The organism is Devosia sp. P2_G7 (assembly GCF_056403495.1).
Genome location: NZ_JBFUFI010000012.1, coordinates 55,090 through 108,936, shown reverse-complemented (window position 1 = coordinate 108,936; position 53,847 = coordinate 55,090). Strand labels below are relative to the sequence as shown.

Below are 53,847 nucleotides of genomic sequence, written 5' to 3'. Positions count from 1 at the left end.
GGTCGGGCGGTTGCCGGGGAAGTCCTCGCGGCAGACATCGAGAATGCCCATCGCCATGGCGTCGGAGGTGCAGAACACTGCATCGGGGCACTCGAAGCCAACCACCGCGGGCGCCGCCGCGTGCCCGCTCTGATAGGAATAATCGCCCTGGACGGTCTGCACGAGTTCGATGCCATGCTTCTGGAACGCCGTGAGATAGGACGCGATGCGCGCCTGTTCGACCAGCGAGGAGGCACGGCCGGTGACCAGCGCCGCGGTCTTCACCCGATTGCGGGCCGCGTCCGCGATGGCCTGCTCGATGCCGACCGCTTCATCGGGGATGATAGCTGGCGACAGCTTGTCGTGGCGGCCGTTGAGCATCACCACCTGGTCGGAGCGGAACATCTTCCGCACCGTCTCGGCATCGGCGAAATCGGAAAACACCAGCGCCGCGTCGACGTGATAGGCGACGCCCTGGCGCAGGAACTCCTCGACCTTGTCGACCGAGCCGACGCGAATGAGGATCACCTGCTTGCCGATGGCCTGGGTCTCGGCCAGCAACAGGTCGAACAGGTCGAGATCGGAGAGATCGTGGATGTGATTGACCACCACCGCGATCAGGTTGACCGTCTTGGTGGTGAGGCTCTGCGCCAGGAGGTTCACCCGGTAGCCGAGTTCGGCCGCCGCCTGCAGCACCCGCTCGCGCTTTTCCGCGGAGACCGGGCGCTTCTCGGTCGACAGGGCGCGCGAGGCGACAGCGCGCGATACACCCGCCAGCGCTGCGACATCGTCGATTGTAGGGTTCGCCTGGCGGCTCTGTTCAACCATTGCGCGTCATCGCACCTTTCACGCTGGCCGAGTCGGCCGGGTACTACGAAGGTAGATGCCTGCTCCTTAGAAAGCACTCAACCCCGATGATTATCTGCTTCGATATTGGCGGCTCCGGCATCAAGGGCGCCGTCGCTACCAGTCCGTCCGAGTTGACGCCGCTCGGCCGCGTGCCGACACCGCTCGACGACTTCGGCGCCTTCGCCACCGCGATCCGCGGCGTCGCCAACAGTTCGGGGGCGCCGACCGATGCGCCGGTGGCAATTTCGATCACCGGCGTGGTCGATCCGGCCGATGGTGTCATCACCTGCGCCAACATCCCCTGCATCGATGGCCGGCGGTTCGCAGCCGAACTCAGCGAGCAGCTCGGCCGCCCGGTGTTCGTCGCCAATGACGCCGATTGCTTCGCGCTGGCCGAAGCCATCGAAGGCGCCGGCCGCGGCCACCGCATCGTCTTCGGCGCCATCCTCGGTACCGGAGTCGGCGGCGGCATCGTCATCGATGGACGCATCGTCAACGGTGCGGGTGGCTTTGCCGGCGAATGGGGGCACGGCCCGGTGGCCGCCACCTCGGCGGGCAACCCGCCGGTCGACATCCCGCGTTTCCCCTGCGGTTGCGGCCAGATCGGCTGCGTCGACACGATCGGCGCGGCGCGCGGCATGGAGCGCCTGCACAAGCACCTCCACGGCATCGAGCTCCCGAGCACCGCAATCGTCGAAGCCTGGCGCACCGGCGACGCCAATGCCGCTCGCACCATCGAGGTGCAGGTCGATTTGCTCGCCGGTCCGCTAGCGCTGGTGATCAACGTGGTCGGCGCCGGCATCGTCCCGGTGGGTGGTGGGCTCGGCAAGGTGCCGGAGTTCATCGCGCTTCTCGACACCGCAGTGCGCCAGCGCATCCTGCGCCGGCTCAGCGAACCGCTGGTGGTGCCCTCGCGACTCACGGTAGAGCCCGGCCTCGTCGGTGCCGCCATCCTCGGTTTCACGGAGAACGCCTCGTGAGCGCCCGCCTGCTCGAAGTCTGTGTCGCCGATCCGCAAAGCCTGATCGCAGCTGTGGCCGGTGGCGGCGACCGGATCGAGCTCTGCTCTGCCCTCGAACTGGGCGGGCTCACGCCGTCCCCCGGCCTGATGCGGCTCGCCGCCGACGCGCCGATCCCGGTCTACGCCATCGTCCGCCCGCGCAGCGGCGATTTCGTCTGCGACGATGCCGATGTCGACGCCATGCTAGCGGACATCAACGCCATCCGAGCCGCGGGTCTCGCCGGCGTGGTGCTCGGCGCCTCGCGCCCGAATGGTGAACTCGATCTCAAGGTGCTGGCGCGGCTGATGGACCAGGCGGACGGCCTCGGCTCCACGCTGCACCGCGCCATCGACCTCGTGCCCGATTTCGCCGAGGCGACTGAAGCCGCCATATCGCTGAAGTTCGAGCGCATCCTCACCTCCGGCGGCGTGCACGTGGCGCTCGACGGCATCGACAACATCGCCATCGCCCACGCCACCGCCCGTGGCCGCATCCACATCATGGCGGGCTCGGGCCTCACGCCCGCCAATGTCGGCGCGCTGCTGGCGGCCGTCCCGGTCGACGAAGTCCACGGCTCCTGCGCTTCGCCGGGCCCGGCATCCAGCGCTCCGGCGGTACGGCTAGGTTTTGCCGCCGAAACGCGCCGGCGTACCGATCCGGCAGTGGTCAGGGCGTTCAAGGCGGCGATGTCGGCTTAGCCGAACAGCAGGATGCCCCACAGCCCGATGGCGCCGACGAAGATCCGCCAGTAGGCGAAGATCGCGAAGCCGTGCCGCGAGATATAGTCGAGCAGATACCGCACCACGAAGAACGCAACGATGAAGGCCGCGGCAAAGCCGATGATCACCGCGGCGCCGAGTTCGGCAGTAATGAACTCGCGGCTCTTGTAGAGATCATAGAGAAATGCCCCGCCCATGATCGGCATGGCGATGAAGAAGGTGAACTCGGCCGCCGAGCGCTTGTCGGTGCCGAGCAGCAGCGCGCCGACGATGGTCGAGCCGGAGCGCGAGACGCCCGGGATCAGCGCCAGCATCTGGAACAGCCCGATATAGAGGCAGAGCAGCGGCGGGTAGTTGTAGATATCTGTGTACTTCGGCGTCAGCTTCAGCTGGTCGACATAGAGCAGCACGATGCCGCCGACGATCAGCGAAACACAGAACACCACCGGCGTCTCGTAGATCACCGTCTTGATGAAATCGTGCAGCAGCACGCCGGCAATCGCCGCCGGGAACGAGGCTAGGATAACGCCGAGGATAAAGCGCAGAGCCCCGGGTTTCCGGGCGATTGCGTCCTTGGCGATCTGCAGCAGGCGCTGGAAATACACCACGACGATCGCGAGGATCGCGCCGAGCTGGATCAGCACCTCGAACACCCGCCCCGGACTCTGGAAGCCGAGGAAGTGTCCGGCGAGCAGGATGTGGGCGGTCGATGAGACCGGTAGGAATTCGGTAAGGCCCTCGATAATCCCTAGGATCAGCGGCACAAAAAGACCTTGATCGGCGTTCATCTGATCCCCTAACTCATCCCACCCGGCGGGGCGGCGCGGGCGGCATCTAGCCCGATTTGCCCGGCCCCGCCAAGGATCGGCAAGGACCCTTTTCCCGCATGCCAAGGTTGCTCCAGCACAGGCTCGACCCCTCCTCCCGCCTCGCCCGGCTGATGTTCGCCGAATACGGCGTCGGCATCGACCTAGAGGACATCAAGCCGTGGACACGCGAGCCCGCGCTGCTCGAGCTCAACCCCGCGGCAACCGTGCCGATCCTCGCCGAGAACGGCGAGCCGCCGGTGGTGGGGACACTCGCAGTGGTCCACGCCATCGAGGAGCGCTACGCGCCGACTGCGGTCGCGGGGCTGTTCCCCTCACAGCCGGCGCTACGCAACGAGATGTGGCGGCTGCTCGAATGGGTGCTGGTCAAGCTCAACGACGAAGTGACCCGCTACGTGCTTGAGGAAAAGATCGTCAAACGCGACCAGCGCGGCATGACGCCCGAGCCGGGCGTGCTGCGCGTCGCGAAGGCCAACCTCGCCGAGCATCTGCACTACTTCAACTGGCTGTTCGCCACCCGCCACTGGATCGCCGGCGACACCATGACCCTCGCCGATTTCGCGCTGGCCGCCCACCTCTCCAGCCTCGACTATCTGGGCGACGTACAGTGGGACACCTCGACAGAAACCCGGCAATGGTACGCCCGCATCAAGTCCCGTCCGGCCTTCCGTACTCTGCTTAACGACCGTGTGGCCGGCATGCCGGCGGCGGCGGGATATGCGGACTTGGATTTCTGACGCTGCCTCTGACTGTGCTACACCGCGCGGCGTGACAGACGAAAACCTCCTCGCCGAACTCCGCGACCGCGCCAAGGCCCTGGGCTTCGATGCGTTCGGCGTGGCGCGTGCCGATGCGCGGCCGGACCTGCGGCAAAAGCTCGACACCGCCCTCGCCCGCGAGTGGCACGGCGAGATGGCGTGGATGGCCGAGACTGCCGAACGCCGCGGCGCGCCGGAAGCGTTGTGGCCCGAGGCGCGGTCGGTGGTGATGCTGGGGATGAACTACGGGCCGGATACCGACCCGATGGCCGACCTCAAGCACCATTCGCTGGGCAATATCTCCGTCTACGCCCGCAACCGCGACTACCACGACATCATCAAGGGCAAGCTCAAGGAACTGGCGGGGCTGCTGAGCCGGCGCACCGGAGCCGAGGTGAAGGTGTTCGTCGATACGGCACCGGTGATGGAGAAGCCGCTCGGCGAGGCAGCGGGCATCGGCTGGCAGGGCAAGCACACGGTGCTGGTCAGCCGCGAGTACGGCTCGTGGCTGTTCCTCGGCGCCATCTTCACCAGCGCTGAACTCCCCGCCGACGAACCGCATCCCGAAAGCTGCGGCAATTGCCGTCGCTGCCTCGATGTCTGCCCCACCAATGCCTTCCCCGCTCCGTTCCAGCTCGATGCGCGCCGCTGCCTCAGCTACCTCAACATCGAGCATCCCGGCCCGATTCCGCTCGAATTCCGCGCCCCGATGGGCAACCGCATCTATGGCTGCGACGATTGCCTCGCCGTCTGTCCATGGAACAAGTTCGCCTCCGAGACGCATGAGATGAAGCTCCGCGCCCGCGACGAGCTCAAATCCCCCGCGCTCGCGGACCTGGTGCAACTCGACGATCCCGGCTTCCGCGCCCTGTTCGCCGGCTCCCCCGTCAAGCGCATCGGCCACGCGCGGTTCCTGCGCAACGTGCTCATCGCGGTCGGCAATTCTGGCGACCCCATACTCATCCCGCTGGCCGAAGCCCGCCTTGCCGATCCCGAGCCGCTGATCCGTGGCGCGGCCGTGTGGGCGGTGCGCCGGCTTGTGGCGAAAGAGCGCGCGGATGCTCTGGCGCTTGCGTTTTTGCCCGATGAAGGCGACACCACCGTTCAGGCAGAGTGGAGCGCGGTCGTCCAGCCGGCGCGTGCGAATTAGAGTTCTAGAGAATGCGCCTGTTCTTTTTTGGCATGGGTTATTCGTCGCGCGCGACGGCGCGGGCATTGCACCTGCTGGCTGACCCCGCAATCCCGGTCGCCGGCACGACGCGCAGCACCGAAGCCGCCGAGTCGATGGCCGACTCGGCCTATCGCATCCACGTGTTCGACGGCGAAGTGCCCGGCACGACGCTCAGCGAAGATCTCCGCCAGGCGACGCACGTCATTCTGTCGATCCCGCCCGACGAGCGCGGCGATCCGGCGCTGAACCTCCACCGCGCCGATCTCGATGCGGCACCCAACCTCGAGTGGATCGGCTATTTCTCCACCGTCGGCGTCTATGGCGATTTCGGCGGCGAATGGATCGACGAGGACGCGCCGACCCGGCCGCAGAACGTCCGCTCGAAGCAGCGCGTCGAGGCCGAGGAGGCCTGGCGCGCCTACGCCAAAGAGCGCGGCGTGCCGCTGTTCATCGAGCGGCTGGCCGGCATCTATGGCCCCGGCCGGTCGGCCTTCGACAAGCTGCGTGAGGGGACCGCGCGGCGCATCGTCAAGCGGGGCCAGGTGTTCAACCGCATCCACGTCGCCGACATCGGCCGCATCACCGCACGCGCTGCACTGAGCGACCTCGATGGTACCTTCAACCTCGCCGATACCGAGCCCGCCCCGCCGCAGGATCTCGTCACCTACGCCGCCCACGTTATGGGCATCGAGCCACCGGCCGAAGTCCCATACGAGACCGCCGAGATGACGCCGATGGCGCGGAGCTTTTACTCTGACAACAAGCGCGTCTCGTCGAAGCGGGTGCTCGAAGCGCTGGGCGCCGATCTCCTCTATCCGACCTACCGCGAAGGTCTCGACGCCATCTGGAAGGGCCGCGCATGAGTGCTCCAAAGCCTGCCGCTCTACCCCAGCCGATCGTGCTCGATGGCCGCTACGCGCGGCTAGAGCCGATAGACGTGCGCCATGCCGCCGACCTGTTCGAGGCGACCGTGCCCGACCGGTTCGAGTATCTGTCGCAACATCCGCCGGTCGATGCGGCGGGGGCGTCCAGCTGGATCGAAAGCCTCGCCGGCTCGTCGGAGCGGATCTATTTCGCCGTCATTGACAAGGCGACCGGCCGTGCCGAGGGGCGCTTCGCGCTGATGGGGATCGTGCCGGAGCACGCCGTCATCGAGTTCGGCGGCGTCTACTGGGGTCCCCGGATCGCGCGGACACGTGTCTCGACGGAGGCCCTCTACGTCACGGCCCGCCACATCTTCGAAGAGCTCGGCTATCGCCGCTTCGAGTGGAAATGCAACGACCGGAACGAGCCTTCGAAGCGCGCCGCCCTGCGCTTCGGCTTCACCTACGAAGGCCTGTTCCGCCAGCACATGATCATGAAGGGCGAGAACCGCGACACCGCCTGGTTCTCGATGATCGACACCGAGTGGCCGGCCCGCAAGGCCGAGTTCGACCGCTGGCTTGACCCGGCGAACTTCGATGCGGATGGCCAGCAGAAAACGGCGCTGCGCTTCTAGCCCGGCAGGCTGTCGCCCGGGAAACTCCGCCCCGAATACACCTCGAAGGTCAGCCAGCCGGCCTTCACCGCGGGATCGTCGGCCATCAGCGCCTGCGTCTCCTCGATGCTGGTGGTGAACAGCCCCAGGCCGGCCATGTCCGTCTCACTCGCCAGCGGCACGACGATGGCGAGCTGCCCGGCGGCGCGCATGGCGAAGTTTCGGCGGGCGTGCTCCCAGACGATGCTGCGGTCGCCGTCCGCCTGATAGTTCGGCCCCTTCTTCAGGACCAGCACGCTGTAGGCGTGCGATTTGGCCAGCATCTCGCGCATGTAGTCGTCGGTGATCTCGGTCATGGTCCCCTCCTAAAGCTCCAGTTCCAGCTGCTCCGGCGGCGCCGTGAGTTCGCGCTCCACCGCCGCGCGCAGCAGTTCCAAATCCGCTTCGCGGCTCAACCGGTGATCCCCATCCGGCACCAGCGTGAAGGTCACCGGGTCGGTCAGCAAGTGCTGCACCAGCCGCATCGCGTGCTCGCGCGGCACGTCGGGGTCCTTGCCGCCCTGGAGGATCGTCACGGGGGCGCCGACATCGATGCCGCGTCCGAACATCAGGTGATGCTGGTTGCCGTCCTCGATCAGCTTGGCCGTATAGGGATACGGCTCGTCCGAGTATTTCGACGGACGCTGCACGATGCCGTCGCGCTTCAGCGCCGCCAGCTCGGCCTTGCTCATCCGCTTGGTCATCAGCTCGGCCGTCGCGTCCACCGCCGGGGCGATGAGGATCAGTGCCTTGACCCGGTCGCCCCCGCCCCGCCGGCGCAGTTCGCGCGCCATCAGCAGCGCCAGCCAGCCGCCGAGCGATGAGCCCACGATCACCTGCGGCCCGGTCGTGGTCGCGAACACCGCGAGCGACTCCTCGAGCCAGCGCGTGATCGTGCCATCGAGGAAATTCCCGCCCGACTGGCCGTTGCCGGAATGGTCGAAACGGGTCACCGCGATGCCGCGCTCGGCGCCGAAGGCATCGAGCATCGAGGCCTTGGTGCCGGTCATCTCCGAGCGGTAGCCATTGAGCCAGAAGATGCCCGGCGTGCTGCCCGGCCGTCTCAGGACAGCGATGTGGCGCAAGTCCGTGCCCTCACCGACCTCGACAAACTCCACCGATTCCACCTATGAGCCTTCCAGCAACCGATATTTCGCTGCTGCCTTTTGCCTGCCAGTTCACCTTGCGGCAACAGTTTGTCGCGAAAGCACGCCCGGCGCATGTTTCTTGTCCGGCGCGGTGTTGACTTATGCCTGTCCCGGCACGATTTTAGCGGTGATTTCCCGCCGCTCCGGTAACAATCGAAGGAACGCCTGCCATTCGTCGTCCCATGAGACCCGTTGCGCCCCAGAAAGATGGGCCGCAGTCTAACGAAGATATCTCCTCCCCCGACGTTCAGCTGATCGATGGCGAGGGCGCCAACCGCGGCGTCGTACGCACTCGCGAAGCTTTGACCGAAGCGCAGGAGCAGGGGCTCGATCTCGTCATCATTTCCCCGAACTCGGTCCCCCCCGTCGCCAAGATGCTCGATCTCGGCCGCTTCAAATATGCTGCCCAGAAAAAGGCCGCGGAAGCGCGCAAGAAGCAGAAGGTGATCGAGGTCAAGGAAATCCAGCTGCGTCCGAATATCGATACGCACGATTACGAGACCAAGATGAAGGCGGTGCACCGGTTCCTCGAAGAGGGTGACCGGGTGAAGGTGACGATGCGCTTCCGCGGTCGCGAAATGGCGCACCAGGAACTGGGCATGCAGCTCTTGGTCAAGGTGCAGGCCGAACTCGAAGCCAAGGCGAAGGTCGAGTCCTCGCCCCGCTCCGAAGGCCGCCAGATGGTCATGGTGCTGGCGCCGAAGTAACGGCGACAGCGATAGGGTTTGAAAGGGCGGTCCTCGGGCCGCCCTTTTCATTTCTTAGATTTCCGGAATTCTTTCCTGCTTTCCCGAAAGCTGTTTCCCTGGCGGGCGCGGCGGATTTCCCGGTCCGTTAAGCGTTTTCACCTAGCATCTTGCTCCGGCTGGTCGAGGGATGGACCGGGTGGGGGGGGATCGATAGATGCTGCAGCGGCTGAGCATTACGCAGAAGATTTATGGCGCATTCGGCGCGCTGGTGTTGCTCCTGGGCTTCCTGAGCGTTGCCGGCTATTTTGGGGTCCAGGCCGTGGCCGGGATCTTTGCCGACTATCGCCTCGCGGCGCACCAGTCGCTGGCCACCGGCCAGATCGTCAAGGAGATCGAGGCGCTGCGCATGGCGGCACTCCGCTACCGCGCCGACCGCACCACCGACACCGCCGCCGCGTTCGACGCGCGGCTGGGCAAGCTCAGCATCGACAAGGACGAGACAGCCGCCGAGTTCGCCGGCGACGAAGCGGCCAGTGCGCTGATCGCCAATGTGCGCTCGGTGGTCGGCTCCTACGGCAAGGCGTTCACGGCGGTGGTCACGCTCGACACCAGCCGGCAGTCCATCGTGGCCGAGATGACCGAAAAGGCGAAGGCCGCACGCGGGCTGCTCGACGAGCTCACCGCCTACGCATCCTCCACCAACGACCTGAGTTCGGTGAAGCAGACAGCCGATATCGGCGCCAATGTCCTCGGCATGCTGGGTGCAGTGGATCGCTACATGCTGGGCGGCAACGACGCCGACTTCGCACAGATCGGCGAAGCCGGCACCAAGGCCGCCGACCTCGCCAACGAGCTCGCGGTTTTCATCTTCACCCCCGAGCCGCAGGCCAAGGCCTATGCCACCGCAACGGCAATCACCGACTACCTGGCGCTGGCTGAAAAGGTGAAGGCCGCGACCGATGAACGGAAGGACGTGGAAGCCACGCAGCTCGATGCGACCGGGCTCCGGCTCGGCGCCGAACTCGAAAATCTCCAGGCCGGCATCGTGGCTCGGCAGGACCAGCTCGGCGAGACCAGCACAACCAGCACCAGCCTGACGCAGACCGTCCTCATGGCGGTCGGTGCGGCCGCCGTGCTGCTCGGCATCGCCATGGCGGTACTGATCGGCCGCTGGCTCTCGGGCACCATCCGGCTGATGGCCGAGGACATGCAGCGCATCGCCAATGGCGACCTCGACACCGAGATCGCGGCCGGTGGGCAGCGGCATGAGCTGGGCCGCATGGCACAGGCGCTGCAGGTGTTCCGCACCAATGGCCTCGCCATCCGCAGCATGGACGAGCAGAAGGCGCTGAAGGCCCTGCACGACGATGAACAGCGGGCGGCGAGCGCGGTGCTGCAGGCCGAAGTCGAGCGCGTCGTCGCCTCGGCGCTGGCCGGCGATTTCTCCGACCGGGTGGACGATGCCGCCACGGCCGCCGATACATCCGGTATCGCCAGCAGCCTCAACCAGGTGATGGCAACGGTGGAGCGCGGCGTCGGCGAGACCGCCGAAGTGCTCGATGCCTTTGCCCACGCCGATCTCAGCCGCCGGATGACCGGCGAATTCGCCGGCGCGTTCGGGCGGCTCAAGGCCAGCGCCAACGTGGCAGCCGAAAAGTTCTCGGACGTGGTGCGCCAGCTGCAGGGTGCCTCGCGCAACCTCCGCAACGCCACCGGCGAAATCCTCGCCGGTGCCAACGATCTGTCGCAGCGCACCAGCAGCCAGGCCTCGACCATCCAGGAGACCTCAGCGGCGATCAGCCAGCTGCAGGGCGCCGTGGCAGACAATGCCAAGAAGGCCGACCAGGTGGCGAGCCAGACCCAGACGGCGTCGCGCATGGCCGACGAGGGCGGCAAGGTGATGACCGAGGCGACCGGCGCCATGGAGCGGATCACCCAGTCCTCGGCCAAGATCTCCAACATCATCGGGCTGATCGACGACATCGCCTTCCAGACCAACCTCCTCGCGCTCAACGCCTCGGTGGAGGCAGCGCGTGCCGGTGAAGCCGGCAAGGGTTTTGCCGTGGTGGCCATCGAGGTGCGCCGGTTGGCACAGTCTGCGGCGCAGGCCTCGTCCGACGTGAAGCAACTGGTGGACGAGAGCGCCCAGCAGGTCCGCGGCGGCACCCGCCTCGTCGAGGAGGCGTCGGCGAAGCTCTCGGCCATTCTCACCGCAGTGCGCGAGAACAGCACGCTGGTGACCGGCATCTCGAACGCGACGCGCGACCAGGCGACCGCCATCACCGATGTCAGCGCCGCCATCCGCAAGATGGACGAGATGACCCAGCACAATGCCGCCCTGGTCGAGGAGACCAATGCCGCGATCGAACAGACCGAGGCGCAGGCGGTGGAGCTCGACCACATCGTCGAGAGTTTTACGCTGAGCGGGGCGACGCGGATGCGGCAGGCGGCTTAGGGCCGACTTCCCCAAACCCCAGCCGCCGCGACCAGCACCCAGCCCAAGATCAGCCCACCGCCCCCGATCGGGGCGGCCATCGGAAACAGCGCGCCGCCCAGCATCGACCGCGCCGCCAGATCCCCGGCGAACACCGCCAGCCCCATCAGCAGCACCACCCCGGCGGCTACCGCCACGCGGTTGAATGCCATCAAACTCAGCCCGATCAGCACGGGCGCATGCAGCAGCAGGAAGTTCGCCGCGATGCCCAGATTGTCGTCGGCCGAGTGGCTGGCACGCGCCGCCGCGGCGACACCGAGCGCTCCGCACAGCCCCGCGGCAACAAGCAGCAGGCGCGACGCCATCCCGTTCCCAGCCATCGAAAATCTCCCCGCGCGCGAGACTCACAGCCCGCATCGGCGCCAGAGTACCTGCCCTCGCGCACAAACAGAAAGGCCGGGATCGCTCCCGGCCTTCTTCGTCTGCTGCACTAGATGCGATGTCAGGCGGCGAGCTTGAGCCAAGTCGGCGCAATGCCGGTGCCCTGGCCGAGGCCGTAGCCGAAGCGGATGTTCAGCATGCCGACCGGCTCGACCAGCCGGGCGCCATCGAGGCCGCCAACCTTCTCGACCGCAAAGCCGGAGGCCTTGACCAGATCGGCCACGGCGTCGACCGCGGCGGCGTCATTGCCGGCGAGGAACACCGGCACGTTGGCGGTGGCACCGACCGGGGTGTCGAACAGGCTGGCGAAAATGGTGTTGTAGCCCTTCACCACCTTGGCCGACGGAGCCGCAGCCTGCAGCTCTTCGGCGGCCGACGTAGTGTGGCCGATGGCAAGGCCGGAGAAATCCGCCTTCACCGGGTTGGAGATGTCGACGACGACCTTGCCGGCGAGCGGGAGCTTGCCGATCAGGTCCAGCGCCGCGCCGTAGGGCAGAGCGAGGACGACGATGTCGGCGGCCAGCACGGCGGCCTTGTAGTCGGTGACGGTGGCGCCGACCGAGGCGGCGAACTCAGTGGCGGCGGCCGGGTTGGAGGCCCCCAGCACCAGCTGGGTCTTGCCGCTCAGGCGCTTGGCGAGGCCCTTGCCCATATTGCCGAGGCCGAGAATTGCGGTGGTGGTCATCTGGAAAGCTCCATCCTGCGATTGCGATGACCCCTATCTATGCGGTGACGCACAGGTATAGAATTGCAGCAGTTTGCGCTTCACTCTTGCATCGAGGTATCGAATGGCCGAGCTCACCAACCTCGAAACCTTCGTCGCGGCGGTGAAGTCGGGCAGCTTTGCCGGCGCGGCGCGGCTGCTGTCGATCTCCCCGGCCATGGTCGGTCGCCGCATCCAGGCGTTGGAGGAACATCACGGCGCCCGGCTGATCGAGCGCACCACCCGGGCTCAACGGCTGACCGAACTGGGCGAGAGCTTCTTCGCCCAGGCCGAGGCGGTGCTCGAAGCCGTCGCGGAACTCGACGACCTCACCCGCACCGAGCCGGGTAAGCTCTCGGGCCGCATCCGCGCCACCGGGCCCGCGACGCTCGGCATCCACCGGCTGGCCGGCATCATTGCCAAGTTCTGCGACGACAACCCGGCGGTGACCGTGGAGCTCAGCCTTAACGACCGCCGCGCCGACCTCATCGCCGAGGGGTATGACGTGGCGATCCGCGTGGGCGAGTTGCAGGCCTCGGCGATGATCGCGCGCCGCATCGGCACCTACCGTTTCCGCTGCGTCGCCTCCCCCGCCTACACCACGGCGTTCGGCCTGCCGGCGACGCCGGAGGAACTGCGGCACCACCGCTGCATCCTCAATCTGAACATGAGCCCGCGCAACCGCTGGCCCTTCATCGGGCCGGGCGGCGCCTCGGTCATCGCCGAGGTCGAGGGCGGGCTGCAGATCGACAATGGCGAGGCGCAACTGGCAGCCGCGCTCGAAGGCGCCGGCATCGTCTATCTGCCGGTCGACCTGGTCACCGAGCCGCTGCGCGCCGGCCGGTTGGTGGAGATCCTGCCGCACTGGCAACGGATGACCCTGCCAATCCATCTGATCTATCCATCGCGCCGCCTGGTGCCGCGCCGATTGAGCACCTTCATGGAAGCAGTCGCCAACGGCCTCAAGGGCTAAGCGATCCACGATATACAGACGTCACACAACGATTAACTTTACGGGCTAACCACTTGCGCATCCGGGTTTTCCCAATACTGGCGCGATGGACGGCATTATCGTAAAATGCCCGCATGAGTGTGGCAGTGAGTACCGTTTCGGCGTCCGAATACCTGCGCGACATCCTTTCGCGCGAGGCGGTCGATCGGCAACCGGGGTCGCCCCTGGTGCGGATCGACGCCAAGATCGCGGCCCTCTGCAATGCCTGGGGCAGCCGCCACATCGCCGACGTGGCGCCGGGCGGCGGCTTCGCCAGGTCCACCGCCAATCGCAGCGGCATCAGTGTCGATTACGTGGTGTGGATCCATACCCAGTCTGAACGCCGCATCGCCGAAATCTACGAGTCGATGTTCTCGGCATTCCAGCGGCTCGGCCTCTCCCCGATCCGCCGCAACGTCACCATTGCGCTCAATGTCGGCAATGTCGTCGTCGACCTGCTGCCAGCCAAGCGCCTGTCGATGATCTCGGAAATCCACGAGATCTACTCGTCTCGCCGCAACGCAGCGATCACCACCAATCTCCACCAGCACGCGCTCGATAGCCGCGATGCCGAGCGCGAAGAAGAAGTGCGGATCCTCAAGCTCTGGCGCGACCAGAACGGGCTGGATTTCCCGTCCTACTATCTCGAACTCGCCACTTACGCGGCGCTCCGCCGTCGACCGGTGGGCGCACTGGCCGACAATGTCTGGGCCGTGCTGGGCTTTCTCGAACGGCTGCTGGTGCCGCGCGCCATGCTCGACCCGGCAAACGCCGCCAACATCGTCTCGGACGAACTCACCGCTCCGCAGAAGCGCACCATCGCCCTCGCCGCCGCAGCGGCCCGCAGCGGCCGCCCGTGGTCGGAGATCGTGCGGTAGCACGCCTTCTCTACTCCACCACCGGCGTCATTCCCGCGAAGGCGGGAACCCAGTGGATATCTCAACTGCGGCATCGCACTAGGTTCCCGCGTTCGCGGGAATGACAGCGGCGAGGGGGCCAGCAACCCTGCCTTAAGTCACAACACGCTATGATAGTGCCTCACCCCTCGGGGAGGAGGCCGTGTTCGACCACAAGGAAACTCTGTTTCACGTTGCGAGCCAGCTGGCCCGCCGTCTCGCCAACCACCTGCGCGAGACGCTGGAGCCATTCGGCCTTCATCCGGCGCAGTTCACTGCGCTCAGCGAGATCGCCGGGCGTGAAGGGCTGACCCAGGCGGAACTGGTCACCCGGCTCGACCTCGAGCAGCCCGGCGTCGCCCGCACCCTCACCGGGCTCGAAGCTGAAGGCTGGATCGAGAAAGCCACGATCGGCAAGGGCCGGGCCCAGGGCCTCTACCTCAGCGAGAAGGCCAAGACCGTGCTGCCGCAAGCCGCCGCTGCGGCCGCGGTGGCCGACCGGCAGGCCCTCAAGAGCCTCAGCAAGACCGAAGCCGCGCACCTGATCGACGGGTTGAGCGAACTCGCCGCAGCCAACCGCGGCTAGTTCTGCGCCGCAACGACGAGCGGCTTCGGCGCGTCGACTGCATCGGGCCGCGGCACCAGCACCAGCACCGCCAGCGCGGCCAGCCATATGGCACCGCGCAAGTGCGCCTTGGTGATCGGCAATCGCTGTGGCTCCGCGGACTTTACCGCGAACAGATCGGGCATGAAACGCTCCTCGGGAACGCGCCTCTTGCCGGCGCTTGCCAGCGATCACTGCAAACCGATATTACGCGCTGATGACGTCCGGCCCGGACTCCCCTTGCGTGTCCACCGGTTTCCCCCTATACACCCGCCTTCTCGACGGGCCGCCCGGCCAAAAGGCATGCCGTGGCGATCCCGAATGCAGGCTCCTAGAGCCGCCTCTAACCAGGACAGCAAAATGCCAAAGATGAAGACTAAATCGGGCGCCAAGAAGCGCTTCAAGATGACTGCGACCGGCCGCGTCAAGGCAGGCGTCGCAGGCAAGCGGCACCGGCTCATGAGCCACGACGCCGACTACATTCGCTCGCATCGGGGGACCAAGATCCTCAAGAAGGGCGATGAGTCGTTGGTCAAGTGGTACATGCCGTATAACCGTTAAGGAGCGCCGATAGATGTCACGCGTTAAAAGAGGCGTTACCGCCCACGCCCGCCACAAGAAGGTTCTTAAGGCCGCTTCCGGTTTTTACGGTCGCCGCAAGAACACCATCCGTACCGCCAAGGCCGCCGTCGACAAGGCCGGCCAGTACGCGTACCGCGATCGCCGCGTCAAGAAGCGCAACTTCCGCGCCCTCTGGATCCAGCGCATCAACGCCGCCGTGCGCGATCACGGGCTGACCTACGGTCGATTTATCGACGGCCTCAGCAAGGCTGAGATCGCCGTCGACCGCAAAGTGCTCTCCGATCTCGCGATCACCGAGCCCGCAGCGTTCGCCGTGCTGGTTGAGCAGGCCAAGAAGGCTCTGGGGTATCTCGGCAAGATCGAGACGACCACCCACGAGCGTATTTCGGCCTAATCACCTCGCCTTTTCTGAGGCCCTAAGCTAAGCCTTGCGCCGCCCCGAAACCGGGGATGGCGCGGGGCTTTTTCATTTGGCCCTGAAACACAACCTGGAAATTCCCCGATGTCTCTCGACGCTCAGATCGCCACCCTCCGCGCCGAAATCGCCGCCGCTACCGCTGCGGCCAGCGACGAAACCCAGATCGAAGCCGTGCGCGTCGGCGCCCTGGGCAAGAAGGGCTCGGTCTCCGCCCTCCTCGCCACCCTCGGCGGCATCGCGCCGGAAGAGCGCAAGTCTGCCGGCGCCGCCATCAACGGGCTGAAGACCGAGGTCACCGCGCTGATCGAAGCGCGTGCCGCGGATCTCGCCAAAGCCGCGCTCGATGCGCGCCTCGCTTCCGAGCGTGTCGACGTCACCCTGCCGGTTCGCGCCGCGCCGACCACCGAAGGCCGCATCCATCCAGTGAGCCAGGTGATCGACGAGATCACCGCGATCTTCTCGGACATGGGTTTCTCGATCGCCGAAGGTCCCGATATCGAGACCGACTGGTACAACTTCACCGCGCTCAACTTCCCCGAGGGGCACCCCGCGCGCGAGATGCACGACACCTTCTTCATGGCGCCGTCGCCGGATGGAGTGAAGCGCGTGCTGCGCACCCACACCTCGCCGGTGCAGATCCGCACCATGCTCAAGGGCAACGAGAAGCCCGCCGCGCCCTACCTCACCCCCGCGATCGATCCGCCGATCCGCGTGGTGATGCCCGGCCGCACCTATCGGCATGACTCGGACCAGACCCACACCCCGATGTTCCATCAGGTCGAAGGCCTCGTCATCGACAAGTCGAGCCATATCGGCCAGCTGCGCTGGGTGCTCGAGGAATTCCTCAAGGCCTTCTTCGAGGTCGACAACGTGACGCTCCGCTTCCGGCCGAGCTTCTTCCCCTTCACCGAGCCGTCGATGGAAGTCGACGTGCAGTGCGACCGCTCGGGCGCCGAGGTGAAGATCGGTGAAGGCAAGGATTGGCTGGAAATCCTCGGCTGCGGCATGGTGCACCCGAACGTGCTGCGCAATTGCGGGCTCGATCCCGATGTCTACCAGGGCTTCGCCTGGGGCATGGGCATCGATCGCATCGCCATGCTGAAATACGGCATGAACGACCTGCGCGCCTTCTTCGACGCCGACAAGCGCTGGCTCGATCACTACGGCTTCCGCCCGCTCGACCTGCCGACGCTGTTCGGGGGGCTGAGCAGCTGATGTCTGCCAACCCCGCGGCATCGTTGCGCGAGCGCGTGGTGCGCGTCCTGCACCGCGAGATCGATGCGATCCTTGCCCCCGCTGGCTATATCCAGGCCGGCGGGAGCTGGAACCGCACGACAGCGTTCGCCCGCACCTGGGTCGAGATCCAGCGCAGCAGCTCGGGCCTCGCCTGCTACATCAACCTCGGCCGTTTCCAGCGCCTGCTCAAATGGGAGTGGGTGCCGCCCGGCTACTACTCTTCCGGCTGGCGCATCGGCGACTTCACCGACAGCACCGAGGAGCACAATGGCCTCGATGCCCTGCCCTATGCCGAGCTCGACGGCGACAGCCCGCTGCGCAAAAAGGTGATGACGCTGCTCGCCGAGCGGGCACTGCCCTTCCTCAAGGCGTCGCACAGTCCGTTCGGCTCTTCGATGCTCCCTCCCCGCCGCGCCGCACTCCGGAAAGGCCGATCATGAGGTGGGCCAAACGATCGCTGCTCGCCCTCGCGGCCATGATGATCTGCTCCCCGGTTCTGGCCGAGGAGGTGGTCGTCTGCACGCCGGAGTACTATTACAATTCCAGCGAAACCCCACCGGTCATCGTCCCGATCGACGCGCCGCGGGCGGCCGGATCACGCGTCACGCGCATCGACCTCGAGACCGGCGACTACGCGGAGCATTTCATCGGCTCCGACAGCGATGTCCTTCGGACCGGCAGCCTCACGGTCGTCAATCCCGGCTCATTGCGGGAGCGGATCGACTTCATGGCGCTCGACCCCGCTACGGCGCTCCTCCTCCACATCAGCCTGATCGACGAGGGCCTGCCCTTCGTTCGCGTCGACGAGGAGGGCACGGTGGCCTCGGGCCACTGCAGCTACGCATCCGATATGGTGCAGAAATGAGCCTCCAGCCCCCCATAGCGCCCGGCGCGTCGGACCTCTGCACGTTCGTCGTCACCGACATCGAGTCCGACGGGCACAACCCGCTCGAAAGCTCGATGCTGAGCTTTGCCTCGGTGGCGGTCGATATCTCGGGCAAGGTGCTGTCGGAGTTCGAGGCGGTGCTGACGCCGCGCACCGACCGCAAGGCAGATCCCGACACCCTGGCGTGGTGGGAGACGCAGCCCGAGGCGTGGAAGCACGCGACCGAGAACCCGGAAGACCCTGCCTCGGTGATGCCGCGCTACGCGAACTGGGTGGAGACGCTGCCCGGCTTCCGCGTCTTCGCGGCAGCGCCGATGATCTTCGACGGGCTGTGGATGGACCACTACCTCTCCACCTTCGCCAGCACCCGCGTGCTCGGCGGGCCCTACAAGAGCCGGCAGATCTTTCGCGGCGGTGGGGTCTGCCTCTACACCATGGCAGGCACGCTGCGCGGCGCCGAATACACCAAATGGGGCATGCAGCGCGTGCCGCCCGCCTGGTACGGCCACATCGAGCACACCCACCGCGCCATCGACGATGCGCGCGGCTTCGCCAACGTCCTCGCCAAACTTTTCGAGATCAGCGGGTCCCTGCCCAAGATCGAAGCGACCGAAAGCATCTACAAATGAAGTTCACCCTCGACTGGCTGAAAGATCACCTCGACACCGATGCGACTGCCGAGGACATCGGCAAGGCGCTGACCATGATCGGGCTCGAGGTCGAAGAGATCGTCGACCCCTCGGAAAAGCTCCGGCCCTTCGTCGTCGCACATGTGGTCGAGGCCAAGCCGCACCCGAACTCGGACCACCTCAAGGTCTGCAAGGTCGATGCCGGCACCGGTGAGCTGATCGATGTCGTCTGCGGCGCGCCCAATGCCGTCACCGGCATGAAGTCGGTGTTCGCCTTCCCCGACACCTACATCCCGGGCAAGGATTTCACCCTGAAGGCCGGCGTCGTCATCCGGGGCGAGAAGTCGAACGGCATGCTGTGTTCGGCCGCCGAGCTCGAGCTTTCGAACGACCATGACGGTATCATCCGGCTGCCGGACGATGCGCCGATCGGGGTCGCCTATGTCGACTACGCCAAGCTCGGCGGCGCGGTGATCGACATCTCGATCACCCCCAACCGCGGCGACGCCACCGGCGTCTACGGCATCGCCCGCGATCTCGCGGCGTTCGGCGCCGGCACGCTCAAATCCACCGACATGTCGCCGGTGCCGTCGAAGGGCCCGAGCCCGATCCCGCCGCTGCCGCATCAGTTCTCGGCTGATGAGCCCAAGGCGATCCGCAAGTTCGCCGGCCGCTACTTCAAGGGCATCAAGAACGGCCCGTCGCCCGATTGGCTGCAGCAGCGCCTGCGCGCCGTCGGCCTCCGGCCGATCAACACCGTGGTCGACATCACCAACCTCGTGTCGCTCGGCTGGGGCCGGCCGCTCCATGCCTATGACGCCGACAAGGTCACCGGCGAGATGGTGCTGCGCAACGCCCGTTCCGGCGAAGTGCTCGATGCGCTCGACAACAAGCACTACCCGCTCGACGAGACCATGACTGTGATCGCCGACGATGTCGGCCCGCTGTGCCTCGGCGGTGTCATCGGCGGCTATCGCTCCGGCTGCACCGACGAGACCGTCAATGTGTTCATGGAATGCGCCAGCTGGGATCCGGACCTGATCGCGCAGGTCGGCCGCAAGACCGGCATCGTCTCCGACGCCCGCTATCGCCTCGAGCGCTCGGTCGATCCGGCGCTCACCGAGCCCGGCCTCGAGCTCGCCACCCGGCTGATGCTGGAGCTGGTCGGCGGCGAAGCTATGGAGCCGGCGATCTCGGGCGAAGACGTGTTCCCCAACACCGTCGTCGATTTCCCGCTGTCGGAAGTCGAGCGCCTCACCGGCCTCGAAACCTCGGCGACCGAGATCGAAGCGATCCTCACCCGCCTCGGCTTCAAGCTCGAAGGCGCCGGCCTCACCCGCAAGGTCGTGGTCCCCTCCTGGCGGCCCGACGTCACCATGAAGGCCGACCTCGCCGAGGAAGTGATGCGCATGGTGGGCGTCGACAACGTCCCCACCGATCCGCTGCCGCGGCTCAACCACGTCGCGCCGCGCATGCTGACCACGCTGCAGAACCGCCGCCGCCTCGCCCGCCGCACCCTTGCGGCCCGCGGCCTCGACGAGGCGGTGACCTGGAGCTTTATCCCGGAAGCCGAGGCAGTTCGTTTCGGTGGCGGCGCGGCCGAGCTGAAGCTCGCCAACCCGATCGCGTCGGAACTCACCGACATGCGGCCGTCGCTGCTGCCGGGACTGCTCGGCGCGGCACAGCGCAACACCAATCGCGGCTCCAGTGAGCTGAAACTGTTCGAAGTCGGCCAGGTGTTCCACTCGGTGCAGCCTGAGGGGCAGCGCACCTATGCCTCGGGCATCCGCCTGGGCGGCTCGCGCCACTGGCAGTCGGCGAACGGCAAGGTCTCTGTATTCGACGCCAAGTCGGACATCGCAGCGCTGCTCGACGCCATGGGCCATGACATCGACAAGCTGCAGCTGGTGGCCGAGCCTGCATCCTGGAGCCATCCCGGCCGCGGCGGCCGCGTCCAGCTCGGGCCGAAACTCACCATCGGCTGGTTCGGCGAGATCCACCCGACCGAACTCGAAAAGTTCGACCTCATCGGCCCAATCGCAGCGTTCGAGCTCGACCTCGACGCGATCCCCGAACCTCGCAAGAAGCCGACCCGCTCCAAGCCGGCGCTGAAGCTCAGCGACCTGATGCCATTGAGCCGCGACTTCGCCTTTCTCGTCGACCGCACCGTTCCGGCGGCGACGATCATGCGCGCCGCCAAGAACGCCGACAAAACGCTGATCACTGAAGTCTCGGTGTTCGACGTGTTCGAGGGCAAGGGCATCTCCGACGACAAGAAGTCGGTCGGCATTGCGGTGACGCTGCAGCCCACCGACAAGACGCTGACCGACGAAGAGATCGAAAAGGTCGCGGCCAATGTCGTCGCGGCGGTGACCAAGGCAACGGGCGGCGTACTCCGCACCTAGGAAATGCAATGACGGCTGACGGCAAACGCGAAACGATCGGCGACACAGCCCCGCAAGGGCTTGATGTCGCCGACTTGCCGCTGGCGCCGCTCAGCCCCGCCGCGGCCAGCGAAGCGCTACTGCGCCGGGCCATGCTGGTGGTCGCCATCGGCGTCTCCTGCATCCTCGGCTACTTCACCACCTTCGCGCTGCTGGCCATCGCGCTCGCGGTGTTCGCCTACTTCGCTGCGCGGCAAAAGACGCTGCAGATCCCCTTCGACCTGCCGGCCAAGCTGTTCCTGGGCGCCTTCACGCTGCTGTTCATCAGCGCCGTGGTGACCATGCGGCAGCCGTCCGACCTCTTACAGACGCTCAACTTCTCGGCCATGCTGCTCTATGCGCCGCTGGCACTGCTATTCCGCCGTGCCGCCGGGCCGGCCAATAGCCGCAAGCTCGCCGACTTCGCGCTGTTCGGCACGGCCGCCGGCCTGCTGATGGCGCTCTACTTCAACTATGTGGAGGGGATGGAGCGGGCTGGGCTCGGCTCGCCGATCACCGATCCGATCCGGCTCTCCAACACCGCGCTGCTGCTCGGCTTCTTCGCCATGATCGGTGCCGCCGCCGCCACCGGCCGGCAGCGTTTCATCTACCTGCTGGGCCCGTTGATGGCGCTGGCCGTGATCTTTGCCTCGGGCTCGCGTGCCGCGCTCGTCGCCTTCCCGGTGCTGCTGTTCGTCGCGGCGCTGCTGCTCGTGCGGCACAAGCTCCTGGCTGCGGTAGTCAGCGTCGCCGTGCTCTCCGGGTTCGGCCTCATCGCCTATTTCGCCGATCTTGCCGGCGCCCGCTCATCGTCGATGTTCGATATCCTCGGCCGGCTGGCGGGCGGCGACAATCCCGCCGATCTGGGCACGGCCATCCGCTTCGTCCTCTACCGGGCCGGCACGTCGGCCTTCCTCGATGCCCCGCTTTTCGGCCATGGCTGGGGCCAGCTGATGACGGCGATCGTCCCCTACCTGGCGGTCTACGAGCTGGTGCACGCCCAGCTGCCACACCTTCACAACGACGCGCTGAACTTCGCCGTTGCTTCGGGGCTGTTCGGGCTCGCGGTCTACCTGCTGCTGTTGGTGCTCCCGATTATCAGCTGCCTCTTCAGCCCGCACGACAGCCAGTATCGCACCCGGCTCTACGGCTGCAGCCTGCTCTCGGTCAGCTACCTGGTGCTGGGCCTCCCCGACACCATGCTGAGCTTCCCGTTGCACAACACGCTGTATGTCGTGCTGACGGCCGTGCTGCTGAACTACTGCAGGGACGAGCGGGCTTAGCTGCTGCCAGCCACAACCACCGGGCTCATCTCCCCCTAGGCGGGGGAGCAAGCGAAAACTTGGGCTTAGCGCAGCTAAGTCCTTAGTTTTCGCCAGAGAGGGGGTGCGGAGCCATCGTGCCCTCCACGTTCCCCTCTCTTGCGAGATCGAGTTCCAGGCCTTGGACGACCTCTCCCCTCAAGGGAGAGGTAATCAGCGCCCCGGACGACTATCGATCATCCCGCCCTTGGCGGCCGCGTCGATCGCTGCGATCTCCTCGGCCGACAGCTCCAGGTTGTCGATCACACCGAGACAATCCTTGAGCTGCTCGAGCGTCCGCACCCCGATCAGCGCCGAGGTCACTTCCTTCTTCCGCAGCACCCAGGCCAGCGCCAGCTGCACCATGGTTTGCTTCCGCGCCTTGGCGATCTCGCCGAGCTTGTCGACGGCCTCGAGAATGCGCGGCTCCAGCCGGTTGGCCGAGAGCGAGTAGTTCTCCGAAGCGCGAGTGCCGCTCAGATTGCCCTTCAGGTTGTTGTACTTGCCCGACAGGATGCCCTGCTGCAGCGGCGAGAAGGCGATGATGCCGACGCCCTCGTCGGCGCAGGCGGCCATCGTCCCGTCTTCCTCGATCCAGCGGTTGAGGATCGAATAGTTCGGCTGATGGATCAGGCAGGGCACGCCCATATCCCCAAGGATCCGCACCGCCTCGCGCGTCTGCTTCTCGGGGTACATCGAGATACCGACATAGAGCGTCTTGCCCTGCCGGTAGAGCTGCGCCAGCGCGCCCATCGTCTCCTCGAGCGGCGTCTCGGAATCGTAGCGGTGCGAGTAGAAGATGTCGAAGTAGTCGAGCCCCATGCGCTTGAGGCTCTGGTCGGCGGACGCGATGACGTACTTGCGCGAACCGCGGTCGCCATAGGGGCCTTCCCACATGGTCCAGCCGGCCTTGGACGAAATGATCATCTCATCGCGATAGGGGCGGAAATCGCGCGCCATCACGTCGCCGAACAGCTCTTCGGCGGCACCCGGCGGGGGCCCGTAATTGTTGGCGAGGTCGAAATGGGTGATGCCCTTGTCGAAGGCATAGCTCAGGATCTCGAAGGCGCTGGGATAGTCGCGCGTGCCCCCGAAATTCTGCCACAGCCCCAGGCTGATCACCGGCAGCTTCAGGCCCGAGCGTCCGGTGTAACGATATTGCATGTCGCCATAGCGAGCGTCGCTGGCCCGATAGGTCATCTCATCCTCCGAATTTAGCCGATTTGCTCGTTGCAGCCGCCGGATGCTACACCCGCCGCGATGTCCGAGCTTTTAGAAACCGCCGCCAATCTGTCCGAACGCCTGAACCGTTTCAAGGTGCTGGCGCTGTACAAGTTTGCTGATTTCAAAGATTGCGCCGAGCTGAAGCCGGAGCTGGCGCTGTTCTGCTGCGCGCGCGGCATCCGCGGCACCTTCATCCTCGCCCCCGAAGGCATCAACGGCACCGTCGCCGGCACACCCGCGGCGATCGACGAGCTGATGCAGTGGTTCGAAACAGCCCCGCTGTGGCGCGGCCGCCTCGCCGGCGCTGAGGCGAAATTCTCCGCCGCCAGCGAGATGCCATTCCTCCGCATGAAGGTCCGGCTGAAGTCCGAGATCGTCACCCTGCGCGCCCCCGAGGCAGATCCGAGCCAGCAGGTCGGCACCTATGTCGAGGCGCGCGACTGGAACAGCCTGATCAGCCGTAACGACGTGACCCTGATCGACACCCGCAACGACTACGAAGTGAAGCTCGGCACCTTCGCCAACGCCCGCGATCCCAAGACGCAGAGCTTCACCGAGTTCAAGGACTACGTGGCGAAGCTCGATCCGGCGCAGCACCCGAAAGTCGCGATGTTCTGCACCGGCGGCATCCGCTGCGAGAAGGCCTCGAGCTACCTGATGTCGAAGGGGTTCAAGGAGGTGTTTCACCTCAAGGGCGGCATCCTCAAGTACCTCGAAACCGTCCCCGAAACCGAAAGCCGGTTCAACGGCGAGTGCTTCGTGTTCGACGAGCGCGTCTCGGTGGTGCACGGCCTCAAGGAAGGCGAAGCCCTCCTCTGCCGCGCCTGCCGCAACCCGATGATGCCCGACGACGTCGTGGGTTCGCTGTGCCGCGAATGCGCGGAGGCCGCTCCCGCCGGAGCGACGGAACGCGAGCGGCAGATGGAGCTGGCCCGGGCGAGGGGAGAGGCGCATCTCGGCGATGACGCGGCGGCCACCGCGGCGCGGAACAAGGCAGCGAAGCTGGCACGGCGGAAGCAGTCGGCCGACTGAGAAATAAGGGCTCCGCTCACCCCCACCCATCCTCCCCCGTCAGAGGGGGAGGTGCCGCATCCAGTTTGACACGCTACCCAGCCAATATCACCGGCCAGCACCCTGCCCTTGACGGGGAGGGCTGGGGTGGGTGCGAGGAGCGCGGATGCACGAGGCGCACGATCGTTGGCTCATATTGGTCAACCACACTGACATATTCTTATTGACAAGCGCCCTCAGCACTATCAGCATATCCAATGTGAAAGCCTCATCCGAGGCCGCAGGGCACAGTTCTCATAAGCCGAGCCGATCCATGGACCTCGACCAGATCAAGACGTTTGACCGGATCGCGCAGGACCTGAGCTTCACCAAAGCCGCGGCCAAGCTCAACGTCACGCAGGCCACGGTGTCGATGCGCATGCGGGCGCTCGAGGACCTGCTCGGCGTGCCGCTGTTCCATCGCGGCCGCAACATCGCGCTCACCGACCAGGGCATGACGTTCCTCCCTTATGCCCGCCGCATCCTCCAGGCTGCGCAGGAGGCGAAGGAAGCGCTGCGCCGGGTCGAGCGCGGCCGCGTCTCCATCGGTTCGCTGCGCAGCCTCGTCTCACCGCTGGTCACCGAATCTCTGCTGCGCTTCCAGCAGAAATACCCCTCGGTCGACGTAGTGATCCACGAGGGCCGCCAGAGCCAGATCGCCGCCATGCTGCGCGAGCGCGACATCGAGCTCGGCATCCTCTGCTGGCCCAATCTCGATCCCCTGATCACCGATCTCGTGCCGCTGCTGGTCATGCGCGAACGCGTGCCGATGGTGACGACGCCGCAGATCGCCGCCGAACTGGGGCTCGAACCCAAGATCGAGGACGTGCTGAAGCGCGTGCCGCGGCTCATTTCGATCAACTGGTGGCAGGTCTTCCCCGACGCCGCGCTGGCGCTGTTCCGCCGCGCCCCGGTGTCGGTGGAACTGCCCACGGGCCCCGCCCGCCGCATCGCCATCCGTGGCGAGGGCGTCGGCTTCTTCGTCTACTCGGCCGTCGCCGACGACATCGCCGCCGGCCGCCTCACCGAAATCACGCCATCCGACGTCGACCCGGTGCACCGCGACATCGCCATGGTGGTCCGCAACGCCTCGGTGCTCGACCGCGAGATGCTGCGCGACTTCGCGGTGGAGATCGCCGCCGAATGCACCAGGAACGGCACGATCCTCGAATCGACGCTGCTGCCGCCAGAGGCGGCAAACGCGGCCTGACGGCTTGCCGGCAGCGAGGCCGGCACTACCCCACGCTCGGTCCCTCCCCGCAAGGGTGGGACGTGCGCAGCAAGGCTCGGCATGGTCCGACTTGCACCCGCCGCAAGCCTCCGCTCTAGTGACGTCATGACCGAGGCGCGCAACTTACAGCATGAGCTGTTCGATATGTTGATGGAGAGCCAGTATTGGTCCCCATCGCAGATGCAGGCGTATCAGCGTGGCCAGATCGAGCAGTTGCTCAGGCACGCCAAGACCCAGGTGCCATTTTACGAGAATCGGCTCGATGCAGTGTTTGCGCGAGACGGCTCCATCGACTGGGACAAATGGACCGAGTTGCCGATCGTCAAGCGCTCGGATCTGATCGATCATCGTGACGCCATGCAGGCCAAGTTGTTGCCGCGAGGACATGGTCCCGTCGGGACCATCCAATCGTCGGGATCGACAGGTCATCCGGTCACGACCACCCTCACCAAGCTCACCAAGATAAGTTCAGATGCGGCGCGCTGGCGGGCCAATGTCTGGGCTGGGCTCGACTTCAGCCAAGTGATGTGCCTCCGCAATGGCGTCGAGACAGACGTCGTGCCGCCAGATGGAGTCGAAGAAGGGTTTTGGGGGCCGCCTTGGGATCCAGCGGCCAGGCGTGGACGCATCTTCCGCATGACCAGGAAGTGGTCCAGCGCGGATCAGCTCGACTTCGTTATCCGCACCGGTGCACCCTATGTTGCGATCGGCAGCACGAAGGTTGGTCGTATCCTTGGCCTCGAGGCCCTACAGCGCGGCCTACGTCCAGCGGTTTCACATATACTCGTCAACGGTGAACCCGTTGATAGTGAGGATCGCGACGTGTGTCGCCGCGCCTTCGGGGCCGAGATCGTTGACCTCTACAGTTCGAAGGAGGGGGCGCACATGGCGCACCCCTGCCCCGTCGGCCATGGCTACCATGTGTGCGCGGAGCGCGTTCTGATCGAGATCGTGGACGCAGTGGGACGACCGGTCCCACCGGGCGTGAGCGGACGCGTCGTCATCACACCGTTCTACAACACCGCCCAGCCGCTGATCCGTTACGATCAGGGCGACATGGCTACATTTGGGCCGCCATGCGACTGCGGTCGCAACCTGCCGGTGTTGCATTCGCTGGATGGAAGGGTGGTTCACATGTTCAGGCACCCAGATGGCCGCAGGCGCACCCGCGGCTTCCCCGAGAAATACCATCAGACACTAGACGCCCGGATGTGGCAGTTCGCCCAGGTTGGCCCGCTGGACTTCGAAATCCGCTACGTCCCTGTCGATCCCGATCGGCGCGGAAACGAAGCCGAAGTGGCCACAGCCTTCCGGGAGTGGTTCTTCGACGACGCCAAGATCGTGTTCAAGCGCCTCGACGCCATCCCATTGACAGCGTCGGGGAAATACATGGAGTACCTCTACGAGGCAGACGAGACGCTAGCGCGCTAGCTAAGCTCAGGCGGGAGGCATCTCGCGGCACACAGATGCCTCGAAGTCCCACCAGAAGCCGGCGTTCTGGCATGCCACTTCTGTGTCGAAGTCCTCGGGCACCGGATCGTGCTCCGCCGTAAGCAAATCCCCCGCCGCGCTGAACAAATCCAGCGCGCGGTTCGGCGGGTCGTCCTGGCGGTGGCGGTCGATGAGGCTCTTGTCCGGGTCGCCGAGGTAGCCCTTGATGCCGACGCGGAAGCTGTAGGCGCCGGTGTCGTAGGCGCGCACTTCGCCGACGCCGGAGAGCGGCAAGCCAAAGCCGGTGAACTGGTATTCCGTCGCGAGCTTCAGCGACTCGCGGCCGAGGATCGAGGCGGCGCCTAGGCTGACGCGCCAATCGTCGGTCGGGTAATAGGCAATGTCGCCGATGGCGAAGAAGCCGTTCTCATCCGGCATCAGCACGTCGTCATAGTCGATCGCCGCCCAGCCGGCCCAGCCTTCGAGGCTGATGCGGTCGAGATAGAGTTCAGCCTCCGGGCCGATTGCCGCGAGGCGCGAGCCATCGGCCACCACTACGCCGGCGGTGACGCCGAGCAGGTAGGACGAAGGATCGCGGGTGAAGGCGTGGAGCGCACCGCCTGCCAGCCACTCACCGTCGATGTTGCCGACGGCGACGTCGCCCTGCACGCCGAAGCGCTCGCCGATCGGCACCGATACCGACGCGGCCGCGCGGAACGTAGCGCTCGCCGGGTCGCTGATGCCGCCGAAATCAATTTCCAGCTTGCCGTTGATGTCCGAAACCGCCGGCAGCACCAGGTCGACATACTGGTCGGCAATCGGCTCGGGTGAGAGAATCAGGTCGGCGGCGTTTGCCGCAAAACCAAACGGAATCGAAAACACGCTGGCGAGCAGCGCTGCTTTAGTCGCTCGTACAACTGACATGGTCCGCCCTCAACAACTGCGCTAAAGACTTACATTGCCCATGAAAACTGGCAAGACGGCTGTCGCTTTTACTCAGATATTTCATCCAGTGCGTTGCCGAATTGCTGCAGGCCGACAACGATAGCGGCCTATCCAACGCCCCGCAGGCCCGCTAGAACGGGCGCCGTGCAGGGTGGTGCGCATGGTTAAACGCAGTTTCGAATTCGTCATCTGTGGTGGCGGGTCGGCGGCATCGGTTGCGGCGATGCGGCTGGTGCGCGACTTCGATCTCTCGGTCCTGGTGCTCGAGCGCGGTCCGCGTTCGACCAACCGGATCATGGCGATGCCGGCCGGCTACATGAAGTATCTGGCGCAGGACACGTTCCTCGAGATGCACAAGACGGTGCCGCAGCCACAGCTCGGCGGCCGGGCGCCGATCGTGCCGGTGGCCAAGGCGCTCGGCGGCGGCAGCTCGGTCAACGCCATGGTCTACATGCGCGGCCAGAAGGAAGACTATGACGGCTGGGCGGCCGGGCTCGGCAACGCCACTGAGTGGTCGTACTCGGACATGCTCGGGCATTTCAAAAGCCTCGAGCGCAATGCCCGCTTCAATGACCACTATCACGGCATCTCGGGGGGCCTCCGCGTCTCAGACCCGGGCCACATCTCCGACACCACCGAGGATTTCCTGCTCGCCGTGCAGGGGCTCGGCCACCGCTACAACCCCGATTTCAACGGCGAGCGGCAGAACGGGGTGGGCATCATGCAGCACACCTATGGGCAGTGGGGGCGCTACAAGGAGCGATCGGACGGCAAGAAAGCGTTCCTCGATCCGCTGACGCACGACAAGCGGCTGACCATCGTCACCGATGCCCAGGTCAATCGCATCCTCATCAAGAACGGTCGCGCCGTCGGCGTCGCCTATACTCACGATGGCGATGAGCACGAGGCGTATGCGGCGCGCGAGGTGCTGGTCGCCTCCGGCACCTACAACTCGGCCAAGCTGATGATGCTGAGTGGCATCGGGCCGGCCGATCACCTCGCCGATTTCCAGATCCCGGTGGTCGCCGACTTGCCCGGCGTGGGTTCGAACCTGCAGGATCACCACGAGGTCCCGGTGATCGCGACGACCAAGGGCAAGTCGGGCTATTTCGGCGAGGACAGGGGCTGGCCGATGGTTCGCAACGGCCTGCAATACATGCTGTTCAACTCGGGGCCAGTCACCACCACGGGCATCGAATCCTGCCTGTTCTACGATCCGGATGGCGGCGAGCGCCCCACCATCCAGCTCTATTGCGCGCCGATCGTCTATCAGGATCGCGACGTGGCGAAGGCCAAACCCACCTGGGGCGTCACCTTCACCTCGTGCCTCTTGCGCCCCAAGGCCCGCGGCAGCGTACGCCTGCGATCGGCCGATCCCGGCGCCCAGCCGCTGGTCAACTGCAACTTCTTCGGCGATCCCGATGATCTGCGCCTGACGCTCAAATCGATGCGTTTCGCGCGCAATATCCTCGAGACCGAGCCGTTCCTGTCGAAGATCAAGGAAGAGATCCTGCCTGGGCCCGGCGTCACCGACGACGACGGCCTGACCCGCTTCGCGCAGGAAACGGTGAAGACCAACTACCACCCGTCGGGCTCGCTGAAGATGGGGCGCGACGACGATCCGATGGCCGTGGTAGATGCCCGGCTCAAGGTCCGCGGCATCGAGGGCCTCAGGGTCATCGATTGCTCGATCATCCCCGCCATCCCTTCGGCCAATACCAATGCCATTGCCATGGCGATCGGCTCGAAGGCCGCCACCCTGATCGCAGAGGACTACGGCCATTGATCGAGACGGTTGAACTGCCCGAGATGGTCGCCATCGGCATCCTGGTCGAGGCGCACTGGAACGACCTGCCCCGCGCGATCCCCGCCGCGTGGACCCGATTGTTCGAGACCGATACCGGCGCCACCTCGTTCCTCGAAGTGTCGATCTCGCGTGAGCATGGCGTCTATCGCGAGCTGGTCGGCTATCTCGCAGCCAAGAAGACCGAGGTGCCCGAGGGCATGACGCGCCTCGTCATCCCGGCGCAGCGGTACCTCCGCATCACGCATGACGGCCCGCTGGTCGATATCGCGGCCGGGTTCGAGAAGCTTTATGCCCACGCCGCCGTGGCCGGCCTCAACGCCACCGACTACAAGCTCGATTTCGGCTATGCGCCCGGCCTGCCGCCGGGCCGGCATGAGCTGCACGTGGCGCTCGAACCGGAACCGCTGCGGATCGCTTAAGCCCCGGTTCAGCCACCATTGCGTAACAAGGCCATCCAGCAGCGTTTTCGAGGCACCCGATGTACCAGCCACCAGCCTTCCGCGAGACCGACGTTCCCACCCAGCACGCCTTCATCGCGGCGCACCCGCTCGGGCTGCTGATTTCGAACGGCGACGGCCTCCTCGCCAACCCGATCCCGTTCCTGATCTATCCGGAGGAAGGGCCGTTCGGCACACTGCGCTGCCACATGTCGCGCGGCAACGCGCAATGGAAAGCACTGCTCGACGCGCCGCAGGCGCTCGTCGTGTTCCAGGGCGCCGAGCACTACATCACCCCTAGCTGGTATCCGCAGAAGGCCGTGGACGGCAAAGTCGTGCCGACCTGGAACTACGCCATCGTGCAGGCTCGCGGCGCCGCCCGGGTGATCGAGGATGCGGCATGGCTCCACGCCAACGTCTCCGCCCTCACCGATCAGCACGAGGGCCGTCGCGCCAAGCCCTGGGCGGTCAGCGATGCGCCCGATGCCTTCATTGCCGGCCAGCTCAAGGGCATCGTCGGCATCGAGATCGAGATTTCGGCGATCGAGGCCAAGTTCAAAGCCAGCCAGAACCGACCGGAACTCGACCGGGTCGGCGTCGCCCACGGGCTTGCATCGGAAGCCGATGCACAGGCGCCGGCGATGCGCGAGCTGGTGAAGGCGCGCGGCGGCGTCTGAGCCGACCGGCCGCACTTGCGCTTCGGCGTCGCGGCCTCCACCTAGGGCCTTTCCATAGCGAAAGCCCCCGCACGATGACGAGTTTACCCGCGCGCCGCAGGGCACTGATGCTGGTCAATCCCAATGCACGGCGCGGCACCGAATCCCTCGATGCCGTGGCGGCGCGGCTCGAGGCCGGCGGCATCGACGTGGCGATCGAGCGGTTCAGCTCGCCGGGCGAGGTTGCGGCCGATATCGTCCGGCGCCGGCACGAGGCCGACCTCGCCATCGTCTGTGGTGGTGATGGCACCATCAACGCCGCGGCCAATGGCGTCGTCGCGGCGGGGCTGCCGATGGGCATCTTGCCGATGGGCACCGCCAACGATCTTGCCCGCACGCTAGAAATCCCGACCCAGCTCGACCTCGCCGCCGATATCATCATCGCCGGCAACCAGCGCCGGGTGGACCTCGGCGACGTCAACGGCCATCCGTTCTTCAACGTCGCGACCATCGGGCTCGGCGCCGATCTCGCCATGGGGCTCAGTGCGGAGACCAAGCGCCGCTGGGGTCGGCTCGGCTATGCCATCGGCGCGCTCAAGGTGCTGATGCAGGCCCGTCCGTTCAGCGCCACCATCATCAACCGCGAAGGCACCTCGCAGGTCAAAACCTACCAGATCGCCGTCGGCAACGGCCGGCACTATGGGGGCGGCACGGTGATCGAGCAGGATGCCAGCATCGAGGACGGCACGCTCGACCTCTATAGCCTCGAGATCGACAATGTCTGGAAGCTGGCGCTGATGCTGCGCGCCTTCCGCTCCGGCACGCATGGCGCGTGGGAGGAAGTGCGCACGGCCCGCTGCATCGAGTTCGACATCCGCACCAAAAAGCCCCGGCCGGTAAATCTCGACGGCGATATCGTCACCCAGACCCCGGCCCACTTCCGCATCCGGCCCGGCGCGATCACGGTGTTCGCGCCACCCGGCTAGGGTGTTTGTCGGGCGCGCGGGCGGTGCTATTATCGCTGCAGCCGGAGCCTCCGCTGGCCCCGGCGCTGATGACGGGAGGCCTCGTATGCAAGGTATCCGCCACGAAAATCTCGACCACGGGCTCGAGACCCAGCACGAGCTGCATCTGCTGCCATGGCCGTTCCTGGTCGCGCTGTTTGCCGTGCTGTTCTTTGTGGTTTTCTTCGTCGTCGCCAACTGAGCGACGCGCATAGCCGGCGGCCCGGGCTCCGAGGCCGCCGCCGGACTCAAGCGCTGCCGATGATAATTCCGGCGGCAAAGACCAGTGCGCCACCCACCACCACCTGCAATGCCGCGCGCCAGAACGGGGTCTGCATGTAGCGGTTCTGGATGAAGGCGATGGCCCAGAGTTCGATCACCACCACTGCTGCCGCGACGCCGGTCGCGGTCCAGAAATGCGGAATCAGGTAGGGCATCGCGTGCCCCAGCCCGCCCAGCGTCGTCATCGCCCCGGTGACCACGCCGCGCGTCAACGGCGAGCCGCGCCCGGTGAGCTTGCCGTCATCGGCCGCCGCCTCGGTAAAGCCCATCGAGATGCCGGCGCCCACCGCTGCCGCGAGGCCGACGAGGAAGGTGGCCCAGGTGTTGCCGGTGGCGAAGGCCGCGGCGAACACCGGCGCCAGCGTCGACACCGAGCCGTCCATCAGCCCGGCCAGCCCGGGCTGCACATAGGTCAGGAGGAACTGCCGGTGCTCTTCGCTCTTTTCCGCCGCCCGCTCCTCGGCCCCGAGCGCCTGCTCCTCCAGCTTTCCGGCGAGGTTGGCATGCTCGCGTTCCTCGACGGCGAGGTCGCCGAGGAGTTTTCGCACCTCGACGTCGGTCGTCCGCCCGGCCGCCTCGGTGTAGAAGCGCGATGCCGCCGCCTCCATCTCGAACGCCATCTGGCGCACCGCCTCTAGGCTCATGGTCTCCATCAGCCACACGGGCTTGCGCTCGATGAAGCCGCGCACATGCTCGCGCCGGATCGGCACCAGGCGCGAGCCGAACTTTTGCACGTAGAGGTCGAGCAGCCGGCGCCGGTGCCCGTCCTCCTCCACCGCCATGCCCTCGAACACCTTGGCGGTGGCGGGATAGCGCGAGGCGAAGCGCTCGGCGATCTCGGCATAGATCGCCCCATCCTCCTCCTCGGCGGCAACCGCCAACGAGAGGATCTCGCGTTCGTCCAGCGAGCTGAAGTCACGCCGGTTGGGATGCAGAAGTCGTGCAAACATAATGCTCTAGCCGTTTAGTTTAGAACTATTCTAATGCCTGATCACTGGCCGGACAAGCCTGGTTCATTCCCTTCGCTGATGTCGAGCAAAGGCGTATCCTTGGTTGCCGCGGTCTAACGTCGCGCGCCGGACCGCGAAGCGGCGAAGTCCGGCCAACACGTGATAGCGGAGGAATGATCATGCTCCTGAAATTGAGCCTCTCACTTGGCTTCTTGGTCGCCGGCACGCTCTCTGCCTCGGCCCAGACCGCCACCGAAGCCTGGCGGCTGGGTGGCTTCAAGACGCCGGAATCAGTGATCTTCGACAAAGCCAACAACCGCCTGATCATCGACAATATCGGGGCCTTCGGGCCGGATGGCGGCACCGACGGCTATCTCTCCATCGTTTCGCCGGAGGGCAAGTTGGTGACCGAGCAATGGGTCACCGGGCTTTCCGATCCCAAGGGCATGGCGATCATCGGCGACAGCCTGTTCGTCGCCGACACCACCGGCCTCGTCGAGGTCAAGCTCTCGGACGGCTCGATCGTCGCCACGCACCCGCTCGAGGGGGCGATGATGGCCAACGACGTCGCCACCGACGGCACCGTCATCTATGTCAGCGACACCTTCGGGCAGGCCATCTTCCGAGTGGAAGGCGGCAAGGCCGAGAAATGGCTCGCCGACGAGAAACTTATGTCGCCCAACGGGCTGTTCATCGATGGCGGCCAGCTGCTGGTCGGCGGCCTCGGCTCCGGCCTCAAGGAGGACTTCTCGGTCACCACCAAGGGCGGGCTGCTCTCGGTCGATCCGGCCACCAAGACCCTCACGCCTTCCGTCGGCGCCACCGAGCTCAGCATGACGGACGGCGTTGCCAAGGTCGGTGACGCCATCATATTCGACGACAACCCGTCGGGCACCATCTACCGCTACGCCGACGGCAAGGCGACACCGATCGCCACCCTCGTCGCCGGAGCCGCCGACCTCTGGGCCGAAGGCAACATGCTCTATGTGCCTCTGATGCAGACGGGTGAGCTAGTGGCGCTGAAGGTGGAGTAAGCGACTGCGCGGGGGAGACGCTGGTGCGTGTCCCGCACCAGCCCATCCCCCGCTACAGAGCCCCTCACCCCTCCCGCCGCTTCACCTGCGCCACATATCCCTCCGCCGAATCTGGCACCTCGGCCCGCAGCCACTCCCTGAACAGCCGCACCTTTTTCGGCTCGCGCCGCCCCTCGGCGACGATCAGCCAATAGCCCAGCTCGCTCTCCACCGACACATCGAACGGCCGCACCAGCCGCCCGTCGCTCACTGCGTCGGCCGACATCATGTCGACCGCCATCAGCACGCCCTGCTCCGATATCGCCGCATCGAACGCCAGCGCCGGATCGTCATAGCGCGGTCCCGCCAGTTCGATCGGCGGCGTGCCGGCGGCCGCGAACCACGGCTCCCAGGGCAGCATCGAAGCGGTGTCGCGGATCAGCGGCACCTTCGCCAGATCGGCCGGCGAGCGCAGCAGCTTCGCCAAAGGCGGCGCCGCCACCGGGCTGTAGCGCGCGCCGCCCACCAGCTCCGCCTTCAGCCCCGCCCATTTCCCGCGGCCGAAGCGGATGCCGACGTCGATGTCGGAATGCACGAGGTCGATCATGTTGCCGGTCACCACCAGCCGTATCTCGATCTCCGGGTGCAGCTTGTTGAACTTGGCGATCCGCCAGATCAGCCAGCGCGACGCGAACACGCTGCCCACGGTCAGCGTCAGCACGTTCTCATTGCCGGCCCTGAGGCTGCCGACCGCATCGGCCAGCGCCGTGAAGCCGCTCGACAGCTGCGGCAGGATCTGGCGCAGCGCGGCGGTCGGCTTCAGCCCCTGCGGCGTCCGCTCGAACAGCTCGAGCCCCAGCCGCTCCTCGGCCCGCCGCAAGTGCTGGCTCACCGCACCGGGGGTAACGCCAAGCTCCTCGGCAGCCGGCGCCAATGCCCCGCGCCGCGCCACGATCTCGATGGCACGGACGGCATTCAGCGGAATCGGGAATGGATTTGCCATATAGTTTTTCTACACCCCCGACCAAGTCTTGTCGATTGGCTCGGGCCGCCTCATGGCTCATAACACGGTCACACCCTCAGGAAAGGAGGCTTGGAAATGTACAAAATGTTCATCAGCATGCGTATCTGGCTGGCGCGCTTCTTCGAGGTGGAGGCCGTCGCCGATCAGCGCAGCGACCCGCTCAGCAGCATGAGCCCGACCGAACTGGCCGACCTGCCGGTGTATCATCCAAGGCTCGACGACTGCATCGGCGCCTGAGGCGCCCCGAAGCCTGACAACCCAGTTCATGACGCGTTCAGCGGCCGGTCACTAGATCGGCCGCCCTAGCCGTTTCCGATAACGGCAATTCCCGATCCGGGAGAGAAGAGATGAAGATGAAAGACCTGTTTTCGAAGCTGCGTAGCCGTTCGCCCAACAAGCCCAAGACCCGCGACTGGTCCAATAGCTGGACGCCGCGCGACTGGGCCGACCTGCCCACACACCATCCCCGCCGCGAAGACGACGCGCTCTAGGCTGTGCGATGAGCGCCGCCCCGCCCATCCTCATCCGACCGGCGCGGCTGGCCGACGCGCTGGCGATCGCCGCGCTGCACCACGTCTCGGTGCACGCGCTGGCCGCGCCGTTCTATCCGCGCGAAGTGCTGGAGCGCTGGAGTCCGCCGGTAACGCTGGCGAGCGCCGAACAGCGCTATCGCGAGAGCCAGGAAGATGGCGGCCTGACACTGCTGGCCGAGCGCGGCGGCGAGCTGGTCGGCTTCGGCATCGTCATGCCGGAAGCGGGTGAAATCCTCGCCTGCTACGTGGCGCCCGACGCGGCGCGGCAAGGCATCGGCCGAAAGCTGCTCACCGCCATGGAAACGGCGGCCGCGGCGCAGGGCGTGCATGACCTGCGCATCCGCGCCTCGCTCAATGCCAAAAGCTTCTACTCGGCCTTCGGCTACCACGTCAGCGGCCGCGCCGAATACCAGTTCGAGGACGGCACGCCGATGGTGGTGGCCTACATGCGCAAGGACAACTCGCCGCTGGTGTGAGGCTAAGTCGGGAGCAGCAATTGCCCCAGCGTGTACTCGAGCCAGTCTGCGTATTGCTCCGGCGTAAGGCCCTCGATCCCCGCCAGCATCAGGAACAGCTCCGGGCTCGCCAGGCGCCAGATCTGCGCCAGGGCCTGAGCCTCCGTCATGCCATCCCGCAACGGCCCGTGCGCAACCAGCGCCTTCGCCACCAGCGCCAGGTTCTCGCGCCGCCCGGCATGGATGGCGTCGTACACCTTCGCCACCTCGGGGTCGGACTGCGCCGCGACACGCATCACCGCCACGATCTCGGCCACTGCGGAGAGCACTTGCGCGATATCGCGTGAGAACAGCCGCAGCACGGCAGCCTGGTCGGGAGCGGCAGCGACGGCCCGCGGCCCTGCCTGCTCGACCAGCGGCGTCGCCGGGTCGCCGCGACGCACCGCCGCCTGGATCACCCCGAGCAACAGTGCGGATTTGTTGCCGAAGACCGCATAGACGCTTTCCGCCGATACCCCCGCCTGGCGGGCCACCGCCGCGATCGTCGTGCCCTGCCATCCCTTCGCGACGAACAGTTCTCGCGCTGCGGCCACCATAGCCCCACGCGTATCGGCCGCCTGCTGCTGGCGCAGGCGCGACTGGTATTTCCTGCGAGGTTCAACCGGCTCGATCAATTGGATACGTCATCGCTATATTGACTACAGTGCCACTGTATGTAATTACTCCCCCATCGTCGAGAGGAGCACTCATCCTATGCCTGGCCTCGGCTATCTATCCACCACCGGACAAGTGCTTTCCCTGCTGCTTGTGGGCCTGTTGGCCGGCAGCATGTACGGAATCTGGTTCGGCTACGATGTCACCCGCTATTCCCCCACGACCTTTGTCGAGGTCCACCAGGGCGCGGTGCGCGGCCTCAACACCCTCTTGCCGCTGATGGGCCTCGCAGCGATCGTGCTGCTGGTGGTTCTCGCGGTGCTGTCGCGACAGCGGCCGACGGTGCTGGCGCTTTACGCCACGGCGGCCCTCGGCCTCATCGTCGCCGGGCTCATCACCCGCTTCCTCAACCAGCCGATCAACGACACCGTCATGGGCTGGTCGGCCACCACCCTGCCCGCCGACTGGGAGCAGCTGCGCAACAGCTGGTGGAGCTGGCACGCGGCCAGGCTGGGCGCGACGATCGTAGCGCTGCTGCTGCTGATTGCGGCCGTGTTCACCGACCGCAGCGCCTGATGGGGCGAACAACGGTACTGGAACTCGTTCTCTCCCACCCACCCCGCCGAAGGCCGAGGCCCATCCTGAGGTCTCTCCACGTTCAGTGAGAGTGGCGGCCGCGATGACGTCCTGGGTGACGAAGGTTCACTCGCACATCCGCGCCGTGCAGGTCTTGCCGTGGCACCCGAGATCTACATGCAGGTGGTCGTGATGCTCTGCGTTGGCCTCCGGCCCGAGTACCGTGGTGAAGTGCGCGCAGGCGGAATCGTGGGCGAAGCGCAGTAGCCGGCCTTCCGATGACAGCGCATCGGTCCAACCGCCCTCGACCGTGACGAAGCGGCCGTCCTCCAGCTTGAAGCCGACCACATCGAGCGCATCGGCGAGGGCGTGGAAACTGAGGTTGCCGCCGCTACCATTGTTGACGTTGCGGCACATGTACGACGTGCCGACCACCACTTCGGCGATCCGCGTATTCTCCTTGGCGAGCGCGTAGCTGTCGATCTGCTCAATCCAGCCCGATAGCGCCGACGCGACGCCGCAATCGGTCTGGACGCCGCCCGACACCGGCACCATCCGTCCGTTCGCCAGCACCCCCGTGACCGAGAGGGGCGACTGCATCCCACACTGCGCTTCCGAGATCGGCGGCAACGCCTTGGCCTCGACCCGGCCGAGCAGCACCGCCGGACAGGCGGTCTGGTAGACGCGCGGCGGGGCGACGGGGTCCGCAGGCACGTTCGCCTTGGTGATATGGATATCGGGGTCGATCGGCGGCCCGACGACCACGGCGGCGGGCCCTTTCGCCGGCTGATCCGGCTTGTCGGCCGGCGCCGCGGGGCGGTGCCGCGGCAACTTCACGGCCGGCTTGGCGGAGAACTCGGCGGGCCGCGGCTTGGGCAGGGGAACGGCCGTGCCGGCCCCTTCTTGGGCCAGGGCGGCAAAGCACGAGGTCGCGAGGAGGATGGCAAGGATGAACCGCATGAAGCCCGAACGCGGCGACCCCGCATCAGGTTGCGCGGTCGATCCGCAGGGTGAAGCAGTTATTGGTGGCCGAGCGCATGTGGACATAGGCGACATCGGGCCGTTCGAGGATCGCCTGCGCCTCAGCCTCAATGCGATCACTCCCCACCACGATACCGGTTCCGTAGACGATCCTGTCGTCTCTGCCATAGCCGCGCAAGATGCGTCCGCTCCTGCCATGCCTCTCGCGCTCCGGCAGCCCCTCGGCCGGCGAGTAGGCCGGGCATTCCTCGGCATGGATGAACACCGGTCCCACCTCGGCATAGGGCTGCGGCCCCGGAAACGGCCGATAGCCCAGCACCAGATATAGCTCGCCCGCCTCGACATTCCCAAGGCAATGCCGGCACGGCACCCCATCCCCATCCGAAACCCGCCGCTCCGGCACCTGCCCATTGGCATCCGGAGCCCCGGCCCGATAGGCGGCAGCGAGGTGAGAGGGCATTCCTGAAAACAACAGCGTCATGGTGGTTCTCCTCGGCTCTGATGGCCGGAAAGAACCATGCGCCCGGGCCACGACGCGACCCGGATTTGACGGCCTCAGGTCCGCGAACTAGCGCAGGCTGAACGGCGGATAGACATCCGTGACGAGCAGGAAGGCATAGGCCCAGACCCGCGCTGCCCACCTGCCGACGCCGACGACGAAGTCGAACATGCCGCGCGGGTAGTTTCCGGTGAACAGGATCGCGAACCACGCCACGATCGTCGCCAGCAGCACGACGATGCCGAGCACCGCCAGCACGATGTAGTGGGGGATGGCCAGCAGCCATTTGACCAGCGGCAACCACCGATTGAGCTGTTCCGCCTCGGGATAGTCGACCTCGAGGTGAACGGACTGGGCATCGACGGTGGAGGGGTACTTGTCGGTCAACAGGAACAGATAGGCTCCGACGCGCGAGCTGAAGCGCGCCAGCTCCACCGCAAAGTCGAACCACCAGCGCGGATATCGCTGCCGGAACACCAGCATCAGCACAGTGGCAAGGAACAAGCCCGCAGTGATGCCGCCGCCCGCCGATCGCACCGCCTGGCCGGCCGCGTCATAGTAGTAGTAGCCGCCGCTGTCGGAGAGGAGGCCGAGGACGATCGCGATCGGGATCGCCCAGATCAACCGGAAGAACGTCGTCAGCCGGTCCATGGGACCGGGGTAATCGACCTCCAAATGTGCCGCGTAGTCGCTGCCATCTGCCATTGTCCGTCCCCCGCCTGATGTGGACGCGCCCCCGCGCCGCGCGCGCATCCTAGCATGCTCGAGGGGAGCAGGGCGACATCAACTCCCGAGGGCTGCGACCTAGTCTGGCCGCCGGAACTCTATGATCCAGTTGGTCTCCCAGCTGGCGCCGCCATCGTAGGAGAAGGCCTGGCTCCAGCGCGGCGTTTCGGTATCGGTGCCGCTCCAGTCGAACAGCACCTTTACCGGCCGGCCGTCATCCATGTCGTCGCCGGCGAAGGTGCCGCGACCGTTCTCGAAGCGGCCGAACACCGGCGGCTCCAGCACGCCCTTGGCCGAGTTGATCCAGTAGATAGCCCACTCGTCCCGCGCGGGGTTGTAGATGCGCACGGTCATGCCGCGGAAGCCCTTGGTCGGGAAATCGCTCTCGTCCACCGACACCATGCCGCCCAGCATCAGCTGCGCCGTCTCGTACGAGGTGAACACGTCCCACTCGGTGGAGCCGACGCCCCGCTGCTTCAGCCGCCGGTTGGTCACCACCCAGTCGCCGCGGTTGAAGGCGAAGCCCTGCTGCGTCTCGCTACCCATCCGTCATCTCCCCGCCGCCGCCCGATCGCGACGACACGGGAACAGCAATACCGCAGACTCCCGCCACCCGATGTCAGGCTTTGGCCGTCAGCCGCAGTTGTCGAGCACCTTGGTGATCGCCGCCGACGAGCCCGCTGCCCCGAAATCGTTGCTGTCGAAGAATGCGTGCTTCCCCTGCGCATCGGTCCGCACATAGGCGACGCGGATGTTGCCCTTGGCGCGCTGCGCGATCCGAGCCCACTGCCGCGCCACCGGACCACGGACGATCACCGAGCTGCCGTCGCTGTGGATCAGCGGCATGTCTTGGGCAAAACTGGTGGCCCCGGCTGGCGGATCGGGGGTGATCGCGAGGCTCATCGCACGCGCCCCGCTCACCTGCTTATGCGGGGCCCGCACCCAGAATCCCATCGCCAGGTCGCCGCCGCGGCAGGCGAACTGAAACTGCGCGTCGCCATTGTCGAAATAGGCGATCGGGGTGCCGCCGTCCTCGTAGGCCCACTCCGCGGCACCGGCAGCCGTCGCCAGCAGCAGCACCAGCGCCGTCGAAAACACTCTGAGCATACGCATCCCCTGAAACACCGGCGATGTGTAGTCGACTCGCCGCGCGCCTCGCAAGCGCGACGCCCCCGCGCTAACCCTGCGCCTCCCGCACTGTTAACCCCCGATAAACCATCTTTGCCCGGGCCTGCGGCTCTGCTATCAGCCGAACATGTCCGTGCCCCTCGACCATATTCGCAATTTCTCCATCGTCGCCCATATCGACCATGGCAAGTCCACGCTGGCCGACCGGCTGATCCAGCTGACGGGCGGCCTCGAGCTGCGCGAGATGAAGGAGCAGGTGCTCGACTCGATGGATATCGAGCGCGAGCGCGGCATCACCATCAAGGCGCAGACCGTCCGGCTGAGCTACAAGCACACCGACGGCGAGACTTACGTCCTCAACCTGATCGATACGCCCGGCCACGTCGACTTCGCCTACGAAGTGTCGCGCTCGCTGGCCGCCGTCGAGGGTTCGCTGCTGGTCGTCGATGCCAGCCAGGGCGTCGAGGCGCAGACCCTCGCCAATGTCTACCACGCCATGGATGCCAACCATGAGCTGGTGGTGGTGCTCAACAAGATCGACCTGCCCGCCGCCGAGCCCGAGCGCATCAAGCAGCAGATCGAGGACGTCATCGGCATCGACGCCTCAGACGCAGTGGAGATTTCCGCCAAGTCCGGGCTCAACATCGACAAGGTACTGGCCGCCATCGTCGAGCGCCTGCCGGCGCCGAAGGGCGACATCAACGCGCCGCTGAAGGCGCTGCTGGTCGACAGCTGGTACGACACCTATCTGGGCGTCGTGGTCCTCATCCGCGTCATCGATGGCACGGTGAAGAAGGGCCAGAAGATCCGCATGATGAATGCGAACGCGGCCTACGAGCTCGACCGCGTCGGCGTGTTCACCCCGAAACTCGTCGATATCGGCGAACTCGGCCCCGGCGAGATCGGCTTTTTCACCGCCTCGATCAAGGAAGTGGCCGATACCAATGTCGGCGACACCATCACCGACGATCGCCGTCCCACCGCCAGCGCCTTCCCCGGCTTCCGCCCGGCGCAGCCGGTGGTGTTCTGCGGCCTCTTTCCCGTCGACGCCTCGGACTTCGAGGAACTGCGCGCCGCCATGGGCAAGCTCCGGCTCAACGACGCCAGCTTCAGCTACGAAATGGAAACCTCCGCCGCGCTCGGCTTCGGCTTCCGCTGCGGCTTTCTCGGGCTGCTGCACCTCGAGATCATCCAGGAACGCCTCAGCCGCGAGTTCAACCTCGATCTGATCGCCACCGCCCCGTCGGTGGTCTACGAGGTGCACCTCACCAACGGCGAAACGCTGATGCTGCACAACCCGGCCGACCTGCCGGACGTGGTGCGCATCGACCACATCAGCGAGCCGTGGATCAAGGCCACCATCCTCACCCCCGACGAGTATCTCGGCTCGATCCTCAAGCTCTGCCAGGACCGGCGCGGCATCCAGCGCAACATGACCTATGTCGGCAACCGCGCCATGGTCGAGTACGACCTGCCGCTCAACGAGGTGGTGTTCGATTTCTACGACCGGCTGAAGAGCATATCCAAGGGCTATGCCAGCTTCGACTACACCCTCGCCGATTACCGCGAGGGCGACCTGGTAAAACTCTCGATCCTGGTCAATTCCGAGCCGGTCGACGCGCTCTCGATGCTGGTGCACCGCAACGTTGCCGAAACGCGCGGCCGCATCATGTGCGAAAAGCTCAAGGACCTGATCCCGCCGCACCTGTTCGTGATCCCGATCCAGGCCGCCATCGGCGGCAAGATCATCGCCCGCGAAACCGTCCGCGCCATGCGCAAGGACGTGACGGCCAAGTGCTACGGCGGCGACGCCACCCGTAAGCGGAAGCTCCTCGAGAAGCAGAAGGCCGGCAAGAAGAAGATGCGCCAGTTCGGCAGCGTCGAAATCCCCCAGGAAGCCTTCATCAAGGCGCTCAAAATGGGCGACGAGTAAGCCTCGACGCCCCCAAGTGCACCGCCGCGCCCCCTCTCCCTCTGGGGGAGAGGGTTGGGGTGAGGGGGCCTCGCCCCGAACTCCGAGCGCAGTGAAGGCCCCCTCACCCGGCCCGATGGGCCGACCTCTCCCCCGAGGGGAGAGGTGAACCAGTCCCCCTTAGAACGCCTCAGCCAGCTTCAGCTGGCAGGCCTGCGCCAGGTCGGTGTTCGGCTTTTCCGCGCCCATCGGCGTCGCCCAGCCGGCCTTCTCGATAATCCCCTTGCGCGAATAGGTGGAGGCCGCCTTGAGCTCGGTCATCGTCGTCGCGGTCGCCGCATCCGCGCCGCCGGCGCGTTCGACGCAATAGGGCGTCAGCGCCGCCGCCACCGCGACGTTCGATTGCTTGGTCGCCATGTCCTTGGCCGATCCGCCGGTCACCCAGCCGCCCCAGCTGAACCCCACGATCGCGAGGGCAATCGCGCCTACACCCGCGCCCAGCAGGGCGGGTTTCAACCAAGTCGGAAGTTGCATGAAAGTGTCCGATCATCTGTCAGACGAGCGCGCCCATTGCGCGCAAGTGGTCGAGGCTAGCACACAAAGCCGGCGCGCCAGCGACAAAACCCGGCCCCCTCGATTTCATCCCCGGTTCACGTATCCTCGGCGAAACCTGATGCCCCCGCCCCCGGATCCGAACCCGATGACCACGCTCGCCGCCCTCGCCGTCTCGCTCCCCCTCGAAACCCTGCCGCCCGGCGCCCAGCTCACCAGCGAGGGCAGCTATTCGGGCCGGCTCTATCTGCTCGAGTCCGGCCGCCTCGCCGTGTCGCGCGAAGGCGTGGCGCTCGCCACCATCGACGAGCCCGGCGCCATCATCGGCGAAATGGCGGTGCTCCTGGGCATCCCGCACAGCGCCACCGTCACGGCGGAAGTCACGACGCAGGTCCGCGTCATCGACGAAGCGCTCGACATCCTCGGCGCGAACCCCGATTTCGCCCTCCACCTCGCCACCCTCGCCTGCGCCAGGCTCAACGCGACGTCGGCCCTATTGGTCGAGCTCAGGCGCGAGGCAAAGGGCAAGAAGCAGGAACAGGCGCTGATGAGCCGGATCTTGGGGGCAATGATGGCGACCCCGACGCCGGTGCGCGGAGCGCGGCGGTGGGGGGATCATGAGTAAGGGGTGTGAATACGGCTGCTTTGCGCCAGAAGCGGACATTCGTGGGGTAACTGGTCGATTCCGAGGGGACCACGCCAAGCGGCCGTTGTTGTGAGGCCGGCCATGGACCCAGCTAAACAAAAACTGCCCTGTCTCGGTCCACTATGCGAGACACGTAGCCGGCGACTATCGCTACTCGATGCACCGCCCGTAAGCTCTCGTGAACAACGATCCAGTAGGACCGGCCAATCGTCCGGTGAGACAATACCGGAACCAGCTCCTGATGATGTGACATGAATGCATGGAGGATGCAGCATGACGCGTGTCGCGGTACCGATGTTGCCTGGATTGCGTCGAATCTGGCCCTCTGCCCTGCTGCGCAACCTCGCCGACTGGCATCGTCGGCTCGACTATCGGTCTTGCCTCAGCAGCTCGCGCCTGGCCGTGGCCGCAACACTCTGCGTCAAATCAGTGAGCCGATCAGCAGCAAGGCGGCTCACTTGCCAGAAGAGCTGCACATCGAGCGTCGAGCCTGGGATGAGCTCGACCAGTCGGCCGGAAGCCAAATGATCGCCCACCAGTCCGGACGGGTTCAGCGCCCACCCCATGCCCCCAACACAAGCATCGACAAAGCTCTGCGTCGAAGGCAACCAATGTGTGGGATAGGTCACGAGTCGACCAAAGGACCGTTGCACCCATTCGTTTTGCAACCGGTCCTTCTGATTGAACGTCAGCGCTGGTGCTTGACCAATCGTTTCCGTCGTTACTCCGGTTGGAAAGTATCGCTCAATGAAGTCCGGACTGGCCGTCGCGTGATATCGGAGCGCTCCCAGGGGCGTTGCGCGACACCCCTGGATCGGCTTGCCGAGCGACGTAACGGCAGCGACTACCCGGCCGCGCTGCAGCCACTCTGCGGTATGGCCCTCGTCGTCGACCGCGACGCTCAGCAGATAGTCCGTTCGCCGGCTGAACGCGGTGATCGCCTTAAGGAACCACGTTCCGAGGCTGTCGGCGTTTGTCGCGATATTGAGGGTCACTCTCTGGCTGGGGGATAGGGGGTCCATGAGTCCCGGAAGCTGCTCCAGGAGCTCACCCTCGAGCATCCCTACATGCTCCATGTGTCGACAAAGCCATGCTCCCTTCTCGGTCGCAGTGCATGGGCTGCCTCTTTCGACCAGCACCACGCCGAGACGCTCTTCAAGCAGTTTTACCCGCTGTGAAATGGCCGAAGGCGTTACATTCAAGGCCTTGGCAGCCCTGTCGAAGCTCCCCGTCTGCACGACCATCGCAACAGCCCGCGCGGCATGATAATCAATCATTAGATGTGCTAAATCTCAGTTAGCCAGATTAAGTAGCCTAATCTCCGTTCTGGGCATATCGCAAGCTTGGATATGGAGCGAAGCGGTCCCCAGTGAATTTCTCGGTCTACCTTGCCGGCATGACGATGGGCTTGAGCCTGATCGTCGCCATCGGAGCGCAGAACGCCTTCGTGCTGCGCCAGGGGCTGCGCAATGAGCACGTATTCGCGGTTTCCCTGACTTGCGCGTTGTCCGACGCGGTCTTGATCGTGCTGGGTGTCACCGGCTTCGGAAAGGTGGCCAGCTGGCTGCCGTGGCTCGACCCCGTCATGCGCTACGGTGGAGCCGCCTTCCTGGTCTGGTATGGCGCAAGAAGCCTGCGCTCGGCCCTTCGTTCAAGCGAGGCTTTGACAGTAGCCGCCTTCAGCGAGCAGAGGCGTCTTTCGGCAACGCTGGCAACCTGCCTGGCCCTGACCTGGCTGAACCCGCATGTCTATCTCGATACCGTCGTCTTGCTCGGAACCATCTCCACCCAGTTTCCGGGCGCCGAGGGCTGGTTTGCCACGGGCGCCCTTTCGGGCTCGTTTCTGTTCTTTTTCGCGCTTGGCTATGGAGCGATCTGGCTCCGGCCTCTCTTTGCCAAACCTCAAGCGTGGCGCGTCCTCGAAGGAGTCATAGCTCTGGTCATGTGGGCGATCGCCCTCAAGCTCTTTGTTCACTGACGTTGCAGGACTCGGAAAGGTAACGCGATGTACACGCCGCCGAAATTCAAGGAAAACGATCCAGGTACCATCCGGGCCGTGATCCGTGGAGCCGGGCTGGCGACGCTCGTCACGGCCACGACCGACGGCATTCAGGCCACGCCGCTCCCGCTGCTCTTTGACGAGGGAGAAGGTCCTCACGGGGTTCTCCTCGGGCACGTCTCCAAGGCAAATCGGCAGTGGCTCGCCCCTATGGGCGATGGGCTTGCAATGTTCTCAGGTCCCGACGCCTACGTGACGCCCTCCTGGTATTCGACGAAGGAGGAGACGGGCAAGGTGGTGCCGACGTGGAACTATGTGGCCGTCCACGCTTACGGCCCGGTTGAGTTCTTCGACGAGGAAGGCCGCGTCCGCGACGTAGTTTCGCGGCTGACTTCGTTACACGAGAGCGGACGCGCAGAGCCTTGGAGTGTTGCAGACGCCCCGAAAGCGTACATCCGCTCACAGCTCAAGGGCATCGTCGGCGTGAAGCTGACCATCACACGCCTGGAGGGCAAGCGTAAGATGGGTCAGGACGAAAGCGCCGAGGATCGCATGGGCGCAGCAAGGGGTCTCGCCGCGAGCGACAAGGCGACCGATAGAGCGGTTGCACCGCTGATTCCGACGAACCGACGGTAGTCGCCGCGGCGGCACCCCCTGGACTATCTGCCAGCAACTTCGTTCCTGGAGGACGAAATGTGTCGAACGTCCGCTGTGGGCCAATAGCAGACCTTATCCCCGCCCTCTCCACGCCCCGTATCCTCCTCGCAAACCCATGCGCGAAAGGACACGGCATGCCGAAATCCAGCTCCACCCTCACCCCCGAGATCATTGTCGCTCATGAGCGGCTCTACCCGCGCCTTGCGAGCCTGTTGAAGCAGGTCGAGCGCGTGGCGGCGCAGCGGCCGACGCAGCCGGTGCGGGCCGAGAGCGTGAAGCTGGCGCGGGAGCTTTGCCAGGAGGCGGGGCAGTTGCTCGGCAAGCAGGGGCGGGGGATCGGGGTGCCGCGCGGCGCACCCGGGGCGCTCGATCATGCGAGCCTCGCCGTGGCGCTCGGGCAGGCGGTGGCCGGGCTCGAGGCGTTCGAGGGCGAGCATGCGCAGTTGAGCGCCCGGCACCAGGCGATCTGCTGGACGCTGCCCGATGGCAAGCGCCAGCCCGTCGCTCGCCTCCTGCCGCTGACGCCGCCCAAGGGCGCGACCATATGGGACGAGGAGGAGCGGGAGTTCACCAAGGAGCGGCACGCCGCCGTCGTCCGCCGCCTCATCCATCGGGAGAACCAGACCTACCTGGTCGGCTACCGCGACGGCCGCGCCGGCAGGCCGCCACGCAAGCCACTCGAGAAGATGGCGACCGTGAACTGACGGCGCTTCGGCACCGACCCGCTCAAAGCCGGTGGCCGTGAGGGCACGCCCCAAAATCGGGGCGCCTCACCCCCCACCCTACCCCTCCCCGCAAGGGGGAGGGTGTCGCATCGTGCTTGTGGCACCTTCGGGCGCCACCCCAACGGTGTCACCCCGGCGCAGGCCGGGGCCCATCCCGAGGTGCCCAAGCTCGAGCGCAGGATCCGACACATCTCAGGATGGATCCCGGCCTCCGCCGGGATGACATCAAAAAACTCAGTCATTTCAGCCCACTTAGCCGCTTCCCGAAAAATCTTCTCCCCGCGTCTTCCACGCCCCTTACCCTCTCCGCATCTCTCCACACGGGGACGGGGTCGCGACGAACGGTCCGTGGGGAGGGGTCGGGTGGTGGGGGAGTCGTTCTCCACCAGGCGGAAAGCATGACGGCCTGGGCCGGTTCGCCGGTCAAGCCGCTAGCAACGCGAAGTGGCGCAGATGCATGCGCTGCACGGGGTGAAGGCTGCCAGGCATAAGGTGGCCGGGGCAAAGGGTGGGGCGGCGCTGGCATTCCGGCCGCCCTCCGGCGCTCCATCGCTCTCGCGATGCGGCAGGGGATGCGCCCCAGCCCTCGTGCCATAGGCCCAAAACCCCGATCGGCCGGCGAGGCAGCGCTTCGCCACTACTTGCGGACTAACCGCTCGAGGCAATGCCTCGCCGGCCAGTTCCCGCCCATCATCTTCCGGAGCCCCGCGGGCTGCCGGACGTTTCGGCACGCCCCGGCGCGCCCTTGCGCTGCCCCACTGCCAGGGGAGTGACCGCCTCGCTTCCGTCCGGTACTCTGGGCCTCGACTGAGCGAGAGGAAGCGGGTCCGTGATGCGGACGTTCCGCGCAACGATGGCGGCGCTGCTGGCGCTGGGCGTCATGGCCACAGCGCCAATGCCCGCGAGCGCCGATGCGCTCACCTATGGCGGCGACCTGCTGCGCACCGGCTGGTACGCCGATCAGCCCGGGCTCGGGCCGACCGCGGTATCGGCGGCCGATTTCGGCCAGCTCTGGTCGGCCGAAGTCACCGGCCAGGTCTACGCCCAACCGCTCGTCAGCCATGGCACGGTGCTGATCGTCACAGAGACCAACGACATCTACGGGCTCGACGTGCGGGACGGCTCACAGAAGTGGACCCGCAAGCTCCACGCCCCGTGGAAGGCGATCGACATCGGCTGCCCCGACCTGGTCCCGGACGTGGGCGTCACCGGCACCCCGGTGATCGATCCCGCCACCAACACCGCCTACTTCCTCGCCAAGACCTACGCCAGCGGCACGAGTGGACCGGCCGCGTGGTACGCACACGCCATCGACGTGGCGACCGGAGCGGAGCGTGACGGCTTCCCCGTAGCGATCGTGGGCACCGCGGCCAATGCGCCGGGCACGCAGTTCAACCCGACGACCCAGGGCCAGCGCGCCGGCCTGCTGCTGATGGACGGCGTAGTCTACGCCGCCTTCGCCGGCTACTGCGACGCGCCGCCATTCCAGGGCTGGGTGGTCGGCATCTCGACGCTGGGCGCGGTGCCGACGCTGTGGTCGGCCGTCGCCCATGAGACTGGCGGCGAAGGCGCGGGCATCTGGCAGTCGGGCGGCGGGCTGGTCAGCGACAAGCCCGGCTCGATCGTGTTCGCCACCGGCAACGGCACCACGCTCACGGCACCCACGACCAGCGCGCAACCACCCGCGACCGGGTACGGCGAGGCGGTCGTCCGGCTGAACGTGAAACCGGATGGATCGCTCACGGTCGCCGACTTCTTCATCCCTTACGATGCCGGGTACCTCAACACCTTCGATGGCGACCTCGGCTCCGGCGCGCCTATCGGGCTGCCGCCGGCCTACTTCGGCACCCCGGACGCACCGAGCCTCCTGCTCGAAGTGGGCAAGGAGGGCTACCTCTACCTGATGGATGCCAGCAACCTGGGCGGCTACAAGCAGGGCTCCGCCGAAGGCGATGCGGTCATCAACCGGATCGGCCCCGACGGCGGCGTGTGGGGCAAGCCGACGCCGTGGGGCGGCAACGGCGGCTACGTCTATGTCCCGACGGCATCGCCTGGTCCGACAGGTTCGGGCAGCAGCGGGTTCCTGCACGCCTACAAGTACGGCCTCGATGGCGCCGGCAAGCCCACTCTGAGCCTCGTCGGAAGCTCGAGCGACGGGTTCGGCTTCGGCTCGGGTTCCGCGGTCGTCACGTCCGACGGCGACGCGTCGGGATCGGCGATGGTCTGGACCATCTGGCGTCCCAACATCACTGACGATGCGCAGCTCAGGGCCTACGACCCGGTTCCCGTCGACGGCGTGATGCAGCTGCGGCGGAGCTTCCCGATCGGCAGATCGACAAAGTTCTCCGTGCCGGCAGTGTCGGACAACAAGCTCTTTGTCGGAACCTATGATGGGCATGTGCTCGCCTTCGGCCGTCCGGTGAACGCCGTGCTCACTGCCGCGCCGCTCACCTTCCCGGCAACGACGGTCGGCCAGTCGGCGACACTGGACGCGACCTTCACCGCACAGCAAGCCACGACAATCGAGAACGCAACGATGGATGGAGCCGGGTTCACGTCGGGCTCGCCGGCGCCCGCCTACGGCACCTCGCTGACGCCGGGAGATACGCTCACGCTGCCGGTCACGTTCACGCCCGCCGCAGTCGGCAACGCCTCCGGAACGCTCACGCTCGACACGCCGCAAGGTATCGCCACCATCGCCCTGTCCGGCGCCGGGCAGTCGCCGAGCCCGCTGCTGACGATCAACCCGACCGCGATCAGCTTCGGCGGCATCGCAACAGGCGCGACGCGCACCGCCTCGGTGATGCTGGCCAACGCCGGCGCCCAACCCCTGCAGCTCACGTCGCTGGCCCCGCCGGGCGCGCCGTTCGACGCGAGCGGCCTGCCGCAACGCGGTACCGAGATTCCGAGCGGCGGGGAGGTTCTGGTGACGCTCGGCTTCTCGCCAACGGCGAACGGACTGTTCGCCGATCAGCTCGTCGTAGAAAGCAGCGGCGGCACGATTGCCGTCGACCTCACCGGGTCGGCCGGCTCCCCCGCCGAGCTCGCCGTGTCGTCGACCACGATCACGCCTCCCGATACCCCCGTCGGCGGCTGGGCCGAGCAATCGTTCACCGTCAGCAACACTGGCGGTACCGACCTCACGATCACCAGGTCGAAGCCGCCGACTGGCGCGTTCACCGCACTGACGTCGCTGGCCGAAGGCAGCCGCATCGCGGCTGGCGCCTCGGTCACACAGCGCGTTCGCTTCGCGCCCGCCGCCGCCGGTAGCTTCTCGGGCACGTGGGAGCTCAACGGCGACGGCGCATCGACCGCAACGCGCGTCGCCTTCACCGGCACCGGAACACCGAGCACCGGCATCCCGTCCCCGATCGGGGGCGCGTGGACACTGAGCGGCAGCGCAACGCTCGAGGGCGATCAGCTCGTCCTGACGCCGACTACGCCGCAGGTCGCGGGGGCATCATTCTGGCCGACGGCGGTCGATCCGTCGGCACTGACGGTCACGTTCGACCTGACGATCGACCAGGGAGAAGGTGCCGACGGCGCGGCCTTCGCCATCATCCCCGGCACCGCCAACCCGGAGGTCGGCAACCCCGGCCAAGGGCTCGGCTGGGCCCCGCTCGGCGGCGTCGCGGTCGTGTTCGACACGCACCGGAACGAGAACGACCCGGCAGACAACTTCGTCGGGATCGCGCACCTTAAGGGAGGGGCTATCGTGCTCGACGCGATGAACTCGACGATCCCTGCGCTGCTCAACAGCACGCGGCACGTCGTCATCACCAGCGCCGACGGACGGCTGGCCGTGTCGATCGACGGCATCCAGTATCTCGAAGCCGTCATCGCCTTGCCGCCGAGCGCGCTGGTCGGCTTCACCGCGTCGACGGGCGGCCGCACCAGTCGTCACGCCATCAGCAACGTGTCGTTCGGCTCGGCCGCGACGGCTCCGCCGATCCCTCTGCCACGCCCACGTCAGTAGCTCGGGCACGGTCAGCCCTGCGGGGCCCGTACCTGCCGCATGAATTCGGCAATGAGCGCTTCCATCTCGGCCGCCGGCAGCCCGTAGCGCCCCTCGGCATCGTCGATGCCCATGTTGCCGCTGATCACGAAGGCCCGTAACCCCTCGCGCGCCAGCCCCACTGACCTGGCAATGCTGAGCCCGCCGACGACCTGCACCGACACGTCACTACCCACCGCCCGGTGCACGGCGATCGCCACCTCCGACAGGTAGTCCGAGGCGAACAGCGCCGGATCGGCACGGCGGGCATCGAGCTGCAGGTGAAGCCCTACCCCGTCTACACCGGCGTCGACCATGCGTTGGGCCACATCGACGGCCACGTTAGCCGGCCCCTGCTGCGGCACGAGGATATCGGCAAAAGCCAGCCGCGGCAGCGCCGGGTCGGCCGCGCGGAACTCGTCGCGCACGGCGCAGATGCCGCGGGCACTGGCCTCCCCGGCCAGCGCCAGGAAATCGATGATATTGCCGCCACCCCGATACACCGCGCGGGCCTCGAAGGCGCCCCCATCCATGGTCTTCATGTCCGCCAGCAGCAGGGCATCCGGAAATGCCTGCCGGAACGCCGGCACCACATTGTAGACGCCGGCGCATTTAAGCAGCGGCGTGCCCATCTCCACCAGCGTTATGCCGGCCGAGAGAGCCGCTCCAGCCACGGTCAGACCCTGTGGGATGTTGTCGACATCCACCGAGATCTGGAAGGTGAACTCGCGGCGCAACTGGTCGAGCACGCGCTGCGACGCGGCATGGTTGGTCGACGTCATGGCAGAACTCCCCAATGACCTGCTCCCCGCAGGCAGAAGAGATCCGGCAGCATCCCGCCGGACCCGATCACGATCGCTGTCGCTCAGTCGAAGAAGTCGGCGTCGCCCTCGGTCAGGTACTTCTTGGCTTCCTTGGGGATCAAATTGACGCCCAGGCCCGGGCGATCCGGCACGTCGATCATGCCGCCCTTCACCGGAAAGCCGTCGAAGCCCTCGGTGATGTCGTACCAGAACGGCTCGAAGCGCGCCGGGTACTCGAAGGCGATGAAGTTGTCCGGCAGCGTCGCCGACATCTGAACCAGTGCCGCGAGGCCGAGAATGCCGTTGGCGGTGCCGTGCGGCGCCACGGCGATGCCGTGCAGGTCCGCATGCTCGGCCACCCACTTGAGTTCGGCCATGCCGCCGACGTCGCAGGGATCGGGCCCGATGACGTTGACCGCGTGGCTTTCGATCAGCTGCTTGTAGTGCTGGCGGAGGTAAATCTGCTCGCCGGTATGGATCGGCGTGGTCGTGTGGTGGGTCACGTCGCGATAGACGTCGGGGTTGACGTAGGGCGAGTAGTCGCCGGTGACGCTGTCCTCGACCCACATCAGGTGCAGGTGCTCCACGGCCTTGGCAAAGCGCAGCGCATCGAGCGGCATGAAGCCGGGGCCAGCGTCGACCGCGGTGTTGTACCCCGCGCCCAGCGTCTCACGGGCGGAGGTGATGCAGGCAACCAGGTGGTCCATGCCCTCCTTGGTCATCACGCCCTTATGGGGATAGGGGAACGGCGCGTCGTGCTGCACGTCGCCGTAGAAATAGTTCGGGAAGTCGCGGACCATCGACGAGTGAAACGCGGTCGGCAGCTTGAACAGATTCCACTCGCCCTGCAGCGACTTGCCGTACTCGGCCCAGCGCTTGTAGCCCGCCGGCGTGTGCTCGGCGCTACCGGGCACTTCCGCCTGGTAGAGCGTGCGATAGGTGCGGACCTGGTCGCGCACCTTGCCGCCGAGGAGGCGATGGACCGGCGAGTTCGCCGCCTTGCCCGCGATATCCCACAAGGCATGTTCGATGGCGCTGACCGCCGAGCCGAATGGCTTGAAACCGCCGCGCACGCGGATGCGGCGCATCACGCGCTCCACGTCGCGCGGGTCCTGGCCGACGATCCAGTCCTTCAGTTGCAGCACCTGCGGCTGCACGTAAGGCTTGGGCGTCTCGATCTGGCTCCAACCGGTAATGCCCTCGTCCGTGGTGATGCGGAGCACCGGGCTAGAGGCAATGATCGCGCACTTAAGGTCAGTAATCTTCAATCGGGGATCCTCCTCAAATCCTGCCATACCAGTTGGCAGCTATAGCCGCATTCGTCTGCCCGATTGAAGGCGTGAAATTCGTCAAAAGGTCGGGGTGTGCATGCCGGCGCCACGATGCGACGGTAGGGATTCGAGGGATCGCCGAGAGGGCGGCGGGCGGCTATGCGGCGGGATTGCGATTCCGCCGACTGGATCGTGCTCGGAAATACTGGGGGACCCATATGACCAAGATCACCGGCATCGAGACGATACGCACCCGGGCCGATGGCACCTGGCTGTTCGTCAAGGTCCTGACCGACCAGCCTGGCCTCTACGGCATCGGCTCGGCCAGCGACCACTATCGGTGCAAGGTGGTGCAGACCGCGATCGAAACAGTCACCCCGTTGCTGATCGGGCGCGATGTCAGCCGCATCGAGGACATCTGGCAGTCGATCTATACCCAGAGCTACTGGCGCAATGACGCCATCGGCAACACCGTGCAGTC

At 66.2% G+C, this 53,847-nt stretch carries 60 protein-coding genes (2 of these 60 cut by a window edge); 39 read left to right on the top strand and 21 right to left on the bottom strand.

The genetic code is table 11. The features are described 5' to 3' along the window. A protein-coding gene (locus AC1DWU_RS18590; RefSeq protein ID WP_477151496.1) for a LacI family DNA-binding transcriptional regulator crosses the window boundary here: on the bottom strand, window positions 1-807 show its 5' portion. The gene continues 192 nt to the left of window position 1, outside the view; the window shows 807 of its 999 coding nt (coding positions 1-807); it begins with the start codon at window positions 805-807; its stop codon lies off the left edge, out of view. A gap of 86 nt (window positions 808-893) precedes the next feature. Between AC1DWU_RS18590 and AC1DWU_RS18585 the strand changes: the two genes are divergently transcribed. Both AC1DWU_RS18585 and AC1DWU_RS18580 read left to right on the top strand, forming a co-directional pair. Further along, entirely contained in the window at window positions 894-1,808 is a 915-nt protein-coding gene (locus AC1DWU_RS18585; RefSeq protein ID WP_477151495.1) for an ROK family protein, read from the top strand. Further along, window positions 1,805-2,527 carry a copper homeostasis protein CutC gene (locus AC1DWU_RS18580; RefSeq protein ID WP_477151494.1) on the top strand — a complete coding sequence of 241 codons (723 nt, stop codon included), beginning with the start codon at window positions 1,805-1,807 and terminating at the stop codon, window positions 2,525-2,527. Before AC1DWU_RS18585 ends, AC1DWU_RS18580 begins: the two co-directional genes overlap by 4 nt. Here the strand turns inward: AC1DWU_RS18580 and AC1DWU_RS18575 are convergent. After that, window positions 2,524-3,336: an undecaprenyl-diphosphate phosphatase gene (locus AC1DWU_RS18575; protein WP_477151493.1), complete on the bottom strand. Its 813-nt coding sequence runs from the start codon at window positions 3,334-3,336 to the stop codon at window positions 2,524-2,526. The genes AC1DWU_RS18580 and AC1DWU_RS18575 overlap by 4 nt on opposite strands. A 98-nt stretch (window positions 3,337-3,434) precedes the next feature. Here AC1DWU_RS18575 and AC1DWU_RS18570 point away from each other — a divergent pair, with 98 nt between their 5' ends. The 4 genes from AC1DWU_RS18570 to AC1DWU_RS18555 are packed head-to-tail and all read left to right on the top strand — an operon-like array spanning window position 3,435 to window position 6,802. Beyond that, window positions 3,435-4,112 (top strand): glutathione S-transferase family protein, encoded by a 678-nt coding sequence (locus AC1DWU_RS18570; protein ID WP_477151492.1) that lies wholly within the window; start codon window positions 3,435-3,437, stop codon window positions 4,110-4,112. Continuing rightward, entirely contained in the window at window positions 4,093-5,283 is a 1,191-nt protein-coding gene (gene queG, locus AC1DWU_RS18565) for a tRNA epoxyqueuosine(34) reductase QueG (protein WP_477151491.1), read from the top strand. The genes AC1DWU_RS18570 and queG overlap by 20 nt, the downstream gene beginning before the upstream one ends. Window positions 5,284-5,294: 11 nt before the next feature. Then, window positions 5,295-6,167, top strand: coding sequence for an NAD-dependent epimerase/dehydratase family protein (locus AC1DWU_RS18560; protein WP_477151490.1), 873 nt, complete (start codon window positions 5,295-5,297; stop codon window positions 6,165-6,167). After that, window positions 6,164-6,802: a GNAT family N-acetyltransferase gene (locus tag AC1DWU_RS18555; protein WP_477151489.1), complete on the top strand. Its 639-nt coding sequence runs from the start codon at window positions 6,164-6,166 to the stop codon at window positions 6,800-6,802. The genes AC1DWU_RS18560 and AC1DWU_RS18555 overlap by 4 nt, the downstream gene beginning before the upstream one ends. On the opposite strand, the gene AC1DWU_RS18550 is transcribed toward AC1DWU_RS18555, so the two are convergent. Continuing rightward, window positions 6,799-7,137, bottom strand: coding sequence for a YciI family protein (locus AC1DWU_RS18550; protein ID WP_477151488.1), 339 nt, complete (start codon window positions 7,135-7,137; stop codon window positions 6,799-6,801). The two genes, AC1DWU_RS18555 and AC1DWU_RS18550, sit on opposite strands and share 4 nt — an antisense overlap. A 9-nt stretch (window positions 7,138-7,146) precedes the next feature. Then, the gene (locus AC1DWU_RS18545) at window positions 7,147-7,947 is read right to left on the bottom strand and encodes an alpha/beta hydrolase (protein ID WP_477151487.1); all 801 of its coding nucleotides are present in this window, start codon (window positions 7,945-7,947) and stop codon (window positions 7,147-7,149) included. A 191-nt stretch (window positions 7,948-8,138) separates the two neighbouring features. On the opposite strand from AC1DWU_RS18545, the gene infC reads away from it, so the two are divergent. Next, window positions 8,139-8,675: a translation initiation factor IF-3 gene (infC, locus tag AC1DWU_RS18540; protein WP_477151560.1), complete on the top strand. Its 537-nt coding sequence runs from the start codon at window positions 8,139-8,141 to the stop codon at window positions 8,673-8,675. 196 nt (window positions 8,676-8,871) lie between these two features. Beyond that, window positions 8,872-11,112, top strand: coding sequence for a methyl-accepting chemotaxis protein (locus AC1DWU_RS18535; protein ID WP_477151486.1), 2,241 nt, complete (start codon window positions 8,872-8,874; stop codon window positions 11,110-11,112). On the opposite strand, the gene AC1DWU_RS18530 is transcribed toward AC1DWU_RS18535, so the two are convergent. Both AC1DWU_RS18530 and AC1DWU_RS18525 read right to left on the bottom strand, forming a co-directional pair. After that, window positions 11,109-11,471 (bottom strand): DUF423 domain-containing protein, encoded by a 363-nt coding sequence (locus tag AC1DWU_RS18530; RefSeq protein WP_477151485.1) that lies wholly within the window; start codon window positions 11,469-11,471, stop codon window positions 11,109-11,111. The genes AC1DWU_RS18535 and AC1DWU_RS18530 overlap by 4 nt on opposite strands. 122 nt (window positions 11,472-11,593) lie before the next feature. Next, window positions 11,594-12,217: an NADPH-dependent F420 reductase gene (locus AC1DWU_RS18525; RefSeq protein ID WP_477151484.1), complete on the bottom strand. Its 624-nt coding sequence runs from the start codon at window positions 12,215-12,217 to the stop codon at window positions 11,594-11,596. 103 nt (window positions 12,218-12,320) lie between these two features. Between AC1DWU_RS18525 and AC1DWU_RS18520 the strand changes: the two genes are divergently transcribed. From AC1DWU_RS18520 to AC1DWU_RS18510, 3 genes are all read left to right on the top strand, one after another. After that, on the top strand, window positions 12,321-13,208 hold the full coding sequence (locus AC1DWU_RS18520; RefSeq protein ID WP_477151483.1) for a LysR family transcriptional regulator: 888 nt from the start codon (window positions 12,321-12,323) through the stop codon (window positions 13,206-13,208). A gap of 125 nt (window positions 13,209-13,333) precedes the next feature. Next, the gene (locus tag AC1DWU_RS18515) at window positions 13,334-14,104 is read left to right on the top strand and encodes a hypothetical protein (RefSeq protein ID WP_477151482.1); all 771 of its coding nucleotides are present in this window, start codon (window positions 13,334-13,336) and stop codon (window positions 14,102-14,104) included. 181 nt (window positions 14,105-14,285) lie between these two features. Continuing rightward, a complete protein-coding gene (locus AC1DWU_RS18510) occupies window positions 14,286-14,708 on the top strand; it encodes a MarR family winged helix-turn-helix transcriptional regulator (protein WP_477151481.1) in 423 nt (140 codons plus the stop codon). On the opposite strand, the gene AC1DWU_RS18505 is transcribed toward AC1DWU_RS18510, so the two are convergent. Further along, a complete protein-coding gene (locus tag AC1DWU_RS18505; protein ID WP_477151480.1) occupies window positions 14,705-14,872 on the bottom strand; it encodes a hypothetical protein in 168 nt (55 codons plus the stop codon). The two genes, AC1DWU_RS18510 and AC1DWU_RS18505, sit on opposite strands and share 4 nt — an antisense overlap. Before the next feature lie 214 nt (window positions 14,873-15,086). Here AC1DWU_RS18505 and rpmI point away from each other — a divergent pair, with 214 nt between their 5' ends. The 8 genes from rpmI to AC1DWU_RS18465 all read left to right on the top strand — a co-directional run bounded on the left by rpmI (window position 15,087) and on the right by AC1DWU_RS18465 (window position 22,183). Then, window positions 15,087-15,287 carry a 50S ribosomal protein L35 gene (gene rpmI, locus AC1DWU_RS18500; RefSeq protein WP_069908210.1) on the top strand — a complete coding sequence of 67 codons (201 nt, stop codon included), beginning with the start codon at window positions 15,087-15,089 and terminating at the stop codon, window positions 15,285-15,287. Window positions 15,288-15,300: 13 nt separating this feature from the next. Further along, window positions 15,301-15,702, top strand: a complete 402-nt coding sequence (gene rplT, locus AC1DWU_RS18495; RefSeq protein ID WP_055873058.1) for a 50S ribosomal protein L20 — start codon at window positions 15,301-15,303, stop codon at window positions 15,700-15,702. 108 nt (window positions 15,703-15,810) lie between these two features. Beyond that, window positions 15,811-16,941: a phenylalanine--tRNA ligase subunit alpha gene (pheS, locus tag AC1DWU_RS18490; RefSeq protein WP_477151479.1), complete on the top strand. Its 1,131-nt coding sequence runs from the start codon at window positions 15,811-15,813 to the stop codon at window positions 16,939-16,941. Then, window positions 16,941-17,402: a hypothetical protein gene (locus AC1DWU_RS18485; protein WP_477151478.1), complete on the top strand. Its 462-nt coding sequence runs from the start codon at window positions 16,941-16,943 to the stop codon at window positions 17,400-17,402. Before pheS ends, AC1DWU_RS18485 begins: the two co-directional genes overlap by 1 nt. After that, the gene (locus AC1DWU_RS18480; RefSeq protein WP_477151477.1) at window positions 17,399-17,827 is read left to right on the top strand and encodes a hypothetical protein; all 429 of its coding nucleotides are present in this window, start codon (window positions 17,399-17,401) and stop codon (window positions 17,825-17,827) included. The genes AC1DWU_RS18485 and AC1DWU_RS18480 overlap by 4 nt, the downstream gene beginning before the upstream one ends. Then, on the top strand, window positions 17,824-18,477 hold the full coding sequence (locus AC1DWU_RS18475; RefSeq protein WP_477151476.1) for a DNA polymerase III subunit epsilon: 654 nt from the start codon (window positions 17,824-17,826) through the stop codon (window positions 18,475-18,477). Before AC1DWU_RS18480 ends, AC1DWU_RS18475 begins: the two co-directional genes overlap by 4 nt. Continuing rightward, entirely contained in the window at window positions 18,474-20,882 is a 2,409-nt protein-coding gene (gene pheT, locus AC1DWU_RS18470) for a phenylalanine--tRNA ligase subunit beta (RefSeq protein WP_477151475.1), read from the top strand. Before AC1DWU_RS18475 ends, pheT begins: the two co-directional genes overlap by 4 nt. Window positions 20,883-20,890: 8 nt before the next feature. After that, window positions 20,891-22,183, top strand: a complete 1,293-nt coding sequence (locus AC1DWU_RS18465) for an O-antigen ligase family protein (protein ID WP_477151474.1) — start codon at window positions 20,891-20,893, stop codon at window positions 22,181-22,183. 192 nt (window positions 22,184-22,375) lie between these two features. Here the strand turns inward: AC1DWU_RS18465 and AC1DWU_RS18460 are convergent, their stop codons facing one another. Further along, window positions 22,376-23,401 carry an aldo/keto reductase gene (locus AC1DWU_RS18460; RefSeq protein WP_477151473.1) on the bottom strand — a complete coding sequence of 342 codons (1,026 nt, stop codon included), beginning with the start codon at window positions 23,399-23,401 and terminating at the stop codon, window positions 22,376-22,378. Between the two features lie 60 nt (window positions 23,402-23,461). Between AC1DWU_RS18460 and trhO the strand changes: the two genes are divergently transcribed. The 3 genes from trhO to AC1DWU_RS18445 all read left to right on the top strand — a co-directional run bounded on the left by trhO (window position 23,462) and on the right by AC1DWU_RS18445 (window position 27,137). Then, entirely contained in the window at window positions 23,462-24,457 is a 996-nt protein-coding gene (trhO, locus tag AC1DWU_RS18455) for an oxygen-dependent tRNA uridine(34) hydroxylase TrhO (RefSeq protein ID WP_477151472.1), read from the top strand. A 292-nt stretch (window positions 24,458-24,749) separates the two neighbouring features. Continuing rightward, window positions 24,750-25,685: a LysR family transcriptional regulator gene (locus tag AC1DWU_RS18450; protein WP_477151471.1), complete on the top strand. Its 936-nt coding sequence runs from the start codon at window positions 24,750-24,752 to the stop codon at window positions 25,683-25,685. 126 nt (window positions 25,686-25,811) lie between these two features. Next, window positions 25,812-27,137: a phenylacetate--CoA ligase family protein gene (locus tag AC1DWU_RS18445; RefSeq protein WP_477151470.1), complete on the top strand. Its 1,326-nt coding sequence runs from the start codon at window positions 25,812-25,814 to the stop codon at window positions 27,135-27,137. 6 nt (window positions 27,138-27,143) lie between these two features. Here the strand turns inward: AC1DWU_RS18445 and AC1DWU_RS18440 are convergent, their stop codons facing one another. Then, window positions 27,144-28,061 (bottom strand): hypothetical protein, encoded by a 918-nt coding sequence (locus tag AC1DWU_RS18440; protein WP_477151469.1) that lies wholly within the window; start codon window positions 28,059-28,061, stop codon window positions 27,144-27,146. A gap of 181 nt (window positions 28,062-28,242) precedes the next feature. Here AC1DWU_RS18440 and AC1DWU_RS18435 point away from each other — a divergent pair, with 181 nt between their 5' ends. The 5 genes from AC1DWU_RS18435 (at window position 28,243) to AC1DWU_RS18415 (ending at window position 32,188) form a co-directional block, all read left to right on the top strand. Beyond that, on the top strand, window positions 28,243-29,868 hold the full coding sequence (locus AC1DWU_RS18435) for a GMC family oxidoreductase (RefSeq protein ID WP_477151468.1): 1,626 nt from the start codon (window positions 28,243-28,245) through the stop codon (window positions 29,866-29,868). Next, complete coding sequence (locus tag AC1DWU_RS18430; RefSeq protein ID WP_477151467.1) at window positions 29,865-30,308, top strand: GyrI-like domain-containing protein; 444 nt, start codon at window positions 29,865-29,867, stop codon at window positions 30,306-30,308. The genes AC1DWU_RS18435 and AC1DWU_RS18430 overlap by 4 nt, the downstream gene beginning before the upstream one ends. A 59-nt stretch (window positions 30,309-30,367) precedes the next feature. Continuing rightward, window positions 30,368-31,003, top strand: coding sequence for an FMN-binding negative transcriptional regulator (locus tag AC1DWU_RS18425; protein WP_477151466.1), 636 nt, complete (start codon window positions 30,368-30,370; stop codon window positions 31,001-31,003). A 74-nt stretch (window positions 31,004-31,077) separates the two neighbouring features. Then, window positions 31,078-31,968, top strand: a complete 891-nt coding sequence (locus AC1DWU_RS18420; protein WP_477151465.1) for a lipid kinase — start codon at window positions 31,078-31,080, stop codon at window positions 31,966-31,968. Between the two features lie 85 nt (window positions 31,969-32,053). Next, window positions 32,054-32,188: a hypothetical protein gene (locus AC1DWU_RS18415; RefSeq protein ID WP_477151464.1), complete on the top strand. Its 135-nt coding sequence runs from the start codon at window positions 32,054-32,056 to the stop codon at window positions 32,186-32,188. Window positions 32,189-32,234: 46 nt separating this feature from the next. On the opposite strand, the gene mbfA is transcribed toward AC1DWU_RS18415, so the two are convergent. Then, window positions 32,235-33,218: an iron exporter MbfA gene (gene mbfA / locus AC1DWU_RS18410; RefSeq protein WP_477151463.1), complete on the bottom strand. Its 984-nt coding sequence runs from the start codon at window positions 33,216-33,218 to the stop codon at window positions 32,235-32,237. A 179-nt stretch (window positions 33,219-33,397) separates the two neighbouring features. Between mbfA and AC1DWU_RS18405 the strand changes: the two genes are divergently transcribed. Further along, complete coding sequence (locus AC1DWU_RS18405; RefSeq protein WP_477151462.1) at window positions 33,398-34,252, top strand: SMP-30/gluconolactonase/LRE family protein; 855 nt, start codon at window positions 33,398-33,400, stop codon at window positions 34,250-34,252. 64 nt (window positions 34,253-34,316) lie between these two features. Here the strand turns inward: AC1DWU_RS18405 and AC1DWU_RS18400 are convergent, their stop codons facing one another. Further along, window positions 34,317-35,234 carry a LysR substrate-binding domain-containing protein gene (locus AC1DWU_RS18400; protein ID WP_477151461.1) on the bottom strand — a complete coding sequence of 306 codons (918 nt, stop codon included), beginning with the start codon at window positions 35,232-35,234 and terminating at the stop codon, window positions 34,317-34,319. A gap of 96 nt (window positions 35,235-35,330) precedes the next feature. Here AC1DWU_RS18400 and AC1DWU_RS18395 point away from each other — a divergent pair, with 96 nt between their 5' ends. The 3 genes from AC1DWU_RS18395 to AC1DWU_RS18385 all read left to right on the top strand — a co-directional run bounded on the left by AC1DWU_RS18395 (window position 35,331) and on the right by AC1DWU_RS18385 (window position 36,264). Further along, window positions 35,331-35,492: a hypothetical protein gene (locus tag AC1DWU_RS18395; protein ID WP_477151460.1), complete on the top strand. Its 162-nt coding sequence runs from the start codon at window positions 35,331-35,333 to the stop codon at window positions 35,490-35,492. Window positions 35,493-35,602: 110 nt separating this feature from the next. Beyond that, window positions 35,603-35,746: a hypothetical protein gene (locus tag AC1DWU_RS18390; RefSeq protein WP_477151459.1), complete on the top strand. Its 144-nt coding sequence runs from the start codon at window positions 35,603-35,605 to the stop codon at window positions 35,744-35,746. 8 nt (window positions 35,747-35,754) lie between these two features. Continuing rightward, a complete protein-coding gene (locus tag AC1DWU_RS18385; protein WP_477151458.1) occupies window positions 35,755-36,264 on the top strand; it encodes a GNAT family N-acetyltransferase in 510 nt (169 codons plus the stop codon). Window positions 36,265-36,266: 2 nt separating this feature from the next. On the opposite strand, the gene AC1DWU_RS18380 is transcribed toward AC1DWU_RS18385, so the two are convergent. Next, the gene (locus AC1DWU_RS18380) at window positions 36,267-36,917 is read right to left on the bottom strand and encodes a TetR/AcrR family transcriptional regulator (RefSeq protein WP_477151457.1); all 651 of its coding nucleotides are present in this window, start codon (window positions 36,915-36,917) and stop codon (window positions 36,267-36,269) included. A 79-nt stretch (window positions 36,918-36,996) separates the two neighbouring features. Here AC1DWU_RS18380 and AC1DWU_RS18375 point away from each other — a divergent pair, with 79 nt between their 5' ends. After that, entirely contained in the window at window positions 36,997-37,473 is a 477-nt protein-coding gene (locus AC1DWU_RS18375; protein WP_477151456.1) for an anthrone oxygenase family protein, read from the top strand. Window positions 37,474-37,599: 126 nt separating this feature from the next. On the opposite strand, the gene AC1DWU_RS18370 is transcribed toward AC1DWU_RS18375, so the two are convergent. The 5 genes from AC1DWU_RS18370 to AC1DWU_RS18350 form a co-directional block, all read right to left on the bottom strand. Then, window positions 37,600-38,433, bottom strand: coding sequence for an extensin-like domain-containing protein (locus AC1DWU_RS18370; protein WP_477151455.1), 834 nt, complete (start codon window positions 38,431-38,433; stop codon window positions 37,600-37,602). Window positions 38,434-38,458: 25 nt separating this feature from the next. Beyond that, window positions 38,459-38,935 carry a DUF1203 domain-containing protein gene (locus tag AC1DWU_RS18365; RefSeq protein ID WP_477151454.1) on the bottom strand — a complete coding sequence of 159 codons (477 nt, stop codon included), beginning with the start codon at window positions 38,933-38,935 and terminating at the stop codon, window positions 38,459-38,461. 87 nt (window positions 38,936-39,022) lie between these two features. Beyond that, window positions 39,023-39,658, bottom strand: a complete 636-nt coding sequence (locus tag AC1DWU_RS18360; RefSeq protein WP_477151453.1) for a DUF4389 domain-containing protein — start codon at window positions 39,656-39,658, stop codon at window positions 39,023-39,025. Window positions 39,659-39,757: 99 nt separating this feature from the next. Beyond that, window positions 39,758-40,225, bottom strand: a complete 468-nt coding sequence (locus AC1DWU_RS18355) for a DUF1579 domain-containing protein (protein ID WP_477151452.1) — start codon at window positions 40,223-40,225, stop codon at window positions 39,758-39,760. Window positions 40,226-40,312: 87 nt separating this feature from the next. After that, complete coding sequence (locus AC1DWU_RS18350) at window positions 40,313-40,786, bottom strand: hypothetical protein (protein ID WP_477151451.1); 474 nt, start codon at window positions 40,784-40,786, stop codon at window positions 40,313-40,315. A 148-nt stretch (window positions 40,787-40,934) separates the two neighbouring features. Here AC1DWU_RS18350 and lepA point away from each other — a divergent pair, with 148 nt between their 5' ends. Continuing rightward, entirely contained in the window at window positions 40,935-42,740 is a 1,806-nt protein-coding gene (lepA, locus tag AC1DWU_RS18345) for a translation elongation factor 4 (RefSeq protein ID WP_477151450.1), read from the top strand. 159 nt (window positions 42,741-42,899) lie between these two features. On the opposite strand, the gene AC1DWU_RS18340 is transcribed toward lepA, so the two are convergent. Beyond that, window positions 42,900-43,253: a hypothetical protein gene (locus AC1DWU_RS18340; protein WP_477151449.1), complete on the bottom strand. Its 354-nt coding sequence runs from the start codon at window positions 43,251-43,253 to the stop codon at window positions 42,900-42,902. Between the two features lie 139 nt (window positions 43,254-43,392). On the opposite strand from AC1DWU_RS18340, the gene AC1DWU_RS18335 reads away from it, so the two are divergent. Further along, window positions 43,393-43,896: a Crp/Fnr family transcriptional regulator gene (locus AC1DWU_RS18335; RefSeq protein ID WP_477151448.1), complete on the top strand. Its 504-nt coding sequence runs from the start codon at window positions 43,393-43,395 to the stop codon at window positions 43,894-43,896. Window positions 43,897-44,285: 389 nt separating this feature from the next. On the opposite strand, the gene AC1DWU_RS18330 is transcribed toward AC1DWU_RS18335, so the two are convergent. Continuing rightward, the gene (locus tag AC1DWU_RS18330) at window positions 44,286-45,194 is read right to left on the bottom strand and encodes a LysR family transcriptional regulator ArgP (protein WP_477151447.1); all 909 of its coding nucleotides are present in this window, start codon (window positions 45,192-45,194) and stop codon (window positions 44,286-44,288) included. 92 nt (window positions 45,195-45,286) lie between these two features. Between AC1DWU_RS18330 and AC1DWU_RS18325 the strand changes: the two genes are divergently transcribed. The 4 genes from AC1DWU_RS18325 to AC1DWU_RS18310 all read left to right on the top strand — a co-directional run bounded on the left by AC1DWU_RS18325 (window position 45,287) and on the right by AC1DWU_RS18310 (window position 51,274). Beyond that, on the top strand, window positions 45,287-45,895 hold the full coding sequence (locus AC1DWU_RS18325) for a LysE/ArgO family amino acid transporter (protein ID WP_477151446.1): 609 nt from the start codon (window positions 45,287-45,289) through the stop codon (window positions 45,893-45,895). 27 nt (window positions 45,896-45,922) lie between these two features. Then, the gene (locus AC1DWU_RS18320) at window positions 45,923-46,552 is read left to right on the top strand and encodes an FMN-binding negative transcriptional regulator (protein WP_477151445.1); all 630 of its coding nucleotides are present in this window, start codon (window positions 45,923-45,925) and stop codon (window positions 46,550-46,552) included. Between the two features lie 155 nt (window positions 46,553-46,707). After that, window positions 46,708-47,277, top strand: coding sequence for a hypothetical protein (locus tag AC1DWU_RS18315; protein ID WP_477151444.1), 570 nt, complete (start codon window positions 46,708-46,710; stop codon window positions 47,275-47,277). 853 nt (window positions 47,278-48,130) lie between these two features. Continuing rightward, window positions 48,131-51,274: a choice-of-anchor D domain-containing protein gene (locus tag AC1DWU_RS18310; RefSeq protein WP_477151443.1), complete on the top strand. Its 3,144-nt coding sequence runs from the start codon at window positions 48,131-48,133 to the stop codon at window positions 51,272-51,274. A gap of 11 nt (window positions 51,275-51,285) precedes the next feature. Here AC1DWU_RS18310 and AC1DWU_RS18305 read toward each other — a convergent pair whose 3' ends face one another. Both AC1DWU_RS18305 and AC1DWU_RS18300 read right to left on the bottom strand, forming a co-directional pair. Then, window positions 51,286-52,074, bottom strand: coding sequence for an orotidine 5'-phosphate decarboxylase / HUMPS family protein (locus tag AC1DWU_RS18305; RefSeq protein WP_477151442.1), 789 nt, complete (start codon window positions 52,072-52,074; stop codon window positions 51,286-51,288). An 83-nt stretch (window positions 52,075-52,157) separates the two neighbouring features. Then, window positions 52,158-53,363 carry a mandelate racemase/muconate lactonizing enzyme family protein gene (locus AC1DWU_RS18300; protein ID WP_477151441.1) on the bottom strand — a complete coding sequence of 402 codons (1,206 nt, stop codon included), beginning with the start codon at window positions 53,361-53,363 and terminating at the stop codon, window positions 52,158-52,160. Between the two features lie 221 nt (window positions 53,364-53,584). Here AC1DWU_RS18300 and AC1DWU_RS18295 point away from each other — a divergent pair, with 221 nt between their 5' ends. Beyond that, on the top strand, window positions 53,585-53,847 hold the beginning of the coding sequence (locus AC1DWU_RS18295) for an enolase C-terminal domain-like protein (RefSeq protein WP_477151440.1). Its footprint extends 952 nt past the window's final position; 263 of the gene's 1,215 nt are visible here — the first part of the coding sequence; its start codon is at window positions 53,585-53,587; the stop codon falls past the right edge of the window.

Coding starts and splice junctions, on each gene's coding strand:
- pheT (WP_477151475.1), top strand. CDS start 18,474: ATGAAGTTCACCCTCGACTGGCTGAAAGATCACCTCGACACCGATGCG.
- AC1DWU_RS18350 (WP_477151451.1), bottom strand. CDS start 40,786: ATGCTCAGAGTGTTTTCGACGGCGCTGGTGCTGCTGCTGGCGACGGCT.
- AC1DWU_RS18340 (WP_477151449.1), bottom strand. CDS start 43,253: ATGCAACTTCCGACTTGGTTGAAACCCGCCCTGCTGGGCGCGGGTGTA.
- AC1DWU_RS18550 (WP_477151488.1), bottom strand. CDS start 7,137: ATGACCGAGATCACCGACGACTACATGCGCGAGATGCTGGCCAAATCG.
- AC1DWU_RS18335 (WP_477151448.1), top strand. CDS start 43,393: ATGCCCCCGCCCCCGGATCCGAACCCGATGACCACGCTCGCCGCCCTC.
- AC1DWU_RS18450 (WP_477151471.1), top strand. CDS start 24,750: ATGGACCTCGACCAGATCAAGACGTTTGACCGGATCGCGCAGGACCTG.
- AC1DWU_RS18525 (WP_477151484.1), bottom strand. CDS start 12,217: ATGACCACCACCGCAATTCTCGGCCTCGGCAATATGGGCAAGGGCCTC.
- trhO (WP_477151472.1), top strand. CDS start 23,462: ATGTCCGAGCTTTTAGAAACCGCCGCCAATCTGTCCGAACGCCTGAAC.
- AC1DWU_RS18465 (WP_477151474.1), top strand. CDS start 20,891: ATGACGGCTGACGGCAAACGCGAAACGATCGGCGACACAGCCCCGCAA.
- AC1DWU_RS18355 (WP_477151452.1), bottom strand. CDS start 40,225: ATGGGTAGCGAGACGCAGCAGGGCTTCGCCTTCAACCGCGGCGACTGG.
- rpmI (WP_069908210.1), top strand. CDS start 15,087: ATGCCAAAGATGAAGACTAAATCGGGCGCCAAGAAGCGCTTCAAGATG.
- AC1DWU_RS18480 (WP_477151477.1), top strand. CDS start 17,399: ATGAGGTGGGCCAAACGATCGCTGCTCGCCCTCGCGGCCATGATGATC.
- AC1DWU_RS18570 (WP_477151492.1), top strand. CDS start 3,435: ATGCCAAGGTTGCTCCAGCACAGGCTCGACCCCTCCTCCCGCCTCGCC.
- AC1DWU_RS18585 (WP_477151495.1), top strand. CDS start 894: ATGATTATCTGCTTCGATATTGGCGGCTCCGGCATCAAGGGCGCCGTC.
- AC1DWU_RS18415 (WP_477151464.1), top strand. CDS start 32,054: ATGCAAGGTATCCGCCACGAAAATCTCGACCACGGGCTCGAGACCCAG.
- AC1DWU_RS18460 (WP_477151473.1), bottom strand. CDS start 23,401: ATGACCTATCGGGCCAGCGACGCTCGCTATGGCGACATGCAATATCGT.
- AC1DWU_RS18375 (WP_477151456.1), top strand. CDS start 36,997: ATGCCTGGCCTCGGCTATCTATCCACCACCGGACAAGTGCTTTCCCTG.
- AC1DWU_RS18385 (WP_477151458.1), top strand. CDS start 35,755: ATGAGCGCCGCCCCGCCCATCCTCATCCGACCGGCGCGGCTGGCCGAC.
- AC1DWU_RS18320 (WP_477151445.1), top strand. CDS start 45,923: ATGTACACGCCGCCGAAATTCAAGGAAAACGATCCAGGTACCATCCGG.
- AC1DWU_RS18360 (WP_477151453.1), bottom strand. CDS start 39,658: ATGGCAGATGGCAGCGACTACGCGGCACATTTGGAGGTCGATTACCCC.
- AC1DWU_RS18330 (WP_477151447.1), bottom strand. CDS start 45,194: ATGATTGATTATCATGCCGCGCGGGCTGTTGCGATGGTCGTGCAGACG.
- AC1DWU_RS18475 (WP_477151476.1), top strand. CDS start 17,824: ATGAGCCTCCAGCCCCCCATAGCGCCCGGCGCGTCGGACCTCTGCACG.
- AC1DWU_RS18365 (WP_477151454.1), bottom strand. CDS start 38,935: ATGACGCTGTTGTTTTCAGGAATGCCCTCTCACCTCGCTGCCGCCTAT.
- mbfA (WP_477151463.1), bottom strand. CDS start 33,218: ATGTTTGCACGACTTCTGCATCCCAACCGGCGTGACTTCAGCTCGCTG.
- AC1DWU_RS18520 (WP_477151483.1), top strand. CDS start 12,321: ATGGCCGAGCTCACCAACCTCGAAACCTTCGTCGCGGCGGTGAAGTCG.
- AC1DWU_RS18310 (WP_477151443.1), top strand. CDS start 48,131: ATGCGGACGTTCCGCGCAACGATGGCGGCGCTGCTGGCGCTGGGCGTC.
- rplT (WP_055873058.1), top strand. CDS start 15,301: ATGTCACGCGTTAAAAGAGGCGTTACCGCCCACGCCCGCCACAAGAAG.
- AC1DWU_RS18535 (WP_477151486.1), top strand. CDS start 8,872: ATGCTGCAGCGGCTGAGCATTACGCAGAAGATTTATGGCGCATTCGGC.
- AC1DWU_RS18370 (WP_477151455.1), bottom strand. CDS start 38,433: ATGCGGTTCATCCTTGCCATCCTCCTCGCGACCTCGTGCTTTGCCGCC.
- queG (WP_477151491.1), top strand. CDS start 4,093: ATGCGGACTTGGATTTCTGACGCTGCCTCTGACTGTGCTACACCGCGC.
- AC1DWU_RS18405 (WP_477151462.1), top strand. CDS start 33,398: ATGCTCCTGAAATTGAGCCTCTCACTTGGCTTCTTGGTCGCCGGCACG.
- AC1DWU_RS18555 (WP_477151489.1), top strand. CDS start 6,164: ATGAGTGCTCCAAAGCCTGCCGCTCTACCCCAGCCGATCGTGCTCGAT.
- AC1DWU_RS18390 (WP_477151459.1), top strand. CDS start 35,603: ATGAAGATGAAAGACCTGTTTTCGAAGCTGCGTAGCCGTTCGCCCAAC.
- AC1DWU_RS18440 (WP_477151469.1), bottom strand. CDS start 28,061: ATGTCAGTTGTACGAGCGACTAAAGCAGCGCTGCTCGCCAGCGTGTTT.
- lepA (WP_477151450.1), top strand. CDS start 40,935: ATGTCCGTGCCCCTCGACCATATTCGCAATTTCTCCATCGTCGCCCAT.
- pheS (WP_477151479.1), top strand. CDS start 15,811: ATGTCTCTCGACGCTCAGATCGCCACCCTCCGCGCCGAAATCGCCGCC.
- AC1DWU_RS18485 (WP_477151478.1), top strand. CDS start 16,941: ATGTCTGCCAACCCCGCGGCATCGTTGCGCGAGCGCGTGGTGCGCGTC.
- AC1DWU_RS18435 (WP_477151468.1), top strand. CDS start 28,243: ATGGTTAAACGCAGTTTCGAATTCGTCATCTGTGGTGGCGGGTCGGCG.
- AC1DWU_RS18575 (WP_477151493.1), bottom strand. CDS start 3,336: ATGAACGCCGATCAAGGTCTTTTTGTGCCGCTGATCCTAGGGATTATC.
- AC1DWU_RS18505 (WP_477151480.1), bottom strand. CDS start 14,872: ATGCCCGATCTGTTCGCGGTAAAGTCCGCGGAGCCACAGCGATTGCCG.
- AC1DWU_RS18530 (WP_477151485.1), bottom strand. CDS start 11,471: ATGGCTGGGAACGGGATGGCGTCGCGCCTGCTGCTTGTTGCCGCGGGG.
- AC1DWU_RS18400 (WP_477151461.1), bottom strand. CDS start 35,234: ATGGCAAATCCATTCCCGATTCCGCTGAATGCCGTCCGTGCCATCGAG.
- AC1DWU_RS18420 (WP_477151465.1), top strand. CDS start 31,078: ATGACGAGTTTACCCGCGCGCCGCAGGGCACTGATGCTGGTCAATCCC.
- AC1DWU_RS18560 (WP_477151490.1), top strand. CDS start 5,295: ATGCGCCTGTTCTTTTTTGGCATGGGTTATTCGTCGCGCGCGACGGCG.
- AC1DWU_RS18395 (WP_477151460.1), top strand. CDS start 35,331: ATGTACAAAATGTTCATCAGCATGCGTATCTGGCTGGCGCGCTTCTTC.
- AC1DWU_RS18305 (WP_477151442.1), bottom strand. CDS start 52,074: ATGACGTCGACCAACCATGCCGCGTCGCAGCGCGTGCTCGACCAGTTG.
- AC1DWU_RS18315 (WP_477151444.1), top strand. CDS start 46,708: ATGCCGAAATCCAGCTCCACCCTCACCCCCGAGATCATTGTCGCTCAT.
- AC1DWU_RS18445 (WP_477151470.1), top strand. CDS start 25,812: ATGACCGAGGCGCGCAACTTACAGCATGAGCTGTTCGATATGTTGATG.
- AC1DWU_RS18425 (WP_477151466.1), top strand. CDS start 30,368: ATGTACCAGCCACCAGCCTTCCGCGAGACCGACGTTCCCACCCAGCAC.